The sequence below is a fragment of the Pedobacter sp. genome (assembly GCF_031119335.1).
Taxonomy (GTDB): Bacteria; Bacteroidota; Bacteroidia; order Sphingobacteriales; family Sphingobacteriaceae; genus Pedobacter.
Genome location: NZ_JAVHXT010000010.1, coordinates 1 through 57,671, shown reverse-complemented (window position 1 = coordinate 57,671; position 57,671 = coordinate 1). Strand labels below are relative to the sequence as shown.

Sequence of the window (57,671 nt, the reverse complement as noted above, 5' to 3'; positions counted from 1 at the left end):
TCTGTACCTTTATTGACTTTCTTGTGACTCTGAGCCGGAATTTCTATAGTCGAATGTAAACGGTTGCAGTTACGACACACATTGATTTGATTTACTACTTTATCATCTTTGAAAAACACTATAGCGAAATGAGGTTCAAAACAGAATGCGGTATTTTCACCATAACTAGATTTCTTTGCTAATGTGGATAGCAGAACGTCTATTTGACGCTGCGTAAGAGCCATTTGCTTCACAACCACAGGAACAAATCTCCCTTTGGTATCTATTATACTGGGATAGGGCTCGCCGCTCCCTTCAAAATCGTAGGCTATTACCTTATTATAATTTAGTTTGCCAAAGGGCTTACCTATTCTAGCATTAGGTTCAATCAATTCAGCCTTGGCTGCATAATCGTTTAGTTCCTTTAAGCTAAGGAATCTAGACAATGGTTTAGTTGGATTAGAAGCCTTAACCGTATCAGTTTGCACTTTGCTTGTCGTGGTTGAGTTATTTCCACACGATATAAAGAACTGAACTGCGATTGTAGCGGTTATAAGAATACTTTGCTTAATCTTATTCATATGAGCTGTTAATACCCTAAGATAGCATTCGACTTTGATAGAAGCAAATAACATTGCGCACCTATCTTACACATCGAATAAAGATGCATAGGTGTAGCAACTACCCTGCTTTTCAAACCTTTTTAATCAATATTTCTAAATTTTTAGTTATTGATTATTGGAGCTTGATTATTTTTAACCCCGATTATACTACTTTTGCTTTCTACAACATTAAACATGCAAAAACTACTTTTTATTGTATTGACCGCACTGACTTTCAATGCAACTGCCCAAACCCAAAAAGAGCAATATTTTAAATTAACCAGAGCTGGTTTTAACGAGAAAAACGCTTACGCAACTACTGCTTTTGTGGAGCAATTTTTCCGCTTACCGGGAAATAAAGGTTTCGATGCCAGTATTTACCGTGTAGAAGAAATCTTGAAAAAAGCTGGCTATGTACTGCAAAAAAAGGATGAATTTGAAGCCCCTCTCACCTATCGCATCGAAAAAAGACCGATGAAGCGTGATGCTTGGGAACCTGTGGATGCGAACATCAGCATTGTGGGAGAAAGTGCGCCATTACAGTCGTTCAAAACAAACCGCAACATGATACCCATTAATTGCGTTTCTACTGCTGCAGAAGGTATAACCGCAGAAGTTGTTTTTGTAAACAAAGCCAGTAAAGAAGATTTAGAAGGCAAAGATTTGAAAGGCAAAATCGTTTTCGGCGATATGCCTACGCAACGTTTGGTAAGCTTGGCGGCCAAAGCTGGTGCTGTTGGTGCTTTGGGTTTTTCGCTTCCTGCATACAACCAACCTACTAAACATACTACATCAATTCAGTTTAGTCCAATGCAAGCTAACGCTGGCATTTGGGCCTTGTTTTTATCGTATGCTTCCAAAGAAAAACTGAAAGAAGCTTGCTTAAAAGGCAAAGTAGAATTGAAAGTGAATATCACTACCAAAACTTATCCTGCCGAAGAATTGACGATTGTAGCTAACGTTCGTGGCAGTGTGAAACCGCAAGAACGTTTCGTTTACAGTGCTCACGTACAAGAACCTGGCGCTAACGATAATGCATCGGGCGTTGGAACTTTGGCAGAAATGGCTCGTTTAACTGCAACTTTGGTTAAAGGTGGCAAGCTGAAACCTCAACGCAGTTTAACCTTTTTATGGGGCGATGAAATTACCTCGACACGGAGGTATATCGTTGAAGACAGCACCAGAGCCAAAGGCATTTTATGGGGCATGAGTTTGGATATGGTGGGCGAAGATACTGAGAAAACTGGCGGTACTTTCTTGCTAGAAAAAATGCCCGATCCTTCTGCCATTTGGACCAGAGGCGAAGACAAACACTCTGAATGGGGTGCTGGCGATGTGAAAGAGAAAGATTTGTTCCCTCATTATTTCAATGATTTCGTATTCGATATTTGTAAAGAGCAAGGCAAATTCGCTAATTGGACGGTAAAATTTAATCCGTTTGAAGGTGGCAGCGACCATACCCCATTTTTGCAGAATAAAATACCAGGCTTGTTGATGTGGCATTTTACGGATGTATTTTATCATACTGATAATGATAGAATTGACAAAGTTTCTGCAAAGACAATTAAAAATGTAGGCATAAGTGCTTTAACCGCAGCCTATACATTAATTACTGCCGATGAAAATACAGCTTCGGCTACGGTAACTCAAGTTAAGAACGATGCGTTGGTACGTTTAAAAACTGAATTTGAACTGAGTAAGAAAGCTATTGCTGAAGGTAAATCTGCAAAAGAAGAAAAACATATCATCGAAGTTTGGGGCAAATACTATGTTGATGCTTTGGCTACCATCGGCAAGTTAGCGGTTAATCCACAAACAACTCGTGTTGGTTCTAGCATTAAAGTGGCAACCTTGGCTGTAGAAAAACAAACGCAAGAATATTTAGCAGAACTTTCTAAGTAAACCTGCTTGTCTTAAAAAGCGCTGTGCATTATGTGTTACAGCTCTTTTTTGTTTGTACATAATTACCTCATACAAACCAAAACAACACAAACATACTGATTTGCAGTTGGTTAAAAATTTTCTTTAAATTTACATTTACTAACCAATGAAAAGCATTTCTTATGAATACCTCTATATCAAAATCTGTTGGTTCGATAGTGGTTTTTCTACTATTATCAATCTCCATACAGGCTGCAGATAGCTTAACCACTAAACTTTCTGATGCGCTAAAACTACCTGCAAATGAAGTTGGCAATCAAATCTATGAACTTACCACCAAGTATATCATTGATGCCAACATTGACAGCATCCCTAAAAACAGAGCAATCCTAATTTCGGCACTTTCTAAGAGCAACCTCCCAGATAAAAAAGCTTTAATTTACGAGATAGAAGCCCATAGCGCCAGAAATTTACTCGTCTTAAACAAAGCCAAAGCATATGCGCAAAAAGGGCTAAATGAACCCAACATTCCAGAAAACATGACCATTCGTTTTCTAATGCTGCTGGCTAATATAGAAACCGGACTAGAAAATTATTTGGTAGCCATAGAAAACTATCAAATCATAGAAAAACTATTAAAAGATAAGAAAAATCAGTCCAAAGAACTTATCATCAATTTTATTGGTCTGGCCGACCTATACCTTAAAGCCGGCTTGTATAATGAAGCCATTACCACGCTAAATAAAGGCATTACGCTTGCACAAAAAAAGAAAGTGCCACAGGTAAAGCCACTGCTTTATAAAAATATGGCTATTGTCTACTTTTACTTGGGCAATGCAAATTTACTACAGCACTACACCGCCAAAGCATTTACCGGAACCGAGAAATTAAACCACAGCTCCGTTTCTTTTCATCGCCTAAACTACATGAAACTGATGTTGGCCAGAAATCCGGCAGCTATCGAAGAAATTAGGAAAGTGATTAATAGTCCGCAAGACGACGATGAACTGATGAGCGGCTATCATTACGCACAGGCTTTGGTAAAATTCAACGAGATAGCTCGTGCAAAGAAATTCATTCTCGTAATGTTAAATACCGGAGACCTCAAAAATCTAACCCTTTTAAGCAGCAAATTATATAAAATGCTAAGCGACATTTATTTAAAAGAAGGCGATTTTAAGTCTGCTTCTTTATACTATCAAAAAAATGCGGAAAAAGTAAGTCTGTATGCCGAAAAACAGCTCAAGTCGGGCAACATGTCGGCACTTCTAAAATATCATGAAATAAAAAACAGATACGCCTCTGTAGAAAAAGATTTGAAGGTTAAGAAAAACTATTTATGGCTATCAATTACCCTTGGCGCTATGATTATTTTGGCTCTTTTTCTGCTTTATAGAACGGTTTTGGCTACCAAACGTTTCAACAAATTAGCTTACGACAAGCTTAACAACGAGCTTTCTATGATTAATTCTCACGAAACCAGAAAGCACTTGTCGAATATTTTGGGCATCCTTAATGTGATAAAACTAAGCGATGACAAATGCAGCTCCTATTTAGAAACAGAAACCGCTTTATTCAACTCAGCCATCGATTTAGATACCTCAATTAAAAGTATTGCGGGCAAATTGAGTAGTTACAGTAAATAGTTTTTGAAAAGGTGCTTTATCCTGTATCGGCAATTGCAGCCCCACTTTCCGCTATAATCTTTTTGTTTTTACTTCGTCGTCATTTCGAACGCAGAGAGAAATCTACAGCCAAGCACTACTAACTAACAGATTTAGCTTTGCTTTCTTTCAGTTCTCCTCGTTCCTCGTCGAAATGACGCAACAAAAAGTATTACCGCTACAATTGGGTTTATTATCGTACAGCACTGCAACAAAACCTAGCATTTGCCTATCTTAGCTAAATGAAAGCCGCTACTTTTACCATTCTTTTCCTACTCACATTCATTTGTTCTTCTTGGCAAAAACCAAATCCAAGCAAACCAAAAACAATCAAGATTGCAGTCATTAGCGATTTAAACTCTAGTTACGGTTCTACCAAATACCATCCAGATGTTTACGCCACTTTAAAAGAACTCGATAACATTAAACCTGACATCATTTTATGTGGCGGCGATATGGTAGCCGGACAAAAAGCATCCATTACAGCAGAACAAACGCAAGCAATGTGGAGCAGTTTCGATGAAAATGTGTTAAAGCCCATCCAACAAATGAAAATCCCTTTCAGTTTTACGGTTGGCAATCACGATGCATCTCCATCTTACCAACAAGACCGTAAATTGGCACAAGATTTTTGGTTAAGCAAACAACAGCAGTTAGGATTAAAGTATATCGATAAGACAAATTTTCCTTTCCATTTCAGCTATCAACAAAACGATATTTTCTTTATCAGTTGGGATGCAGCAGGAGCTAAGGTAAATCCGGAAATATTTAAATGGATGGAAAAGCAATTACAATCTAAAGCAGCAAAGAAAGCAAAGCTGAGGATATTACTAGGTCACTTACCGCTTTACGCTATTGTAGCTAGTAAAAACAAAACTGGCGAAGTATTAGCTGACAACGAAACCACCGCCAATTTCTTTAAAAAACATGGTATCGATTTGTATATCAGCGGACACCAACATGCCTATTACCCTGCTTTTTCGGATAATTTAAGATTACTTAACGCAGGCTGTATCGGCGAAGGGCCGCGACCGCTTTTAGGCGACAATGTACCAGCCACAAGAGCTTACACCATTATCGAAGTTCCAGTTCATAATGTTAAACAGTTTTCTTACAAAACTCACATTCCCAACACAGGAAATACAATTGAGCTTTCGCACTTACCAGATAGCGTAGTTGGTTTTAATGGAGTTTCGAAGAAAGATGTACAAGCAAAGACACCATAACCCTCTCTGCCTTATCAGGCATCTCTCCCTAAAAGAAGGGAGAGAAAAGCAATATTAAAGAAACTACATAACAAGTTTCATTTGTTGGGAAAGAAAAAAATAGAAAGATACGAAAATGTAACACCCACAATATTGGCTCCCTACTTTCTCTCCTTTTCAAGGAGAGATGTCCAAAGGACAGAGAGGTTTTACTACTTACAGCTTTAAATCAGATTAAGAAACCTTAAATTAGCCTCAAAAAACAACATACAATGAATTTCCACACCCGTAAATGGATTAAGCCCGAAGATTTAAACCCAAATGGCAGCCTTTTTGGTGGTAGCTTACTTAAATGGATAGATGAAGAAGCTGCTATTTATGCAATGTGCCAGCTTGAAGCTCCACGTGTAGTAACCAAACTTATTTCCGAAATCAACTTCGTTTCTTCAGGCAAACTAGGCGACATTGTAGAAATGGGTATGACGGCTTCAGAATTTGGAAGAACATCAATTACATTAAAATGTGAAGTGAGAAACAAAATCACTAAAAAAGCAATCTTGACTATAGACAAAATGGTTTTTGTAAATGTGAACGAACGTAGCGAACCTATTCCTCACGGCAAAACAAAAATCAGAAAAATGGACGAAAAGTTGGAGAATATGGGGTAGTTTGGTTATCAGTATTGCTTTAATATGTTCGTCATTCTGAATTTATTTCGGAATCGTAATGCAATAAAAAAATGCTTTAAGATCCCCGCATACGCGAGGATGACGCATAAATGAACGTAAATAGAATTAGTCCTTAAGTTTCTCTATCTCCTCTAACAAAACTTTGGGCTCTAAATCAAAAGAATTAATGGTCAATTTAGATTGGTGGTAGAAAACGTTTCTTTCCTCAAGCTTTCCAATAATAAAAGTCAGTAATTGCTCATCGTCCATACCTTTTATTAAAGGTCGTTTTTCTCTATTATGTAAACGTGAAACCAGTTGTGGTGGTGTCATCTCCAAATAAACAGTGATACCATTTGCATTCATCCATTCCATGTTATCCAAAAAACATGGTAAACCACCACCTGTAGCTACTACGCAAGTTTCAGGATAATCATAAGACTTTAGTATTTCATTCTCCAACTGACGAAAAGCAGCTTCGCCATTGGCAGCGAAGTAATCAGCTATGCTCATACCCTGCTGCTCTACAATTACGGCATCAATATCTATTACTGGGCATTCTAATAAATTAGCTAGTTGTTTTGCTTTGGTGCTTTTGCCGCAGCCCATAAATCCTACTAGGAAAATCTTCATTTGTTGTTTAACTGTTTAAATTGGTTATTTGGTTAATCGTTACCGGAACAATTGTTTAATCACTTTTCAAAATTGATTTCCTTAAAGCATTTAGCTTGTTTGCTATTTCATCTAATTTCAACCTAAAATATTCATATTCCTCGTTAGTGATGAACTCTAAATCAAATGCACCAACAATGTGATTAACGGTTTCAATAGCACTAGAATAAGACATTGTAATAAAATGAGCCTTATCTTTGGCGGTAATTCTAGCTGAACCTTCTGCTAAACAATCTCCAATGCTACTTGCCGAACGTTTTATTTGACTAGTCAGTCCAAATAGTTCTTCTTTAGGGAACTTCTTTGTGAGGAGGTAAATTTCTTTTCTAAATATTCTGGCCTTTTGCCAAGTTTCTAGTTTTTCAAAGGAGTAGATATGCATATGCTGGTTAATTGGTTAATCGTTAAAACTGGTTAATTGAGCATACTTGCAATTTAACAATTTGCAGAATAAGCGAGCAGCCTAACAGTTAACCAATTAACCGATTTAAACGATTAACCAATCCCCACTACGCTAGTTTCACTCTCGGGTCTATCCAAGCATACAACAAATCTACCAAGATATTTACCACCACAAAAACAAAAGCAATGAACAAAATTGAGCCCATTACCACTGGAAAATCCGACATTTCTAAAGCGTAAACTGTAGTGCGACCCAAACCGTTGTAACCGAAAATGTACTCTACAAAGAACGAACCTGCCAATAAAGAAGCAAACCACCCAGAAATTGCGGTAATTACCGGGTTAAGTGCATTTTTTAAAGCGTGTTTATAGATTATCGTTTTACGGGATAAACCTTTTGCCCTTGCGGTACGGATGTAATCTTGCGAAAGCACATCTAACATCGCACTGCGGGTTAACTGCACAATAATGGCCAGCGGACGAAGACCCAACGTAATCATCGGCAACCATAAATTTCTTAGTGTGATGATTTCTCCCTCGAACGGGTCGTAGCTATATAAACTGCCACTCATATTTAAACCCGTATAATCTGAAAGTACAAAACCAAAGAACCAAGCAATGATAATTCCAGCAAAAAAAGCAGGCGCTGAAATTCCTAAAATGGCAAACATATTAGCTGCTTTGTCAATCCAAGTGCCTTTATAAACTGCAGACAGTACACCTAAGAACACACCAATAATGGTGGCAAAAATCATCGCAGTTAATGCCAAAACAAAAGTATTCGGTACAGTTTCTCCCAATATAGTAGTTACATCTCTTTTGGTTTGATAAGAGCGACGCAGGTAGGGCTTTTTTAAAACCCAAGCATCATCGCCAATTTTAAACATTTTTACGTAACCGTATTTCTCTTGGTTTTCTGGCGTATTTTCATGAACACTAATTGGAGACAGGTCATTCACATATAAAAAGAACTGCACAGGTTTCGATTTATCCAGTCCAAATTCTTTGCGCACCGCTTCTAAAGATTGTACATCAGAGCGTTGCCCCATAGTCATACGAGCAGGGTCGCCAGGTAAAATATTGAACAGCACAAACACCACAGCTACCACACCTGCCATTACCGCAAGTCCGTATAATAATTTTCTGAGTGCGTAGATGCCCATTATTTTGCGAAGTATTTTTCTGTGAAGCTATCAAACGAAGGTAATGAATGGTAATGCCATTTGTTCACAATGACACCATTTTTTAATAAAAGTACTCCTGGATTGGCACGGACCATACTTTTTAGAGGCACCGCATCTGCATAGAATACTTCCATAAACAGCTTCATGCGTTTACTAAATTTCTCTGCGTCCTTTGCAGAGTTCGAGGTTAGCAATACGGTACGGATGTTAAATTGCTCTGCTGCATTTAGAGCCAATGCATTTGCTTCAGCAATGGCATCTTCATTAGTTTCGTTGAGGTTATACGCCACCACCACCAAGTTATAGTAAGGATTTTCGACAATCTCCTTGGTATAATCTGTTCCCGAAGCGTCGGTAATCATTAGGTCTTTGATTTTCACATCATAACCTTTTTTAATCAGTTTTTTAGATGGAGAACCCACCACTTCCCAATTTTCATCTTTCCAAACTTCTTTAGACATGTAATCCTTATCACTCATGGTTTGGGTTTCGCCAGTCTTTTTATGTTTCAAATCGTACATAATCAGGTACTCATCTACTGGCGCACCTTCAGGAATTTTCATGTTTTCTGGAATACTAGAACCAATTTTGTATGGAAGGAAATCAATAACTGGCAACCTAGTATAAGTAAAAGTGCTAAACAGTAAAGATGCTGTAAAAACACCGCCAAATATCCCACTTTGTACTCCTGGCTTTTCAGAAATAGGTTTTATTAAACTTCTATTGAGATAAATAAACACAATTAGCACTAACAATACCACATCTTTACCGAACGATTGCCAAGGTGTTAAAGGAATGGCATCGCCAAAACAACCGCATGAAGTAACTACTTTAAATGCTGCCGATACAAAAGTTAGGAAAGTGAAAAAGATAATAGTAGCTAACAAACCTTTCACCACAAAATTTCGGAAGATGCCAAATAGTAAAAGTGCACCAAATACAATTTCTAGTATGCAAAGCAATACAGCAATTCCAGTTGCCCAACCATTTAAAAAACTGATATGGAAAACCTCGAAATACTCTTGTAATTTATAACCAAAACCTAGCGGGTCGTTGGCTTTTATCAATCCTGAAAAGATAAACAGGATGCCTACAAACCATTTTGAGAAGTGAAAAAGTGCTTTTTTCATATATTTTGTTTTGCCGTCATTTCGAACGAAGAGTAACGTAGTGAGAAATCTAACAATCTGCTAGATTTCTCCTTCGTCGAAATGACGATATTTTTATTTTTGAAAAGCTAGAACGGCATTGCTCCTATTTGCTTAATTTAATCTCTCCGACCATTGAAGCCCTGCTGGCAAGTCAACGTCAGAAAACTCTATGTGTATTACTCTTCTTTTTTGTCCGTTAGTTGTTCTGCTTGAACTGTGTAAAGTTAAAGGCTTCATCAACATTACTCCTCCTTTTTTCACTTCACAAATTGTTTCTTTTTCAACTTCCCAATTAATGGTTTCAGGTCGATAAATATTTTTCAAATGCGATTGAGGAATAACTTTTAAGGCACCATTATTTTCGTCAGTATCATCTAAATGAATTCTAATGGTAAAATTCCTTTGTAAAATAGCCAATGGCGGCTGCACAGCAAACTGACCTTGCTTTGTTGTCCATGGTCCAAAACCTTCCAATTCTGTTTTCTTATCGACAGAAATAGTTAAATCTTGATGATAAGAAACATACCAATTAGATTTTTCTGGTTTATCGAAATAAATGCTTTTAACCACAAAAAAACTTTCACCAAAGACTTCTGTTATCAGATTTTTCAGCTTGTCATTAAAAACAATTTCTTTTACTTCAGGAACCTCTTTCAAGAACTGTCTAATCGCAAATAAGTCCTCCGATTTCCTAAAAGTAGCTCTATCGCTATCTTTCGAAGCAATGAGTGCTAATATTTGCAACACTTCAGCTTCAGAGTAAATATCATTTACAATAGAAAATCCAAATTCATCTAGCTCATCCTTTGTTGATAAAGCTTGCCTTTTCGCTATAGAATTTGAACTTTGGATTTCCAATTTTTTACTTTTTATGCCACCCCTAATTTAATCAATGCAAACACCGCGTAATTCAACATATCTTGATAATTTGCTTTGATGCCTTCTGATGCTAAAGTCTGTCCATCGTTATCTTCGATTTGCTTCACTCTCAAAATCTTCATCAAAATCAAATCAGTTAAAGAACTGATGCGCATATCTCTCCACGCCTCGCCATAATCGTGGTTTTTATCCATCATTAGGTCTTTGGTTTCTTTAACCCTCGCATCGTAGTAAGTTTCAGTAACATCTACAGCTAGTTCGTTAGGCTCATCTTTATCCAACTCCAATTGCAAAATAGCCATTACACAATAGTTAATAATTCCGATATATTCCGAAACCACACCCTCTTCTACTTTAGAAACCTTTTTCTCCTCTAAAGTTCTAATGCGCTGCGCTTTGATAAAGATTTGGTCGGTAATAGATGCCGGACGTAAAATGCGCCAAGCCGTACCGTAATCTTTTGTCTTTTTAATAAAAAGCGATTTACAAACCGCAATGACGTTATCGTATTCTAGAGATGTATTTGCTGCCAAAACAATTAAAATATTTAATTTTGGAACCGTAGAGGCGATAAAAATTGCTTCATTTCGACAAGGAACGAGGAGAAATCTAGCACCTTAAAAGGCTTAAAAACAGATTTCTCTCTACGTTCGAAATGACGAAATGCTCATTAAGACATCTCTACGTAACCGTTGTTAACTGATGGCTAAAGATACATTTTTAAACCGAAAACAAACGCTAAACTGTAAAGGCAAGTTGATTGATATCAGCAAACCTTCGGTAATGGCAATCCTAAATATCACTCCAGATTCGTTCTACAATAAAAGCAGGGTAAGCTCTGTAGATGACGCACTACGAAGCGTAGAAAACTTCATCAAAGCTGGTGCGAAGTTCATCGATTTAGGTGCTTATTCTTCTCGTCCGGGCGCAGCCGATGTAAATGAAACAGAAGAAATTGAGCGTTTGGTTCCAATAGTTGAAGCGATTAACAAAGCATTCCCCGAAACATTAATCTCTGTAGATACTTTTAGAGCGAAAGCTGTTGAAGAAGCCATTAACGCAGGCGCACACATCATTAACGACATCGCCGCTGGCAACTTAGACGATAAAATGTTCGAAACTGTAGCGAAACTGCAGGTGCCCTACATTATGATGCATATGAAAGGTACGCCGCAGAATATGCAAGAAAGCCCGAGCTATGAAAATGTAACAAAGGAAGTTTTTAGTTATTTCAGTGAAAAAATCAAAGAATTAACGTCACTTGGTGTAAAGGATATCATCATAGATCCAGGCTTCGGCTTTGCCAAAACTTTGAACCATAACTACGAGCTTTTAAGGAATATGCAAATGCTCAACTTCTTCGAATTGCCTTTGTTGGTTGGTTTTTCCAGAAAATCGATGATTACCAAAGCACTGAATATCAAAACTGAAGACGCATTAAACGGAACAACTGTACTCAATACTACGGCCCTACTTAAAGGAGCAAATATTTTACGTGTACACGATGTAAAGGAAGCCTTAGAGTGCGTGGAGTTGGTTAATCGCTGTTTTGGTTAATCGTTAAAATTGGTTAACTGGTTAATTGTTGAATAGCATAGGAACCAATTGTGCAGTTAACCAATTCAAACAGTTTCAACAATTAACCTATATTACCTATCTTGTACAACAATGGAAATTTTTGACTTCGATTTTTTAAATATAACCTGGATAAACGTAATAGATATTGCCTTGGTGGCTATTCTCATCTATTACATTTACAGCCTTATACGCAACACCTTGGCCGTTAACTTGGTATTGGGCATGGTGATCATTGTACTCGTTTACTACGTAGTAAAAGGTCTTCGCATGGAATTGCTAGAAGCCATCATCAACAAATTTATGAGTGTGGGTATTTTGGCGATGGTTATCATTTTTCAACCCGAAATAAGACGATTTTTACTCCATCTCGGAAAAACAACTTTTCTGCAAAAAAACAAAGCTTGGTGGGGCTATTTGTTTGGAAACAAAAGTGCAGAGCAAGACAACCTTTTGCGTATAAAACCAATAATTGATGCCTGTAAAAGCATGAAAAAATCACGTACTGGTGCCTTAATGGTATTTGTAAAATATTATGACGATGAATTTTTCACCAACAGTTGTGAATTAATTGACAGTAAAATCTCTAAAAGATTACTGGAAAGTATCTTCCAAAAACATAGCCCTTTACACGATGGCGCAGTAGTAATTTCCGAAAATAAAATTAAAAGTGCAAGTTGCATTCTTCCATTAACAGATAACAACAAACTACCAGCACAATTTGGATTAAGACACAGAGCTGGTATCGGAGTTTCTGAAGCTACCGATGCTGTAGCGGTTATTATTTCTGAAGAAACTGGTGAAATTGCTTATGCCAAACAAGGTCGAGTACGTATGAATGTTTCTTTTGGGGAATTGGAGAAATTGCTAAATAAGGATTTTTAAGTTGGTTGGAATGTTGAAAGGTTACAAGGTTGCACTTACCAATGTGATATCGTCATTCCCGTGAAAACGGGAATCGTAAAGCGATATACTTTTTTATACCTTTTTTAGCATTACGATTGCCAGTCAAGCTGGCAATGACGAACTACATACCCTACCTTCACAAAATTTTCTTCTTAATCTGCTTCAAATTTCTATTTTTGGGCTGAGTTAAAAATGAATATAAAATATCCATGTTTCCAAAAACACAACAAACGCTACATGGCTATTCCATATAACAATTAAAAATATCATTAACCACATATGAATAATTGGTTCAATAAAAATGGCATCCACTTAGCCATTCTAGCAGCATTTGTTGTTATCTGTTTCGTCTATTTTAGTCCAGTTTTGCAAGGTAAAGCACCAGCGCAGAGCGATGTGATCCAATCTAAAGCCATGCAAAAAGAAATCATGGAGTACAAAGAGAAGGATGGCAAAGGGCCACTTTGGACAAATCAAATGTTTGGCGGCATGCCAGCTTATCAAATCTGGGTACAATATGCCTACAACGGTGCAACTTATGGCATTGCATTAATTACAAAAGCACTTCCAAATCCCGTTGGTACGGTTTTATTATTGCTAGTTGGTGCTTATTTTCTATTCATCACGTTAAAGGTTAACCCCTGGCTGGCAGCAGCAGGTGCCATAGCATTTGCTTTTACCACCTACAACTTTGTACTAATTGCCACAGGCCACAGCAATAAAGCTTTAGCTATTGGCTTTTTTGCACCAATAATTGCAGGTATTTTAATGACTTTGCGAGGCAGGTATCTGCTTGGAGCAAGTTTAACTGCAATGTTTTTAGCATTAGAAATTAGGGCTAATCACGTACAAATGACTTACTACCTATTCCTCTCTTTGTTAATTTTAGTAGGGATAGAACTATATCAAGCTTATAAAAACAAAACCTTACCTGCTTTTGGTAAAGCGGTTGGTTATTTAGCAGGCTCGGTAGTAATTGCGGTGATGATTAATGCCAGCTTATTATGGACAACCTCAGAATATGCAGCAGAAACTAACCGAGGAAAATCTAATTTAACTTCAACAGAAGCGGGCTCAAAGGAAAAAGCTGGTATGAGCAAAGATTATGCTTACGCTTGGAGCCAAGGCGTGGGCGAAAGCTTTACCTTCTTAATTCCTAACTTATACGGAGGTGCTACGGGCATAAGTGAATTAGTAAAACCGGAAAGCAATTTATTCAAAGCTGTTTCAGCAGATTTTGCTGGTGGCGATCCGGGTCAAACCACGCAAATCATACAGCAACTAGCACAAGGTTTTAATATGCAAGAGTACTGGGGCGAAAAACCCGGCACTTCTGGAGGATATTACTTTGGAGCCATCGCCTGTTTCTTATTTATCTTCGGCCTATTCATTGTTCGTAGCAGGTTAAAATGGTGGATATTAGCGACAACCGTATTATTCATTTTACTTTCATTCGGTAAAAATTTCCCACTAGTATCTGATTTATTTTACGATTATTTCCCACTTTACAACAAATTTAGAGCAGTAGAATCTATATTAGCAGTAGTTGGTTTAATGGTGCCAATTTTAGCATTCTTAGCTTTGAAAGAAGCACAAGAAGGTAAACTTGAACAAAAAGAATTAGTTAAAAAACTGACTTGGTCGGCGGGTATAACTGGTGGTTTTGCATTAATTGTTGCCATTGCTCCTACCCTATTCTTCAGCTTTAAAACAAATAACCACGCCGAAATTTTACAAGCTTTAACACAAGCACTACAGAATAATGCAGGTGCAGCACAGAAGCTGATGAATGCATTGATTGAAGATCGTGCGGCTATTGCCCGTGCAGATGCTTTCCGAGCATTTTTGTTTATCGCAATTGGTTACGGTATTGTTTGGGCTTTCATTACTAAAAAATTGAATGCAAATCTAGCTTTCGGATTATTAGCTGTTGCTGTTTTAATTGATATGTGGCAAGTAGACCGCAAATACCTGAACAAAGATAATTTTGAAAGCAAATCTACCTTGGCAAATTATTTCCAACCTAGGGATATCGATAATTTGATTTCGAGCGATAAAGACCCTCACTACAGAGTTTACGATCAAACCGTGAACACATTTAGTGATGCTAGTATTTCTACTTTTCACAAAACTATTGGGGGGTATCACGCAGCAAAACTGAAGAGGTACGATGAGTTAATTCAGCATCAATTCTCTAAGAGTGTAAACCAAGATGTGTTGGACATGCTGAACACGAGATACTTTATTACTCAAGATCCTCAAAATGGTTCGTACAAAATGAATAGAAATGCTACTGCTTTAGGTAATGCTTGGATTGTGAAGAGCGTGCAGTTCGTTAAAAATTCTGATGAAGAAATGAAAGCGATCAGCAGTTTCGATCCAAAGCAGGAAGCTATTGTTGATGAGCAGTACAAAAAATTATTAGACACAACCCGTTTGGGTGCAGATCCAACGGCATTTATCAAGTTAGAGAAATACCACCCAGATCACATGGAATATAGCTACAGTGCACCTAGAGATGTAATTGCAGTATTTTCTGAAGTTTACTACGATAAAGGCTGGAATATGTACATCGATGGCGAGCAAAAGCCTTATTTCAGAGCTGACTATGTATTAAGAGCCGCTCAATTACCTGCCGGAAACCATAAAGTTGAATTTAAATTTGAGCCTAAGTCTTATTATACAGGCGAGAAAATTTCGTTAGCGGGAACTATCCTCCTTTTACTTTGCTTAGGCTTTGCAGGTTACAGCGAAACCAAGAAGAAAAAAGCAGCTTAAAAAGCGACATATAACTAGAAGCCCTCTGATAAAAAAATCGGAGGGCTTTTTTGTGCAACAACGTTTCTTATTTATCCTCCGAAGTGTAACATCAGTCAACTTTTGTTGCTCTAAGATGTTGTTAATCCAACAGCCATGCAAAACTACCAACAGCAAATAGAACTAGAACTCCAATTTTGGAAACTAGAAGTGATGAAAAAACCATCGCTCATGGGAAATATTGCGACAAAGGTTCAGGGGAAAATTAACAGTTACATTCCGCAGAAAGTACATAAGGCAATTACCGTAACTATTAAGCAGATGGTTAAAGCGGTGTTATTTGGTTCAGAAATTACCAGTTCTAATATGCCGCCTGAAGAAATGAGTTTGATCCATAGAGAAGCTTTAGTGAAATCAAAAATTGACAGCTATTGTAAAACTGGCGCAGCCGAAGGTGGCATTACCGGTGCGGGAGGCTTTTTAATGAGTATGGCAGATTTCCCAATATTAATTGCCATTAAGATCAAGCTACTTTATGAAGTTGCTGCACTTTACGGTTTCGACACTAGTGATTTCCGAGAACGATTGTACATCCTGCATATTTTTCAAATGGCGTTTTCTAGCCAAGCGGGCAGTCAGAAAGTATTGGCACAAATGGAGAATTGGGAAGACAAGCTCTTTTTACTTCCAGAAAGCGGAGATGGTTTCGACTGGCAGACATTTCAGCAAGAATACCGCGACTACATTGATTTAGCGAAACTAGCCCAATTACTTCCCGTTGTGGGTGCTGCAGTTGGTGCGGTGGCCAATTACCACTTAATTAAAAAGTTGGGTAAAACCGCAATGATGTGTTACAGAATGAGGATGCTTGGCGACTAACCTTTGTCAATCTTAATTTGAAATGTTTAGAAGATTGACAAAGTTACGGCAGTTTAGCACAGCCCAAAGTCCTGCGATTGTTGCAATGCCTTTGTTATTCAAACCCAATCCTTTTTGTTACGTCATTTCGAACGCAGAGAGAAATCTGTTACATAGAAGCTTCTAACTTTTAGATTTCTCTCTGCGTTCGAAATGACGATGGATGGAACACAAAAAGATTACAGCAAAAAGCCCCAAAGGGGTTCCTTGGGAAAGGGGCTACAATTGCCAAGAACTTCCAACTTTGTTTTCCAAAAAAAACACCATTAGCCTTAAACCTTTCAGCTTCCACCTTTTTTAACTACCTTTGCGGCTTATTTTTCAGCAACATGATTTCAGTTTCAAACCTATCGCTACGTTACGGAAAACGTACACTTTTCGAAGATGTTAACCTAAAATTTACGCATGGCAACTGTTATGGCGTAATTGGTGCCAACGGCGCAGGTAAATCTACTTTTATGAAGATTTTATCTGGCGATGTGCAACAAACTAGTGGTACGGTGGCATTTACACCTGGCGAACGTATGGCTGTGCTTAAGCAAAACCACTACGAGTTCGATGAATTTCCGGTAATTGAAACCGTAATGATGGGACACAAGCAATTGTACGACATCATGAAAGAAAAGGACGCTATCTATATGAAAGAAGATTTCACGGAAAAAGATGGCGAACGTGCTGGAGAACTAGAAAATCTTTTTGCCGAAATGGATGGTTGGAACATGGAAAGCAATGCTGCTACGATGTTGAGCAACCTTGGCATTAAAGAAGAATTTCACCATAAATTATTGAAAGAATTAGACGGTAACCAAAAGGTACGTGTGTTATTGGCACAGGCTTTATTTGGTAATCCTGATATTTTATTGCTGGATGAGCCCACCAACGATTTGGATATCGATACCATTGCTTGGTTGGAAAATTTCTTGGCAGATTACCAAAATATCGTATTGGTAGTAAGTCACGATAGGCACTTTTTAGATGCAGTTTGTACGCACATTGTAGATATAGATTTCAGCAAAATGAGCATTTACACTGGTAACTACAGTTTCTGGTACGAAAGTTCTCAGTTGGCTTTGAAACAACGTTCTGACCAAAACAAAAAACTAGAAGACAAGGTAAAAGAATTGCAGGAGTTCATCCGTAGGTTTAGTGCGAATGCGTCTAAATCTAAACAGGCAACTTCACGTAAGAAAGCTTTAGATAAAATCGATATCTCGGAAATTAAAGCATCGAGCCGCAAGTACCCAGCTATTATGTTTAACAATAATGGTGCTCGTGAAGCTGGTGATCAAATTCTACAGGTCGAAAAATTAGGCAAAACGGTAAACGGCGAAGTTTTCTTTAAGGACATCAGCTTTATGGTGAACAAAGGAGATAAAATTGCAGTGCTTTCTCAAAACAGTTTGGCTACCGCAGCTTTTTATGAAATATTAAACGGTAACGATAAAGATTACACTGGTGAGTTTAAGTTTGGTGTAACCATTAGCATAGCTGATATCCCTAACGATAACACTGAGTTTTTTGCGAACAAAGACGAGAACTTGGTAGATTGGTTACGTGAGTATTCTGGTACTGATGCTGACGAGCAATTTGTTCGTAGTTTCTTGGGCCGTATGTTGTTCTCTGGCGAGGAAGTAATGAAAAACGTTAAAGTACTTTCTGGAGGTGAGAAAATGCGTTGTATGTTCTCAAGAATGATGTTGCAACAGGCAAACTTCTTAATGTTTGATGAACCAACCAACCACTTAGATTTGGAATCGATTACCGCACTAAACAATGGGATGAAAGATTTTAAAGGCACCATGTTGTTTACTTCACGAGATCATGCTTTGACTGAATCTGTTGCTAACAGAATTATCGAAATCACTCCAAAAGGTATCATCGATAAATTGATGACTTATGACGAATATATCAATAACAGCGAAGTAGCCAAGTTGAGAGAAGAAATGTACAAGTAATTTATAGCTTTAAACTTTGCGTCATTTCGAAGGAGGTACGACTGAGAAATCTGTTACATAGTAGCACAGCCTATCGGTTTCTGCTAATAAACACAGGGATTTCTCCTCCTAACGTTGTCGAAATGACGAACACTAACAAACGCAAAAGCCCCGAGATTTTCTCGGGGCTTTTGCGCTGAATGAACTTTGTCAATCTTCAAAAGATTGACAAAGTTTGCCTTATGGGTTAAACGCCAATGAAACATAATACATTGCACCTACTTCTGGGTTACCATAAGAAGTGATGTAATATTTGTTTAAGATATTTGAACCACCAATTTTAATTACTGAATTAACTGAAGGCATTTTCAAATTCACTTGTGCATCTACAGTTCCAAATGCTGGTACTTCGCCACCTGCAAATGATGAAAACCAAGTAAATCTATCTTGCCAACGATAGTTAACATTGAAACCTACGTTTTTGAAAACTTCGCGGTTGCTTAAACCTAAGTTGTAACGAATTTCTGGTGTGTTGAAATCGTTGTTGTAATCTGCTGGTAGATCTCCAATTTTATTATAAGATACATTACCTGAGAAAGTGTATTTACCTCTAACATAGTCTAAACCAAAGGCACCTCCGTAAGTATTAACTTTGCCAGCAGCATTTACAGGCACGCCAAATTTAACAAAAGTAGGACTTGTAGCTGTACCTTGATTTTGGTAAACATTTACGCCCGTAATAAAGTCTTTATACTCATTGTAGAAACCATATACATCTATTAAGAAGTTTGATCCAAGAAGACCTTTATAACCTAGCTCGTAAGCTTTAACACTTTCTGGACGTACACCTGCTGGATCGAAAGTATATTGTACTAAAGGACCAGTACCAGCAACTGCTTGTCGGTAACTAGCTTCGGTAAAAGGTCTGTTGGTTAACAAATTGTATTTATTTAAAAATGACGGAAGCCCCCCAATTAAACGCTGACTACCACCACCTACTGATAAATCGATATATTGATTTTGCGTAGTAGGGTTACGGAAACCTGTTTGGAAAGAAGCACGAATATTTGAATTTTTAGCAACAGTCCAAACTCCAGTTATACGCGGCGTAAAACGACCTTCGAAGTTTTGGCTTTTATCAAAACGGCCTGCAACAGTTACTTTAAATGACTCTCCAAACTTTTTGCCTAATTGGCCAAAAGCTGCATATTCATCAATATCAATTTCTTGGTTTAAATCATCGAAAATTGTACCGCCAGAGTTTAAATCAAATCTACGAGCCGAAGCACCAACCTGAAACTCTACAGCATTATTAAATAATCTAGAGAAGTTATACATACCTTCATAATGATAAAGGTTTGATTTATCGTTGAATTTTGCACCATAAACGCCAGTATTCATATTTGTTTGGCTGATGTAGGTATTTTTAATTTGACTAGCATAAGTTTCAAACTGAGGTGTTCCAGGCTGAACTCTGTTTGCATCAGCTACATTACGAGCCGCCTGATGTGCTGCAGCATTATCAGCGCCCCCAGCCAATGCTCCTATGTAATTTCCAACGTATTGAGGAAACCAAGCAGTTGAAGCTTTCGTTTTCTCATTCACATAACTTCCCAAAATAGAAGAAATATAAGAGTCTCCAGAACGTTCTTGAGTAGTATAACCTCTAATGTAAAAATCTTCGCCTTTCAATTCCAATTTATATAATCCAATATTGAAATTACGCAATGAATAACGGTCAGAACCTGTATAAACTGATGTTCCTGTTCCCCAATTTGCCATTGCAGATAATTGAACAGTATTACTTAAATTATAATATAGCCCACCAGACATTTTCAGAGACTTTGTATCATAGTCCACTAAATTAATTTCGTCATAACCAGTTCTAGAAACATTTTGGTTAAGAGCTGCATTTAACGCTGGAGTATTAACTCCTGCATAAAACGCACGGGTATTAGCATTTGTCGCCAAAAACGTATTAAGCATACCTAAACGTGTAGCATCTGATTTGAAAGCAGTAATTTGAGCTTCAGTAGGCATTGTAGTACCTGGAATTCCAAGTGCAGCTTTAACGTAACTCGAGGTTCCTGCATTTAAAACAGAATTAGCTACCGCTCTCATATTTTGACTAACTTCATCACCATAAACATTCACCCCATCATAATTTGGATCTGACTGACGCGTGCCTGCCTTTGGCATATTAGCCGCTCTATCAAAGTTAGATTGATTTGTACCAAACCAATCTGTAGCTTGCAAGAAAGAGAAAGCGAACTTGGCACCAAACTTATTATTCCAAGATTTTGCCATGCGCATATCAAATTGTTTAAACTCTTGCGCAGATGTATTAGCATCATTCACGTGGTTTAAACCTGTTTTCATTTGAAAACTCACACCTTGATATTTAAACGGGTCTTTAGAGGTCATTAATAAAGTACCGCTGATACCACCTGCACCATATAATGCTGATGAAGCGCCTGGCAATAACTCTACATTATCAACATCTAACTCTGTAATACCTACAATGTTACCAACAGAGAAGTTTAGGCCTGGTGCTTGGTTGTCCATCCCATCAATTAACTGATTGAAACGAGTGTTACCATTAGCATTAAAACCACGTGTATTGTAAGATCTGAATGTTAAACTTTGCGTACTCATCTCCACCCCTTTGATGTTTTGGATCGCATCGTAGAATGACGGAGCTGCTGCTTCTTTAATCTGCGCTTGTCCCATACGCTCAATGGTTACCGGAGATTCTAAGATACGCTCTGGCGTTCTAGAAGCAGAAACCACCACTTCCTGACCAAGTATTGCACCAGACTCTAACTCGAAGTTTAAACCTGTGGCTGTGCCCGTAACTTGTCTTTCTACCGTATTAAAACCTACAAACGTTACAGATAAGGTAAAGGGAGGTTTTTCGGTTGTAGTAAATGAGAACCTACCATTCTGGTCGGTAGAAGAACCTACCGTTTTCCCTTTCACTGTAACACTTACCCCTGGAATCGGTTCTTTGGTTAGTTTATCGGTAACTGTACCACTAACCACAATACTTTGCGCAATTGCCGCGAACCCGGTCCACAGCAAAACACCAAGCACAAGAATGACTTTAGTAAAAATTTTGTTCATACGTTGAGTAGTTTATATTTGTTTATAACATAAACTTAATACATTTTTTAAAACTTACAAATTAAATTTTATGCAAGCATAGCATTTTAAGGAAAAATAAATTAGATTTAGCTTACTAGTTATTTATAATTAAATTGGCTGCTTACTTTTGATGTCACATCAGAGAACAAAACCAAAAAGAACCTTTACCAAATGAACAGAGCTAAAGCATTGATTTGCATCATAATTCCAATAATTTTGGGATATGCGTTAAATACTAAGTTTGGCGATCTTCCTCCGCTCTTAAAGTTTTTAAATCCATTTACTGGATTTTGGCAGAATGCGGAAAGTATATCGCCGAAAAAGAACAAAAAACTAATATTAAAAAACGCTAAAGATAAAATTGAAATTGCTTTTGATGATCGTATGATACCCCACGTTTTTGCGCAAAACGATCATGATCTTTATTATGCGCAAGGTTACGTTACCGCTATGCATCGCCTTTGGCAAATGGATTTTCAAACCCGTTTTGCTGCCGGAAGAATTTCTGAAGTAGTAGGTGAAAAAGCGATTGAAGTAGATAAGTATCAACGTAGAATGGGAATGATGTACGGCGCCGAAAATTCACTAGAAGGAATGATGGCAGACCCAGAATCTAGGGAGATGTTATTGGCATATACCGCAGGCATTAACGACTACATCAAATCTCTAGATAAGCGTAAGCTGCCTGTAGAATATAAATTATTAGACTTTAAACCTGAACAATGGTCGCCAGTAAAATGTGCACTACTTCTTAAGCAAATGTCGGCTGTATTGGCAATGGGGTCTGACGAGTTCTACATGACTAACATCCTTAACAAATACGGACCAGAAATCACCAAAGATCTATTTCCAGATTATCCTTTTAAAGAAGATCCTATTATTCCTGTTGGCACAAAGTGGGATTTTAAACCACTTCCAATTCCGGCTACGCCCAAATCTTTTACCGAGATGATGAGCACCAATATTGCCACCAAACAAAAAGTAGAAGGCATTGGCAGTAACAATTGGGCAGTTTCGGGCATTAAAACAGCTTCCGGATTTCCAGTTTTGGCTAACGACCCGCATTTAGATTTGACGCTACCTTCTATATGGTACCAAATTCAGTTGCATGCGCCAGGCATTAATACGTATGGTGTCTCACTTCCAGGGGCACCAGGAGTAATTATCGGTTTTAACCAAAATATAGCTTGGGGCGTTACCAATGTGGCTGCAGATGTTTTAGACTTTTATCAGATTAAATTTAAAGACAACAAACATCAAGAATATTGGTACAACAACAAATGGAATGCAACCAAACCTAGATACGAAACCATAAAAATTAAAGGTGCAAAAGATATTGTAGATACTGTGCTATACACACACCACGGCCCCATAGTTTACTTCCAAAAGCCTAACTATGGAAGGGCAAACAATGTTCCAACGGGTAGTGCTTTACGCTGGATAGCTCACGAAAAATCGAATGAACTAAAAACATTCTACTTGATGAACCGTGGAAAAAACTATGACGATTATCGTAAAGCTTTGCCCCACTTTACTGCTCCTGCGCAGAACTTCATTTTCGCTAGTGTAGATAACGATATCGCAATTACGCCCAATGGCAAGTTTCCTTTAAAATGGAAAAATCAAGGTAAATTTATTTTAGATGGAACCGATCCTAGTAACGATTGGCAAGGATGGATACCGGCATCGCAAAATCCAACGGTTAAAAATCCACCACGTAACTTTGTAAGTTCTGCCAACCAATCTTCTACAGATCCTACTTATCCTTATTACATTAATTGGGAATTTTCTCCGTATGAGCGAGGAAAGCGAATTAATGATAGACTGACTGCAATGAAAAACATTACTGCAGATAGTATGCGTAACTTGCAAATGGATTCGTACAGCATTATGGCCGAAAACCTGATGCCTTATATCTTGCCTTTGGTAAACAATGCAGAATTAAACGCTACACAAAAAGAGTCGTATAATTTAGTCACAAAGTGGAATAAGTATTTTGATGCCAAATCAATTGCTGCAAGTGTTTTCGACCTTTGGACAAAACGCCTATCGACTGAAATATGGGAAGATGATTTTGGTGACAAAAACGTTCCAATGCGCTATCCTTCAAGAGATCGTACCATTGAACTGATCCAGAAAGACCCTAACTCGAAATGGTTCAATAATGTAAAGACATCAAAAAAAGAAACGCTAGCAGATTTAGTGAACTCTTCTTTTAAATATGCTTGTGACAGTTTAGAACGAAAATACGGGCCAATTGGCGAAGAATGGCAATGGGGAAATTTCAAAAACTCTAACGTTCCACACCTAGCTAAAATTCCAGGCTTTGGTTCTAAAAAAATGCTGATTGGCGGCTCAAAAAGTACTGTAAATGCCTTATCAGAAAGCAATGGTCCTTCTTGGAGAATGGTAGTTGAATTAGGCAAAACTCCAAAAGGTCATGGCGTTTATCCGGGCGGGCAATCGGGAAATCCTGGCAGTCCATTCTACGACAATATGATTGACACATGGGCAGAAGGCAAATTATATGACCTATTCTTTATGCAATCTCCTGACGACAAAGGCGGAAAAATAATCTCTCGTTATAAAATTTCAAAAAAATAGACTATGGTTTTCATCGTTATACTTATCCTATCTTTCGCTGCCCAAAGCTTTTTCCCTTGGTGGACAATTATCGTAGTATCGTTTGCAACCTGTGGCATAATAGGAAAAACTACTAAAATTTCATTTTGGCAACCTTTCTTTGCTATTGTAGTACTCTGGACGGCAATGGCTTTGTACAAAAGTTTCCCTAACAATCACATCTTAGCGGGGCGTGTTTCCGAAATGTTCGGATTAAAAGTGTGGCCAGCAATTTTGGTCGTAACGGCTTTAATTGGTGGCTTAACAGCTGGAATTAGTGGTCTATGCGGCTACCATTTCCGGAAATCTACTATTAATTCTAAAGCCAAAGCGTAATCAATAAAAATTGTATTTTTGCCCAGTGGATATAAATACTGGGCAAATTTTCGCAATTAGCAACGAGCAAGAATTTAACGACGCTGCGATTAGTGTTTTTAAACATCAAGCAGCAAATTGCGATGTTTACCGACAATACATATCACACCTAAGGATTAATCCCAAAGACATTATAAACTATAGTGAAATTCCTTTTTTACCCATTAGTTTTTTCAAATCACACTCAGTTATTTCTTCTATAAAACCTATAGAAATAGCCTTCAGCAGTTCAGGAACCACCGGTCAAATTACGAGCAAACATCTAGTTCAAGATTTAGCTATTTATGAACAGAGCTACAATAAAGCATTTGAATTATTTTATGGCAAAGCCGATGACTATTGTATTTTGGCACTGCTTCCATCTTATTTAGAACGTGAAGGTTCTTCTTTAATTTATATGGTTGATGACTTGCTGAAACAAAGTACAAATCCAAGAAGTGGATATTTTCTCCATAATCATGCTGAACTTCACCAAACTTTAGAAGAACTAAAATCAGCGGAGCAAAAAACGCTGCTAATTGGTGTTACCTATGCCTTACTAGACTTCACAGAACAATATCAAATCGATTTCCCAGAACTTATTGTGATGGAAACTGGAGGCATGAAAGGTAAGCGCAAGGAAATGGTACGTGCCGAACTTCATCAGCTACTATGTGCATCGTTTGGTGTAAAGCAAATTAACAGCGAATACGGAATGACCGAATTACTATCTCAAGGTTACTCCAAAAGCAATGGTATTTTCCAATGTCCACCTTGGATGAAAATCCTATTAAGAGACACTTCTGATCCTTTAAGTATTTTATCTGCGGCACACACTACCGGCGGCATCAATGTGATTGACTTAGCGAATATCAACTCTTGTTCGTTTATCGCTACACAAGATTTGGGCAAAATACATGGCGAAAACCGATTTGAGATTATGGGTAGGTTTGACAATGCCGATATTAGAGGCTGTAATCTGCTAGTGCAATAGCTTAAATTTTAAATTTTCAGCCTTAAATCAAAAGAAAATGAGCGTTGCGAAATTAATTTAACTTTTGTAGCATCGATATGCAAGGGGTTTAAAACGTAATTGCTTTCTTCTTCTACCAGCACAGAAGGCACCTCCATTAATAAACACTTGCCTTCGTCTATAAATTTTCTACCCAATTTAGCTAACACATGCTTACTTTCTTCTGCTTTCCATTCTGCAGGTAACAAATTCATGTCCACCCCACAAACCTTATCATCAGGAACTTCGAATACGGTAATGATATAAGCTCTTTCCAAATCATCTGGTCTTAAATGCACCAATAGTTCCATCATTGCTAATGCTCTTGTAGAAGCTAGATAAACCATTGCAATACCTTTATCGTTCCACCTACCACCATAAAGCTTGGCACCATTACCACTTAAATCGCCCGCATATTGAGGCGATGAAACACGATATAACAGCATTAGCTAAAAACCCCGTGCTCTATCCTACCTAAAACATCTAAAACTAAGGTAAAGCCAATGCTTGTGTCTAGTAGTGTTAAAGGCACTTGGTTTTTTAACGCATAATTTGAATGACGTAACCATTTATTAAAAGCCTCGTAAGAACCTAAAACTACTGCACCACGTTCATAAAGCTTTGCTAACTCAATTGCTCTATCTGCATGTTCGGTTTTAATTAAGGTGCTAGGCTCATAACGTTGCAAGGTACGCTCGCTAATATGTAACACATCAGAAATTTCTTCAATTGTTAGGTAAAGTTTTTTTGCGAGTGCAAGCAGATTTCTTTTTGATATTCCCTTACGTGCCACACTTACCAAATCAAAATCTGAAGGATAAGTTGCTGCCTTGCCACCAACAATTAAGCTTAGAGGACTGTAGCTCGCTGCCAAACCATAGGCTAGCGCAGGCTCTTCTACTTTAGATAATTCTTCAATTTTCTTTTTCATATCAGACAATTATACTCAAATATATACATTTTGTCCGAAGCTTCATAAAAAAGCCGCAAATAAATTGCGGCTTTTTTATGTCTAATAAAATGTCTACTTTGCTATAATTAAAAAGTAGTTTTTCTTTCCTTTTTGAACCACTAAGAACTCATCATTTATCAAATTTTCAGTTGAGAAAATAGTATTCAAATCGGCTACTTTATTTTTATTGATACTTAAACCGCCTCCTTGCACCGTTTTCTTCACCTCACCTTTTGATGGAAACACTGTTGTTTTCTCTGCCAATAAAGACGGTGTGTCAATACCTGCAGCTAAATCGGCTTTTGAAATTTTAAACTGAGGAATACCCTCAAAAATATCCAATACTTCTGCAGAATTAAATCCATTTAAAAACTCTAATGAACCGTTCCCAAACAAAAATTCTGAAGTTTTAATTGCTGTTTCCAAGGCCTCAGCAGAGTGCGTTCTAACTGTAATATCTTCTGCCAATGCTTTTTGTAAAATACGCAAATGTGGTGCTTCGTCATGTTGTTGCTCCAAAGCTTCAATTTCTTCTTTACCTTTTAGTGTAAAAATTCTAATCCAAGCTTTTACATCATTATCAGATGAATTTAACCAAAATTGGTAGTATTTATAAGGCGAAGTTTTTGCTGGGTCTAACCAAATCGCTCCACTTTCAGTTTTACCAAATTTAGTGCCATCCGCTTTTTTAATCAATTGCGTAGTTAAGGCATAAGCCGTGCCTTGGTCCTTTCTTCTAATCAACTCTGTTCCGGTAACAATATTACCCCATTGGTCAGAACCACCCATTTGCAATACGCAGTTATGGTATTTCCACAAATAATAAAAATCGTAGCCCTGTACCAACTGATAACAAAATTCGGTGAAAGACATTCCAGCATCACCTTCCAAACGTTTTTTAACGCTATCTTTTGCCATCATATAGTTTACGGTAATGTGCTTACCAACGTCGCGAATAAAATCCAAGAAATTAAATTCTTTGAACCAATCGGCATTGTTAACCATCACCGCACCATTACCGCCATCTTCAAAATTTAGAAACTTAGATAATTGCTTTTTCATTCCCGCTAGGTTATGCGCAACCATTTCTTCAGTTTGTAAATTACGCTCGTCAGATTTTCCCGAAGGATCTCCAACCATACCAGTAGCACCACCAACCAAAGCAAAAGGTTTATGGCCCGCTCTTTGGAAATGGATTAAAGTCATGATTTGGGTCAAATGTCCTACGTGCAAAGAATCAGCAGTTGGATCAAAACCGATATAACCAGCGCTCATGCCTTCACTCAGTTTCTGTTCAGTATCGGGCATAATGTCGTGCAACATGCCCCTCCAACGTAATTCTTCTACAAAATTTGTCATTTTTAACGATTTTAGGCTGCAAAGATAGTTTTTAAAGGTGAAAGGTAAAAGAGAATGCTTTAGTCGCAATTGAACCAATTTACTAATGAACTAATGAACCAAGATGGCTATATTTACAAGTATGAACTTCCTTTCGCATTTTTACTTCGATAGAAATACACCTAATGCAAATATTGTATTAGGCACCATTTTGCCCGATCTTTTGAAAAATGCAAACAAAAACTGGAATGCGCATCCTCAAAAGCACAGTGAATTATTTGAAAGTAAATCGGGATTAAGTCAGTTGCTTAAAGGCTGGAAAAGGCATCTCGAAGTAGATCTAATTTTCCACTCCTCTTCGTTTTTCAACGAAAAGATGCAGGAGTTAAAATTATTACTTGTTCCAATCTTGAAGGAAAGCCCTGTTCGTCCATCTTTTTTAGCTCACATCGGTGTCGAACTTTTATTAGACCATCTGCTTATCGAGCATCAAAAAATCAATATCAATTCATTTTATGATAACTTGGAGCAAATCAACAAAAATGACTTAACAAACTTCCTCTTTAAATGCAATATTGGCGAAACTGATCAGTTTTTCAAGTTTTTCAACAGCTTTAAATCCAGCAGATATTTGCTTAGTTATCAAAAACTAGAAAACATCAGCTATGCTTTACAGCGTATTTGCATGCGTTTATGGGAACATCCATTTACCGAAAAAAACACTTACGATTTAACTTCCGTACTCGAATTTTACAAAATCCAATTAGAAGTAGATTTTATGGTTATATTTGAAGAAATTGAAAGTCGCTTAAATTAAACCATGCGCAAGTATCAGCTACTTATTATCTTATCTTTTTTCGCAGCTTCGGCAAATGCGCAAAGAAAATACAGCAACGAGTTCCTTAATATAGGTGTGGGCTCTACAGCATTTGGAATGTCGGGCTCGGTAGTAGCTAATGTAAACGATGTAACCGCTGGTTACTGGAACCCCGCAGGTTTGGCACGTATGGAAACGCCAAGGCAAGTAAGTTTTATGCACTCCGAATATTTTGCCGGCATTGCTAAATACGACTATGGTTCGTTCGCTACTTCTGTGCAAGATAATACCGCCGTAGTTGGTGCTTCTATAATACGTTTTGGTGTAGATGATATTCCAGACACTTCTGAATTAATCGATGCAGATGGTAATATCAACTACGATAGGGTGAAGAAATTTTCGGCAGCAGATTATGCCTTTATCTTCTCTTATGCTCGCAAAAAAGGCAAAAATGGCATTGGCAACACCGATGGCTTAAGTTACGGTGCCAATGTAAAAGTGATACACCGCTTGGTGGGCGAGTACGGCAAATCTTGGGGCTTTGGCTTAGATGCTGGCGTTCAGTATAAAAAAGGCAAGTGGATTTTAGCGGCTGTTGGCAAAGACATTACCTCTACCTTCAACGCTTGGAGCTATAATGCCGACAAACTATCTACCGTTTACGCTCAAACCGGTAACGATATACCTAAAAGTTCTACCGAAACGACCAATCCACGTATAGTTTTAGGTGCTGCTTATGCCACGCCAATTAACGAGAAATTTAACATCATGGCCGAAACCAATGTTAATTTTACCACCGATGGACAAAGAAATGTTTTGGTGAGTGCTGATCCCGTAAGCGCCGATCCAACTATCGGTTTATCTGTGGATTTCAAGAAAACGATCTTCTTACGTGGCGGTGTAGGTAATATCCAAAAGTCAACTGATTTTACTGGAAAGCAGATTTACACCTACCAACCTAATATGGGTGTGGGTATCAAAATCAAGAATTTCTCATTAGATTACGCATTAACCAACGTTGGCAACAGTTCCGATGCGCTTTATAGCAACGTCTTTTCTATCAGGCTAGATTTCGAAAAATAAAATTTGAAAAGCAGTAATCGAGGTGCTATTTACGGATAGCCCTGCTTTCGCTCATAGTCCTCGCCCTTCGATAAACTCTGGGCTGCGGGCTAATCCGCTCAATCAGGTTTAGAAAACAAAAGGAATTGCAAAAACTTTGTCAAACGTTAAACATCTTTAACATTTACGGAAGTACAAGTTTTCCCTATGGTTGATGTTATCACCAACTATTGTAGTGTTTAGTTTTATGTGGTTTGGTGATAACACCAACCACAGGTGAAAATTAGGTTTAGAAAACAACCAACACAATAAATTTGTCAGTTTTTTAGCATCTTGTTCATTTATCAGCTGCAAAGCCGAGAAAGAGCATAACTTTATAATATATTTGATAATATAAACGCCTTCGTCATTGCTTCACACCTCGCAATGATGGGTTAAAACATAAACCCCAACATCATGAAAGCAGTAGGATTTAGAACCTCCCTTCCCATATCAGCAGCAAACAGTTTCATAGATTTCGAAACCGAAAAACCAACTCCACAAGGACACCAACTTTTGGTAAAAATAAATGCCATCGCGGTAAATCCAGTTGATTATAAAATTAGACAGAATGCTGCAAAAGATACCGAACTTGCCGAACCTAAAATTATTGGCTGGGATGCTTGTGGAGTGGTAGAAGCCGTTGGAAACGAGGTTTCGTTGTTCAACGTTGGTGATGAAGTTTACTACGCAGGCGACATCACCAAACCTGGTTGCAATGCCGAATATCAAGTTATTGACGAACGTATTGTGGGCAAAAAACCGAAGATCTTAAGCAATGAGGAAGCCGCAGCAATGCCGCTTACTTCCTTAACCGCCTGGGAAATTTTGTTCGATAGAATTCGTGTCAGTACAGAAAAAGATAAAGGCAAAACACTGTTAATTATTGCAGGTGCCGGCGGTGTAGGTTCTATCGCCATACAGCTTGCAAAAAAAATAGCTGGCTTAAAAGTAATCGCCACAGCATCTAGACCAGAAACTATTGATTGGTGCAAAAAAATGGGTGCAGACGTGGTAGTCAACCATAAAAACTTGGTAGAAGAAGTAAAAAATACAGGCTTTCAGTACGTAGATTTCATTGTAGACTTCGTAGATACCAATGCTTATTGGGACGAAATGGTAGAACTGATTAAACCACAAGGTCACATTGCTTCTATTACTGGTAGCGCTACGCCAATTGCCTTAAACAAACTTAAAACCAAAAGCGCCAGTTTCTCTTGGGAGTTTATGTACACCCGTTCTACTTTTCAAACCGAAGATATGATAGAGCAGCATCACATTTTAAATAAAGTTGCTGATTTGATAGATGAAGGAGTTTTAGTGCATACTTTAACTGAAACATTAGAAGGTCTTTCAGCAGAAACTTTAAAGCAAGCTCACGAGCAATTGGAGTCTGGAACTACGATTGGAAAGCTGGCGATTAAGTTATAATTATTCGTCATTGCAATGACGTAGAAATGTCTTATTAACCTTAGTTAGATTATTATTTAACTGACTGACTTATTACCCTATAGCATGTTTTAAATCAAACTGACCCTGAAATAAATTTATTTCATAGCTTTCCGCTTCGCTACAGGTCAGGGTGACGAGATATTCGCGGTTCGTCATGCTGAATTTATTTCAGCATCGGTTTTAACGGTCTGTCTTAGCTCATTTAATAATCAAACTGAGGTATCAACTATATCAAGAACACTTCGGACACAAACCCGAAAGCGTAAAATTCACTTCTTTAACTTGATACTGCTGTGGTAATTTAAAAGTTGGTTCAACGTCTTCTAAACAAGTTACCGATTTACATTTCTCGCAGCTAAAGTGAACGTGATTATGATGATGTTGCTTTTCGCAGTCGTGGCATTCGGCGTATTTAATTACACCATCTACGTTTACAATCCTATGCACGTCGCCCTCTTCTACCAATCTATCCAACACCCGATAAATCGTAACTCTATCACATAAATCATTTAAAGCAGCCTGTATTTCTGTATGCGACAAAGCCACTTCAGAACTATGAATAAGCTTTTTGATTTCCGTTTTTGCAACTGTATTTCTTGTAATTTTCATACCATTGCAAATATACGAAATCTCTAGCATCAAACATTTTGACACTTAAAAGCATGCATCGAAATGATATTAATTAGAAAATGTTTCTGATGATTTGTTCGGTAGTTAAACCTTCGGCCTCTGCTCTATAGTTACGCACAATTCTATGGCGCAATATCGCTTCAGCTACAGCTTGTACATCCTCAATATCTGGCGAATACTTTCCAGAAATAGCAGCATGACATTTAGCACCTAACACCAAAAACTGAGAAGCCCTTGGACCAGCACCCCATGAAATGAAGTTATTAATCTCAGTAGTCGCAAACTCACTATTCGGACGAGTTTTAGCTACCAGTTTCACTGCATACTCCAACACATTATCAGTTACTGGAATATTGCGGATCAGCTTTTGGAAATATTGGATTTCGCTAGCGCTGATGATTTTCTGTAGTTCTACCGTTCTGTTGCTAGTAGTGTTTTTTACAATCGTCAATTCATCAGCAAATGCTGGATAATCTAACGAAATGTTAAACATAAAACGATCTAATTGTGCTTCCGGCAAAGGATAAGTTCCCTCCTGCTCTATGGGGTTTTGCGTAGCCAGCACAAAAAACGGCTGCGGCAAACCGTGTGTAACACCCGCAGCAGTCACAGCTTTTTCCTGCATCGCTTCCAGTAATGCAGCCTGCGTTTTAGGCGGGGTACGGTTAATTTCATCCGCCAAAATAATATTAGAAAATATTGGGCCTTTGATAAATTTAAAATGCCTATCCTCACCTAAAATTTCTGCACCAATAATATCGCTAGGCATCAAATCTGGCGTAAATTGAATACGATTAAAATCGAGGTCTAATACACTTGCAACGGTTTGCACCAACAAAGTTTTGGCCAAGCCCGGAACGCCTACTAACAAGCAGTGCCCATTACTAAAAATAGCAATGAGCACTGATTTTACAATTTCGTCTTGTCCAATTACAACCTTACCTATTTCGGCTTGTATATTTTTAAATGATTGATGCAGGGCATCAACAGCTTCAACCTCATTTTTAAACTGCATTGGCTATTTACTCTCTTTATCCTTTTTTACCCAAAGTTTTAATTCATCGCAAGTTTCAAACTCGTCATCAACTCTAATATAAGTAGTTTCTTTGCGTTTCTCAAACCATTCGCTCATTACCTTAGATTCTTTCTCCTTTTGAGCTTGGTCTTTAAATTTCGGATAATCTTGTTCTAAGCTAGCCTTATGAGGTGCAACCTTAGATTTTAAGAAAAATATTTTATAGCCTTCTTTACCACTCTGCTGATCATTAAATTTAACAGGTTGCGAAATACTTCCTACTTTCATGGTATCAATTACCACAAACACCGATGGATCTAATTTTTCTACCGGCATCAACGTAGTTCTTGCAGTTTGGTTATCTGCATAAAGCATCATACCCCCGGCGTATTGCGTTTCTTTGTTATCAGAATATAAAGAAGCCCCGGTTGCAAATGGGTACTTTTTAGCTTGCAGATCTTGGTAAATACTATCTGCCTTCAATTTAGTACGCTCTAAACTTTGTAAAGTACTTTGCGGACGAACCAAAATATGTCTCACATGTGATTGCTCTCCCCTACGCTCAATTACCTGCAATATGTGATAACCATATTCGGTTTCGAATACTGGCGACATTTCTCCAGCCTTTAGCTTAAATGCCCAAGCGGTAAATTCTTTTACCATGGTTTGTCTATCTATAAAACCATAATCTCCACCTTCAGATGCAGAACCTGGATCTTCAGAATAGGTTTTAGCTAAGAAAGCAAAATCTTCACCACTCTTTATACGCAAACGGATCGCATCTAGCTTATCGTAATACTTTTGTTTTTCTGCTTTGGTTAACTTAGGCTGTAGCACAATTTCACCAACTTCAACCTCCGCACCAATATCTGGCAAACTATCTTTTGGGTAGGTGTCAAAATATTTTTTCACCTCTAAAGGCGTAACAGTAGTGTTTTCCGTAATTTTTGCTTGCATTTTTTGTGCAATCAAACCTTCCTTTATATCTGGACGCATCTCATCTTTGTATTGCAACAAAGATTTTTGTAAGAACTGTTCTAACCTTTCCTGCCCACCCATACGCTGCACCTGATAACGCATACGTTTATCCAATTCATCATCAACTTGGTTTTCTTCAACCACGATAGAATCTATTTCTGCTTGTTGTTTCAATAGCTTTTGCACCAACATTTGTTGCAAGAAATAACATTTAGCTCTTGGATCTGCTGGATTACCCTGATTTAGATAGATAGCATATTGTTGGTTCAAATCAGACAATAAGATAATATTGCTTCCTACTACCGCCACTACCTTATCCAAATTTGGTTTAGGTTGCGCCTTTACATTCTCAACGTTCAAAAACAAGCACATTAAAATACTTGCTATTGATAAAATTTTCTTCATTAGTATGCTAATTCTATTGTATAATTCGCAAAGTTAAAATTATTTTGCTGGTTAACTGTCTATTTACTTAATCGGTTAACCGATTAAGTAATACCTATAGACTGTAAATACCAATAACAAACATTATTTCGCCAACTTCTTAAGCTCTGCTTGGTTAATTTTTATCTTGTATTTAGTTCTTAAACTGTTAATCCAATTGGTTTCCAGCTGTTGCTGATAATCTCCAACTACCTGGCCCCTCACCTCATCAAAAGCTTTGCCTTCGTATTTTTTTTCATTGCTGGCAAAGTAAGTTTTCAGTTGCTCGCTATCTTCCTGTGCCTTTCCCCAAATTTTTTGCTCGCAAACATTAAACATCAATACACCTTCACGGTATTCGTTCATAATGTAGGCGTATTCTTGAGAATCTACAAGTACTTTCTTCTGGGTCTTTAAAGCTTCTTCGTAACCAGCAATTTCTTGTTTGTAATCTTCAACGGTATCTAACCCTAACGCCCGTGCTTCGGCAACCTTTAATTTGAAGTTCACATATAGTTCTAAGTAGGCCGTCAAATCCTTATAGTCAAGCTTATCTTGCCCAGCATGATTTTTTTTGTAAACCCACAAAAATTCTTTGCTACTAATTGGGTTTCCGTTTATAGTAGCCACATTTTGTGCAAATAACAATTTTCCGGCAAAAGCAAAAAATAGAACTAAACAGGCTTTTTTCACAAAAGATGCGTTTATTAATTAATGGATAAAAGTAACAATTTAAGGTGCTATAATAAGATATTTAACTAATTTTAACAGAAATTTTTCAGCAAAATATGAATAGCAACCAACTTATAGATAACGCCGAAGCTTTACGATTATTTTTTAACGACGATGTTTATTTAGCTGGTGATATTTCTTCTGCGGAAAAACCATTTACAGAGACAGTTAAACCGATTTCAGAGGTACCGAAAGCTACGATTGAACAGCCAACCAGTACATCTAAAGAAACAGTGGTTAACTTACCAAAAATTGAGGAGCCAGCTGTAGCCTATCAACCTACTTTCGATTTTAAATATTTGGGTAAAAACGAAAAGAGCATCTTAATTTTGGTAAATGATGCACAAAACCCAGTTAGCACACCGCAAGGAACCGAGCTACTGCGAAAACTAGTGTTATCCATAAACCTTAAAAATGCAGATTTTGCATTGGTAAACTACTCCGCTTACACTACAGCTAAGTTTGAGCACCTGCACTCGTTCTTTTCTTGTAAGTTGGTTATTTCTTTTGGTGTTTCGGCACCAACTTTGGGATTGGGGCAGCAATTACTACATCAGCTAAATGAACTCAATGAGGTAAGAATGATCTTTACCCACAACCTGCACGATCTCGATACTGATTTGAACGCCAAGAAATCACTTTGGGGTACTTTAAAAAACTTAACTATTTAAAGCACTAGGCCAGCAAGACCACTTCAAAACATTTCAACCTTATAACTTTCAACTAGTAAAACATGATACAAAAATTGGTATTTGCTACCAACAACCAACATAAAACAGCAGAAGTTGCCAAAATATTAGCACCAAACTACGAAGTCCTGAACCTTAAAGACATCAATTGTTTGGTAGATATTCCCGAAACTGGCGATACCTTTGTAGAAAACGCGACGCTAAAAAGTACTTACGTATTCGAAAATTTTGGGTTAGATTGCTTTGCCGATGATAGTGGCTTAGAGGTTGAGGCACTGAATAATGAACCTGGTATTTACTCGGCCAGATACAGTGGTGTTAAAGACGATACGACCAACCTTCAGCTCCTGCTGAAAAACATGGAAGGTCAAACTAACCGAAAAGCCAGGTTTAAAACGGTAATTTCGCTGTTAAAAAACGGTGAAAACCACTTATTTGAAGGGGTAATAGAAGGCACTATCACATTAAACCCAAGCGGAACCAATGGATTTGGTTATGATCCAATTTTCAAACCAAATGGCTACAACATTACATTTGCCGAAATGGATATGGCAGAGAAGAACAAAATTAGCCATAGGGCTTTGGCAATGCAGAAGCTGATTGAGTTTTTAAAGAAATAGGAACATATCCCGAGACTTACGAAGTTTTAAAAACTTCGTAAGTCTGAAATAAATTACGTTTGTAAAAATGGATATGGCAGAGAGGAACGAAATTAGTCATAGGGCACTGGTTATGCAGAAGCTGATCGATTCTTTAAAGAAATAGGAAATATAAGCCAGTAAATCTTGGCTACTTCAGTCCCTCTTTTCGCTTTACTCCGCGACAAACACATAGGTTTGTCACTACGTGTTCGCTACAATAGGGTTTATTTAACAAGGGCAACTGTTAGAAAGACTATCAAAGTTTGATGTTTAAAAAGACTTACGAAGTTTTTGAAACTTCGTAAGTCTGAACTTGTTTCCAAAGAAATCTAACGCTTAACTATTCGCTAGATTTCTCTCTACTTTTGAAATGACGACAAAATAACTGCTTCTATTTTTTCCCTTTGTCTATCGCTTTGTTTACAACATCTTGTATACGCGGACGGATATTTAACCTGCCCAACATTTCACTTACCGTAGGATGCACCCTGTTAGAAAGTATCACATAAATCATATTACGAGAAGGATCTGTCCAAACACCAATACCAGTGTAACCAGTATGCCCAAAAGTTTGTGGAGAGGCGAGTTCTGATGGATATTTCTTCGTTAAATCTGGATCGTGCCTATCAAAGCCCAAACCTCTTCTACTTACGTTAGACTGTTTGCTGGTAAACATTTCTACCGTCTGTGGTGTAAAATATTGCTCACCCCCATAAGTTCCTTTGTTTAGCAACATTTGATTGTAGATAGCCATGTCATTAGCCGTACCAAACAAACCAGCGTGACCAGCAACACCACCTTTTAAGGCTGCGCCCTGGTCGTGCACATAACCTTCTAACAATGTTTTCCTAAACACTTTATCGTCTTCGGTGGGCACAATCCTATCCTTAGGAAATCTATTTCTTGGTAAATATCCGGCGGTTTGCATCCCCAATGGGATATAAAAATTCTTCTGTACATATTCATCCTCTGGCATTTCAGAAATATGCTCTACAATATCCTGCATCACATACATGCTGATATCGCTATATACATAACTTCCTTTAGTTTTAATAGGCGAGTTCAACATCTTAGGCCACATAAAATCGTTGAAAAAACCTTTTTTGATGTAATAATTATCTGCCACTTTGGTTGGATAAGCGGCAGAGGAGTCTCTGCTATAATCTCCTTCTTTTACATAATTATGGAAAGGAATGTAAGGAATAAATCCTGCTTGATGCAGCATCACATCTCTTACCGAAGTACCGTTCATTGGCGTGTTTCGAGCTTTCGCTATGTACGAACCAACGGTAGTATCTAACTTTAACTTTTGCTGTTCTACCAAACGCATTACGCTTGGGGTTGTGGCGGTAGTTTTAGTAACCGACGCCAAGTCGAAGATATCAGTAACTTGATCTGCTTGTAAATTATCGTAAGTATGGTAACCGAAAGCTCTATTGTAGATCACCTTTCCATCTTTGGCAACTAAAATAACCATACCAGGTGCAGCTTTTTTGGCAATTCCTTCGTTAACGATAGTCTCTATCTCTTTCAGGTCGTTACTATTCACGCCAGCATCTTCAGGAACGGTGTATTTTAAACGTGTTGCTTCTGTAAGGTATCCAGTACCTTTAATGTATTTTGTAGAATAAGTTTTTGTAAGCAAATGCTTAGCAGCAATACCTCCAAAGATAAATTGTGGCGACACCAAGGCAGCTTCTTCGTTATCTTCTGGGCTCCAAACTATCGGTGCATCAATCTGATCGAAAGAGGCCAAAGCATTACCGTTGCCAAAAAGCGAAATCACTACATCCTTAGTTCTAGCTATACTGGTGATAAAGTTCATATACTTACCATTCTTCGCCATATCATGATTTACAGCTACAATGATGGTATTATAGAATTTGATATCATCTTCCAAATCATTTAATGTTGCCGAATCAGCATATTTAGCAGCGCTTAATGAGGTTACCGCAGCGTATTTATTCAATAAACTATCAAAACCGATTTGATTTTTATAACCTAAATCAATTGAAACAATACGCTTCTCTGCTAAACCTACAATTGGAATAAATTTTTGATAGTTATTGAGCAGCACAGTACCACTTACGGCATCATTAATTTTATTTAGGCGACTTTGATTGTGTTTGTGATCTTGTGCACAAGCAGTTACGGTTAGCACAGCAGTTAGACAGATGGCAACAATGCCCATCAAGCTATTTTTTCTCATTATTATAAATTGGTTTTGGTTGCTGATAAAGTTATGGCAATAGGCTGGATTATTATTTTTTATTTTTAGAAATCGCCGGTTTGTCGTAAACTTTCTCTCCATTAACGTAGGTTTTGATCACTTTATTCTGTAAAATTTGCTCAGCATTAGCATTCATCAAATCGTTTTCCATAATCACGAAATCAGCGAATTTACCGACCTCCAAACTGCCTTTCTCCTTTTCCTCAAAATTTGCTTTTGCTCCCCAAATAGTCATCCCTCTTAAGGTTTCTTCTGCAGTAAGCGCATTTTCCATCTGATAGCCGTTTTTCGGAAAATCAGCGGCATCTTTTCTTGCTGTAGCAGCATAAAAAGTTAACATCGGATTAATTTGCTCTACAGGAAAATCGGTTCCTAAAGCTATCCAACCATTTTGTTGCAACAACTGTTTGTAGGCATAAGCGCCTTTTAACCTATCTTTTCCTAAACGATCTTCTGCCCAATACATATCTGACGTTGCATGCGTTGGCTGCACAGATGGAATTACCTTTGCACTTCCGAATAAACCCAAATCGTTCTGATTAACCACCTGAGCATGCTCTATACGCCAGCGTTTATCGTTATTGGCACCTAAAATTTGGTTATAAATTTTCAGGATAGCACGATTTGCAGAATCGCCAATGGCATGGGTGCACATTTGGAAATTGTGCTCGTTTAATTTCTTCGCCACCTTTTCGAAATGGGACAAATCGCTCAACAAAAAGCCTTTTTTATTAGGCATATCACTATAAGGATGTAACAAACAAGCACCTCTTGAACCTAAAGCGCCGTCGGCATAAACTTTAAATGAGCGTACATTCAGTCTACCGGTTTTTATAGCACCTCGCTTCACCAAATAATCGAAATTCTTTTCATTATCAGACAGCATGACATAAAAGCGCATTTTCAAATCACCTTTCGACTGCAGTTTTTCGATACCTTCAACATCGTCATAATCTAAACCACAATCAACAATTGTAGTTAAACCAACGGCAAAGCAATTCTCTTGCGCCTCTTTTAGCAGCTTTATCATTTTGTCTTTAGTGATAGAAGTACTTTTCTTTCCAACTACATCTACAGCATTATCTATTAAAACTCCCGTAAGTTTTCCATTTTCTGTAATAAATTCGCCTCCAGTTAGCTCATAAGCCTTGGTTACGCCAGCTTCATCTAAAGCCTTTTGATTAGCAATAGCGGCATGGCCATCAATCCGAGTTAGCAATACAGGTCTGTCTGGAAATAATTCATCTAATCTATCTTTCGTTGGGAATTTCTTATCCGACCAATCATTTTGGTCCCAACCCCTACCCGTTAACCAACCCTCTGGCTGCGTTTTAGCAAATTCCTGCAAGCGAGATAATACTTCTTCCCATGATTTTGCTTCGGTTAAGTTGGCATTATTCAAACTCTCTGCATAGTTGAAAAAATGCGCATGCGAATCGATAAAACCAGGATAAATCGGTTTACCCTGTGCATCAATTTCTTCCTCGGCAGGGTATGTCACCTTGATATCTTGCGAACTACCCAATGCTACAATCTTCCCATCTTTGATAGCCATCGCCTCTACCACCTCAAATCCATCATTAACCGTATAAATTTTTGCATTGAAAACCACTAGATCAGCTTTGTTGTTGTTGCACGCTAAAAATAATGCGCACAAGGTTGCCAGCGTTAAGGCTCTAAGTTTTATCATTTTATATTCAGTTTAGATCTTCAGGTTTTAAAGATATAAAGTTTAGGAAAAGAAAACCCATTTTTCCTGCGTTCGGGGAAAAATTACCACAAAAAAAGTGACTTAAAAATTTTAAATCTGATTTTTATCCTCAAAACAACATTATTTAATAATCGGCACGCTTTTAGAGCTAAAAAAAGTAACCTAAAGCTACGCAACAGCATTCTCACCTGCTTATGTTAGCGACCGTATCTACCTATGTAAAAACGATATACTTTGTTAACACTCCCATCTACCTGTGAAAAACTTAATATCAGATTGTAAGAACTTGTATTCAAAATACATAACTTTACAACTATAAGTTTTAAAATTTAGCCCCTGCAATGCTTATTGGTATTAATCGTATAATTTCCATTTCTTTCATTTTAGCAGGCTTAGTTATACTTACAAATTCTTGCGGCAAACCCGAACCAATTGAAACCGCCACTAACTTTTTAGGGCACAAAGGTAGCGGTAACAACAATTACAATGATCTGTTGATTGAAAACACACTGCCCTCTGTTAAAAGTGCCGTGAATAGGTTAGACGGTGCAGAGCTAGATATTCAAATGAGCCTTGATGGCACGCCTTGGATATGGCATAATGCTAGTTTGAAAGGTTACGTCTGCAACAGCAACTCTCAAGACACCATTCCAAAAATGAGAGATATTGATATTGAACAAGTAAGAATTTGCCACCAAACAAAACAAGATCGCATCTATAAATTATCGGAGGTTTTGAGTTGGAACAATGCAGGTCCGGGAGTTTACATTTCGTTAGATATAAAGGTTTCCTTTAGCGCCACCACATTTAGACTTTATGGAGACAGAAACGGCTATTTAACCCAATTGGCGGCAAGTTTGGCTACCATTTTTGAAAACTACAGACATACTGATAAAACATTAGTAGAAGTTGATAGTCAATTGTTTTGCACCAGGTTAAAATCATTTTCATCAACCAGAAACATTACCACCTGTTTTATGAGGTACGAACCCATGCCGCAAAAAATAGCCAATGCAGTGCGACTGGGATACGAGGGCTTAAGCTGCAATTACACAGATCCTTCCGTAACCAAGGAAACAGTGGCGGCAGCACAACAAGCCGGCTTAAAAGTACAACTGTGGACGCCCTACTATAGAGATGAGTTGAGAAAAGCCTTTGCCATTAACCCCGATTTTGTACAAACCGACAACATTTATGCAAAGCAGGCGCTAAATGTTAGGTAGCATTTGCCAACCTGTCTTCTACAAACACAAACGGCAACAAACTTTTAATACCATTAACTTTAATTACCTGCCCATTTAAGCAATAAAAAATAACCGCAATTGGCGATTTTTGCTTCTGCTCAAATTCTGCCATTACCTGTAGACAAGCGCCACAAGAGGTTACCGGGTTTTTAATCGTAAAACTTTCGGTATAAGCAGTAATTGCCATTGTTTTTACCACCGCTTTAGGTTTAGCAGAGCCAATAGCAAATAACGCTACCCTTTCGGCACATAAGCCAGATGGGTAAGCCACATTTTCCTGATTACTTCCTAAAACAATTTCTCCGTCGGCGAGCTGAATAGCTGTACCAACCTTAAATTTCGAATATGGTGAGTACGAGCTTTGCAAAGCCTCCTCTGCCCTTATACACAACAACTTATCTTCCAAAGACAGCTCGTTTAAATTTTCGTATGTTTCGTATGTGATTTTAAAATCGAGTACATTCATAAACTAAACATACAAATTAGAATTAAAAATACATCTAGTCGGCCATAATTATGTTAGCGAAACATGCATAGTCCACTTCGTACAATAATGCTGTTTAATCAAAAAATAGAGCATTTACATCTAAAAACTTAATGTTAGTTTTAAAACTTTCTTCAATATTCGTTGTTTGATTTACTGGTTACGCACCAATTTTAATTAAATAACATATCTTGAACCATCAAATAATTATCTCGCTTGAACAAGTATTTTAGAAAAGGTCTTAAAGTAGTTTTATGGATAATCGCCAGCGTTATTTTGTTGTTGGTGCTTGTTGCTGTCTCTCTTAATATTCCCGCCGTACAAAATTTTGTAAAAGACAAAGCCATTACCTATCTTAAGAATAAAACCAAAACCGAAGTTAGCCTAGAGAGCATAAAAATTGCCCTTCCAAAAGATATAGTGCTTAATAAATTCTATATCGAAGATTTAAAGAAAGACACGCTATTGTATGCCGAGAAGCTTCAAGTAGATATTAGTTTGTTTAAATTATTGAAGAACACGGTTGAAGTAAATTACATTGAGCTTAAAAACATCAGGGCCAACGTAAAACGTGTAAGTCCAGATACTACCTTTAACTTTTCTTTCTTAGTTGATGCCTTTGCCAGCGACCAAAAAAAACCCGAAGAACAGGTAGATAAAGACACCACATCTACCCTTAAATTTTCGGTAGATAAAGTATTATTTGAGGATATTGGGCTTACCTATCGGGATGATGTAGCTGGCAATAACGTAAAATTTTACTTAGGTAAGCTAGAAACCAAGATCAAAGATTTCGATCTGGAGAACCAAAAATATGTGATCAAAAATTTTGCGGTTAACAATACTTCTTTACTTTATCTACAACAAAAACCATTGGTACAAATGGTGCAACATATTACAAATAGTGTAGATAGTGCAGAGAAAGAAGCGGGCAAATTACCCACCATTGAAGTAGAGAAATTCGAGTTTAACAATGTAAAGGTTAATTACGACGACCAGCTTACCACAACCAATGCCGTTGCTAACATTAATAAGTTTGCTTTCGAAAATTTAATAGTTGATTTAACCAACGGAAAGTACACTACAGACAATGCCGAACTTAGCAATTCGTTCGTGAAATTTGCATTTAAACCTGCGCCAGCCAACGATTTGGATCAAGTAAAAGATACAGTTGTTGCAGACCAATCTTCCTTGGCTTTAGCAATTAAGAAAATCAACTTGGTAAATAACCACCTTCAATTTAATAACTTGGGTGCCAAACCTTTGAAAAAAGGAATTGATTTTAACCACTTAGATATTAAAGGCCTAAACTTAGGTGCCGAAGAGGTAAACTACAGCGCAGCAGGTATTACTGCCAAGGTTAAAAATGGCTCTTTAAGCGACAAAAGCGGGTTTGTACTTAACACATTACGAGGTGATGCCATTTATAACGACAAACAAATTAAGCTGAGTAATTTCGTACTGAAAACTCCCAATACCAGTATAGAAAACGAAACTGATTTAACTTTCAGCTCATTGGATGATTTGACCAAAAATCCGGAGCGTGTTAAATTAGCTATCGATTTAAAAAACACCACCATTGGTTTAAAAGATGCTACTTATTTCAGCGATGCGCTACCTGCGCAGTACAGCAATCAAAAAATTAAAGTAAATGCCAAAGTAGATGGTTATCTGAATAGCTTAAATATCCCTCAGCTACAAATTAGTGGTTTGCGAAATATTCAAATAGATATTAATGGAAAGGCTAATAACGTTACCGATGTAAATAAGGCTTTCTTAGATTTAAACATCAAGAAGGTGCATATTACCAAAGGTGATATTTTGGCATTGGTTCCAAAAAAATCGTTGCCAGCAAGTATCGAACTGCCAAATGTGATTGATGCCAACGGAAAATTCAGAGGCTCTATGACAGATTTCACCACCAACATGAATGTAAATTCGGATATGGGTGGTGCGGTTTTAGCTGCAACTATGAACGGCCCTAAAGGCAAGGAAAACTACAAAGCCAATGTAAGTTTGAACAACTTTAACGTGGGCAGATTGCTAAAGCAACAACCAACTTTAGGCAGAGTTTCTGCAAAGGCTGATGTAGTTGGCATTGGCTTAGATGCAAAGAAAATCAATGCGAAATTTAACGCTACGGTTTTGAATGCTTACTACAACAAATACAATTATCGAAACTTGCAATTATCAGGTAATTATGCTAATGAAAAAGTAGCGATAAAAGGAAACATGCCAGATAGCAATGCCAATTTCGAGTTAACAGCCAATGCAGATTTAGGAGGGAAATATCCGGCAGTGAAAGCAAATTTGGCACTCAAACAAATTGATTTGCAAAAATTAAACTTTAGCACTACAGAATTTAGGTTAGCAGGAAATATCAAAGCCGACATTAAAACTGCAGATGTAGATTATCTGAACGGAGATGTATTTGCCACTGGCTTGCAATTGGTAAAAGAAGGAAAGAAGTTTAATATTGACACCATCCAATTAAACGCAGTTTCTACAGCAACAGAGAATAAATTGGTATTAAAATCGGAACTGATAAACGCTAATGTTGATGGAAAATATCAGTTAAGCAAAGTTGGCAATGCGATTATCAACCAAATTAACAAATACTACCAATTTGGCGAGGTAACCGATATACCACCACAGCGCATCCGTTTTACGGCAAACATTTACAACCCTAAGTTTTTGCAAGATTTCGTACCTGCCCTAACTACCTTTGCACCATCGAGAATTAGCGGCTTAGTTGATACGGAGAATGACAGTTTACTAATGAATGCTGTTTTTCCGAAAGTGACTTACAACGGTATAAATCTCGACAGCATTAAACTGAATGTGAATAACGATGCCGAAAAACTGAACTACAGGTTATTCGTTAACAGTATTCAAAATACATCTATTGCTTTGTTTAACACTGAAATTTCTGGCGCAGCTGTAGATAACAAATTAGATCTAAATGTTTTCTTACGCGATAGACAACGCAAGGACAAATATGTAATTGCCGGCATTTTCCAATCGATCAACAAGGATTTCCGTTTCAATTTAGATCCCGAAAAATTGTTGTTAGACTATGAAAAATGGACGGTAGCTCCAGAAAATTACATCCAATTTGGCGAATCGGGAATATTGGCTCATCAGTTTAATATTAGCCAAGGTTCGCAATTGCTGAGCATCAACAGCACATCTGAAGAACCAAATGCACCGCTTAAAGTAGAATTTAAGGATTTCCAAATTGAAACCTTAATGAAGTTTGCAGAAACGGATACCGCACTAGTTGGTGGCGCCATTAACGGAACGGTAGATGTGAAGGATCTAGTTTCAACTCCTAAATTTGAAGCCGACTTAACTATCAATAAATTGCGTTACCAAAAAGACGAGTTGGGCGATTTAAAGGCAGTAGTGAACAACAATACAGAAAATGCTTTTGAGGTTGATGTGAGTTTGCGAGGCGTACATGAGCTGTCGGCAACCGGTTTTTATTATACCGCACCGCAAAGTGGTTTAGATCTTAACATAAACATCAATAAAATTGATTTACAACAAATAGAAAGTGTAAGTGCAGGACAAATTAAGGAAGGTAAAGGCACGATTTCTGGAGCGTTTACTGTTAAGGGCGAGCCTAGCAAACCTCAAATTTTAGGTGCGTTGAAATTTAACGATGCAGGTATGCGAATTGCCTACATCAATTCTTATTTCAATATTCCAACCCAAGAAATTGCTTTTAATAACCAAGGCGTTCGTTTTAATAATTTCACATTGGTGGATTCATTAGGTAAAAAAGCTACCATCAACGGTTCAATTAATACCAGCAACTTTAGCAACGTAGGTTTTGCGCTAGATATCAAAACTGATAATTTCAGAGCAATGAACTCTACTGCCGAAGACAACGAAATGATTTACGGAACAGTTTACCTGAGTAGCAATATCCGTGTTAGAGGCGATATGAACAAGCCAGACGTAAACATGAACGTTACCGTAGAAAAAGGTACCAAATTCTTCTATGCAATGCCAATTAACGACCCATCGGTTATTGATCAGGAAGGAATTGTTCAGTTTATCGATGAAGATGCACCACCGTTCAACGGCGAACGAGATTTGAAAGTAGATAGCTTGAACCGATCTGCCATTAAAGGAATTAATTTGGTGGCCGATATCAATGTTGATCCAGAAGCTGAACTAAATGTAGTGGTAGACCCATCAAACGGCGATATGCTGACCATTAAAGGTGAAGCTGATTTGAATGCAACCATGGATCCAAGTGGTAAAATTAGCATGACGGGTCGTTACGAAGTGGTAGATGGTTCTTACAGCTTATCGGTTGGTCCGCTAGGTAAAAAGCCTTTCAGATTGGTTAAAGGAAGTACCTTAGTTTGGACAGGCGAACCTACAGAAGCCAATGTTAATTTAACAGCTTTGTACGAAGTTAACGCGGCTCCAATAGATTTGCTAAACCAACCAGATTTGGTGCAGGCGAAAACGAAACTGCCATTTCAAGTTTATTTGTATATGAAAGGCGAGCTGTTAAAACCTATCATTTCATTTAAAATAGATTTGCCTGAAAACGAAAGAGGTACCGAAATTGGAAGCTTGGCCTACACCAAATTACAAACGGTAAATAGAGATGAAAACGAATTAAACAAGCAAGTTTTCGCTTTATTGGCATTGAATAGGTTTATCGCCAATAATCCGTTCCAAAGCTTGGCTGGCGGCGGTGGCGGTGTATCTACCCTAGCCCGTTCTAGTGTAAGTAAATTACTAACTGAGCAGTTAAATAATTTAGCTTCAGATTTAATTCAAGGGGTTGATTTAAACTTTGGTGTGAACTCATCTGAGGATTATTCTACCGGCAGCTTAGAGCAAAAAACCGATTTGGAAGTGGGCTTATCGAAGAAATTACTTAACGACAGGTTAACTGTAACCGTTGGTAGCTCATTTGCATTGGAAGGTCCGCAGCAAGCTAACCAAAATGCAACCAGCATAGCTGATAATGTGAACGTAGAATATGCACTGTCGAGAGATGGTCGTTATCGCTTACGTGCCTACAGACGTAACCAAACCGAAAGTGTTGTAGAAGGCCAAATTGTTGAAACTGGCTTAGGTTTCACCTTAGTAGTAGATTATAATAGATTTAAAGAAATATTCCAAAAACGTAGAAATAGAAACAATGTTGAACAAAGACCGAAAAATGAGGAAACTAATTAAAATAGGAGCTTTCGCATTGGCATGTTCAATATTTGCCAATTGTAGCAACACCCGTTATCTTAAACCCGGACAGAACTTATATATCGGTTCAGAAGTTAAGATCAATCCAGATTCTTCATCTAAAATTGATAGAGCTAAACAGGTAAGAAAAGAACTGGAAAGCAAAACCAGACCTCGTCCTAATAAATCTATTTTAGGCTTAAGGCCTAAGCTTTTAATCTATAATTTAGCCGGCGAACCTAAAAAGCCAAAAGGAATTAGGAATTGGTTGCGAAATAAAGTTGGTGAAGCACCCGTACTAATGAGCGAGGTGAAAATCAAATTTAACAACGATGTTTTAAAAAGCTATTTGATTAGCCAGGGATATTTGCAAGCTGAAGTTACTGGAGATACTGTAATCAAAAGAAGACGTGGAAAGGCGATTTATACCGCCAATACTGGCATTCGTTATAAAATCAACAAGGTAACTTTTCCACCAGATACTGGCGATTTAACTCATATCATCAATCAAAATAAAGATAAAACTCTTTTAAAATCTGGTGATTTTTACGATTTAGAAACCTACAAAAACGAACGTATCAGAATTGATAACGATTTGAAAGAAAGCGGTTACTTCTATTTCAGTCCAGAACATTTGATTTTGCAGGTGGACAGTACCATTGGGAAAAACTTGGTAAATGTGAATGTGCGCATAAAGAATATTGCGCCAGAAGCTTCAATGAAACCTTACACCATCAGGAACATCAATATATATCCTAGCTACAGTTTAAGAAGAGACAGTTTACTGAGAAGTTTAGAACCCGAAAAATACAACGATTTCAATATCTACGATAATAGGAACACATTTAGATCTAGAATTTTCGACAGATTGGTGTTCTTCAAAAAAGGAGAAAGATACAACAGAAAAGACCATAACCAATCGTTAAACAGAATGGTAAATTTAGGTGCTTTTCAAGATGTAAGGGCAGAATTTTTACCGATAGACAGTTTCAAGAACAATCAGCTAGATTTGAACATCTACCTTACCCCATTGAAGAAGAACTCATTAACGTTTTCGATTACAGGAACCAACAAATCAAACAACTTTGTGGGTTCTGAACTGAAAATCACCCAAACTACTCGCAATCTTTTCAAAGGTGCTGAACAGTTGGATGTAAGTGCAAGTGGTGGTTTCGAAACACAATATAGCGGGCAATCGAAAGGCATCAATTCTTATTCTCTTTCCGGCGAAGCGAAGTTAACTCTGCCACGATTTATTGTTCCATTTTACAAGCCTAAAAGCACAAATGCCTTTACACCTAAAACTATTATTTCTTTAGGTTATCAGTTATTGAGCAGAGATACCATTTACAAACTCAACTCATTTAGAGCTCAATATGGCTACAACTGGAAAGAAAATCAGTTTAAGGAACATAATTTTAACCCAGCCTCTATTAACTTGGTAACTGCGGTAAAAAATAAAGACCAAAGTGCATTAGAAGAACTTTACAGACAAAACCCAGGTTTAGAGTACACCTTACAAGATCAATTCATTATAGGTAGCAATTACAATTTTACCTACACCAACCAAATGCAAGAGAAACGTCGTAACAACTTGTATTTCTTTGGAGGTTTAGAAACCAGCGGAAATGTTTGGGGCTTGTTTGTACCTAAAAACGGAGAAGGAAAACGTGAAATATTCGGCACCGCTTTAACGCAATTTGTTAGGGTAGAAACCGATTTACGTAACTACTACAAAGTAACACCAACCGTAATTTGGGCTAATCGCTTAAACTTAGGCTACGGTTATGCCTACGGCGGAAGCAGCTCGCTCCCATTTGTTCGTCAGTTTTTTGCAGGAGGAACCAATGACATCAGGGCTTTTAGAGCCAGATCGCTTGGTCCGGGTACACATCAAGTAGCTGCAAATGCGTTTCTTGCCGACCAAGGTGGTGATATCAAAATGATGATTAACTCAGAATTGCGATTTAAATTGGTGAGTATCTTACACGGAGCTGCTTTTGTTGATGCTGGAAATATTTGGCTACGCAAAGAGGATCCCGAAAGACCAGGCTCGGAGTTTAAGTTGAAAAACTCTTTTGATGAGTTGGCAGTTGGAACGGGAGTTGGCTTAAGGGTAGATGCGACCATTTTCGTCATCCGCCTAGATGGCGCCTTCCCTATTCGTAAACCTTTCTTGCCAAGCGGACAGCGATGGGTACTTAACGACATAGACTTTGGAAGCAAAAGCTGGAGAAGAGATAACTTAGTACTGAATATTGGCATTGGATATCCGTTCTAATTAGAAATGAATAAATTTTGAATGATTGAATAAAACGAAATATCTTCGAAACATTCAAGTTAATAATTCTACGCATGAAAAAAATACCTAGCAAAATAAAAGCATTCTTCATCCATACTTACCACCTGTTTATTGCGGCTGGAAAAGGCTTTGTTGAAGACCGTGTAATGAAGTTAAGTGCTGCATTGGCCTATTACACTATTTTTGCGCTAACGCCACTTATCATTATTATCATCTCTTCTGCAACGCTAATTTTGGGCGATAATATGGATCCAAACACTAAATTATTTGGGGAAATAAGTGAAATGATAGGTGCCGATGCTGCTAATCAGTTACGCACATTCGTAAACAACGCCAACCTTACCGGACGTAGTACCATGGGGCTAATTATTGGTATTTCTACGTTGGCGATAGCTTCTACCGCAATTTTCATTGAAATACAAGACAGTATCAATTTAATTTGGAAAGTAAAGGCGGTTCCTAAAAAGGGCTGGAAAAAGTTAATTACTAATCGTTTATTGTCGTTTTCGCTAATTGCTTCATTAGGTTTCCTACTGTTGGTATCGCTGGTGGTTAATAGTGTTGTTGTAGGTATAGGGGGGAAATTAGATACCTATGCTTCTAGAATTGGCATCGAAGAGGTATCCGAATGGCTCATGCTCATCGTCACCAACGCGTTAACCATCGCTGTGGTAACTACCATTTTTGCCATTATTTTTAAGGTATTGCCAGATGTAAACTTGAAATGGAAACCAGCCTTAGTTGGTGCTTTGTTTACCGCATTGCTTTTCAGTTTAGGTAAGTACCTGATTGGTATTTACATTGAAAAAGGCAACCCTGGTTCTGCTTTTGGCGCAGCAAGCTCTGTGATAGTCATATTAGTTTGGATTTACTACACTGCCGTGATCTTATATTTCGGAGCCGAATTTACCCAAGCTTATGCCGAAAAGTTCGATACCGGAATTAGTCCTTCGAAATATGCGGTGCACTTGAAAACCATTGTGGTAGAAAAAGAGGTAAAGGAGCTACCACCACAGCACCCAGAAGATACTATTGCTCCGCCAGTTAAGGAATAAAAAGCAGGGTCAGCATTATAATCGCTGACCTTTGTTATTGATATAGAATGCTTCGCCGTCTTTAACAACCCTTGCAACCCCATTTCTAAAACTGTACTCCACGTCATCATACTGAAAAGGAATAAGCATTTTACCTAATTTGTTGATAAAACCGTATTTCCCATCTTTTTCTACGGCAGCTAAACCTTCGTAGAAAAAGCCAGGTGTTTGAAACTGAAATGGTATGATTACTTTACCATTTTTATCGATATAACCCCATTTACCCACCTTTTGCACCGCTGCTAACCCTCCATCAAAACTGTGCGAAGCTTCATATTGCAATGAGATTGCTAACTTTCCTAATTTATTTACGAAACCAAATTTGCCATTTTTTGCCACTGACCCCATGCCTTCGTAAAAATCAGCTGCCTCATCATATATAGATGGCACTAGTACTTTTCCCTGCTTATTGATATACCCAAGTAGTTTAATTCCTTCTTGCTCACTTTTATCCGTTACAGCCATACCTTCCCTGAATGGATAAACAAATGTATATTGATTTACAGGAAACGCCACTTTTCCCAATGTATCAACTATTACTTTCTTCGCATCATCGATAAATGCCAAACCTTCAGAAAAATAGGGTTTAGAATTTGATGTGATTGGCACTAAAATTTTTCCTTGTTTGTTGATCACACCAAATTTCTTCTCGGCACCGCCCAATCCTACTATTGCTTTGCCGTATTTAAAATTTCCTGCATCATCAAAGTTAAATGGGATTATAGTTTTACCTGTCTTATCGATGTAACCCCATGCTTCGTTCTTTTTAGCGGCTGCAAGTCCTTCGAAAAACTCAAAGACAACTTCATATTTCTCCAGATAAAGAGGCTTACCCGTTTTATCGATATGGTAAGATTGATAGTTCTCATCGGTAACACTTGCACTCCCGTTAGTAAACGAGCCTGCAAAAGTTAACTTAAAGGGAATAATTTCTTCGCCTTTGGCATTAACGTAACCCCAAAGGTTATTGAGCTGTACCGATGCTAATCCTTCAGTAAAGCTGTAGGCGAACTGATATTTCGGCTGGATGACTACCTTTCCATTCAATGGATCTTCAAAGCCCCATTTACCACTTTTTAGATCTTCAAATGCTCTATAATTTTGTGCTAATACTAAGCTAGAAAAACCTATTAGAATGACAGTGAGTGTTAAGCGTTTGTTCATGGTTCAACATAATTATTGACCAAAATTAGCCATCCAATACAACAAGTATATACCGTGAAATTGGTATTTTACTTATCTAAGTAAGCCGCAATTTTATCTATCAATTCTTTTTCAGAATATGGTTTTAACACCAAACCATCCATGCCGGCCGCTAAATATCTATCTCTATCCTCTTCAATTACATTAGCTGTTACACCCAAAATAGGAATTGCAGCTTTCTTTTTACTTTTGTCTGCCCTAATCAATTTGGTTAGTTCTACACCTCCCATAACCGGCATTTGAACATCAGTCAGTACCAAATCATAAGAATTATTTTCAAATAGCTGATAAGCTGCTGCACCATCATAAGCGGTATCTGTAATAATGCCGTATTTCTTAACTACTGTTTGCGCCAATAAAACGTTCATCTTGTTATCATCCACCAATAAAATTTTCCTATTTTCAAGATGCGACACATTTGAAGTTGCCAGCATTTTCTGTTTATCCGTACTACCTTCAGAAAGCTCATACGGTATTTCGAAACTGAACGTAGAACCTTGATCAATTTTACTAGCCAATCCAATTTTCCCTCCTTGTAGCTCAACAATTTTTTTACAAATAGCCAGCCCTAAACCTGTACCCTTCTGGATATTTTTTGCCGTAGCATAATTTACCTGCGAAAATTCATCGAAAATTACGTCTGCATCTTTCTCTTCAATACCAATTCCTGTATCTATCACCTGCATTTTCAAACTAACTCTTTTTTTAGACGTAGAAACAATATCAGCCTTGAGCGTTACCGACCCGGTGTTGGTGAATTTAATAGCATTACTTAACAAATTCATGATAACTTGTTTCAACCTTAATGAATCGCCCAATAAAAATAAATTCGAGTTAAATGATATTTGCTTATTTAAGATTAGACCTTTTTTAGATGCCAAAACAGTTACACTGTTTACGACCTCATTAATGGCATCGGCTGGTGCAAACGAAACCTTATCGAAAGTAATTTTCCCAACTTCGTATTTAGAGAAGTCCAAAATGTCATTAACCAAATCAAGCAACAGCTCTGATGATGTTTTGATGGCATCAACCTGCTCTTTCTGTTGCGTTGAAAGATTATCTTGACTAAGCTGCTCTGAAAAACCAATTACCGAATTTAAAGGTGTACGAATTTCGTGGCTCATATTGGCCAAAAACCTACTTTTGGATTGGGCATATTGAGATACCTTATGTCCGTAGTCTATCAATTTACCTTCATTACTGTAGATTTTCCAAAGATTAAACAAAATAACTGCAACCAAAATCATCAATAAAATAAAGATGACAATGTAAATGTTGTTAATACTCTTAAAGGTATCTTCTAAATCAAAATGGATATTCTTTTTCGTTTCAGCCAGAAAAGCTGCGTCCTTCTTCTTATAGTTCTGAAGTAAAAAAACAATTTCATTAATAATTCGAGAATTGATCCTAAGAATTTCAATTTCGTTGTCTTTTAATTTTTTGTTTGCGGCATATAGGTTACGGTAATAATCGCTGATTTTTTTAATCTGGTCGCCAGTATATTCAGTTTTTGTCAATGAACTATCTTGCGTAATTTCCTTTTTAACTAGCGTTGATGTTTGCTCTTTCTTCTTTTTCTTTGAAAAAGCATCAGCTATACGCCCCAGCAGGTTTTTTTCTTTAACCTGTTCGGTAGGAGGTTTAATTGTATCAATTACTACTGTATTTTTACGTTTCTGCCTGGTAAAACCCGTACCATTTAATAAGGTGCGTTCCTTTACAGTATCTATTACCGCATTAATATGATACAAACTATCTGTAAGCTTTTTAAGCATCAAATAGGTTTGTATCTTTATACGCTTTTGTTCTACAAGCCCTTTAATATTTTGAGAATACGGGGCACTACTTTCATTAATTTTTAGCGTATCTAATATACCAGAAACCCTGGTAATACCCTTGTTGAATTGCTTTATGTAAGAGGTATTGCCTGTTGCTTCGAAAAGTCTGCAGTTATTATCTGCCCTATATAGCAAAAGTATACATGTATCTAATGAACTGTAATCGCTTTCTAGGTAAGTAAGCTGATTTACGTTTGCTGATAGAATGCTTATCCGATTATTTCGGGTATAGAAAAAGATTGCTGAAATAAACAGCGCTAAAATAAGAACAACGATGAGCCCGTAACGAGCCGAATTCTTTTTGGTATTAATGGTCATGCGTTAATATAATTCACACAAAGTTTAGACAACTTGCAAAAATTATACCCTCAGAATAGGTAGAATTTGTTTTTCGAACAAATATAACCCAATCTTAAGAAATACAAAACACAAAACACTGAAAACCTACAACTTACACCTCTAAAGCAACTTCCATTTCTTCGGCTTCTGCCAACTCCTTATCTACCTCGTCTTTCTCTATGCGTAGATTTCTGATGATATGTTGTTGCCTATCGGGGGTATTTTTACCCATATAATATTCCAATAAGCTCTTAATCGTTTGTTCTTTTAAAATTACCGGATCCAAGCGAATATCTTTTCCAATAAACAATCCAAACTCGTCTGGAGAAATCTCTCCTAACCCTTTAAATCTGGTAATTTCCGGTTTACCACCTAATTTAGAAATTGCATTACGGCGTTCTTCATCGCTATAACAATAAATAGTTTCCTTTTTATTCCTTACCCTAAACAATGGTGTCTGCAAAATATAAACGTGACCGGCCTTTACCAAATCTGGAAAGAACTGCAGGAAGAAAGTCATCATCAATAAACGAATGTGCATACCATCCACGTCTGCATCAGTAGCTATTACGATGTTATTGTAGTGCAAACCTTCCAAGCCATCTTCAATATTCAGCGCATGCTGTAAAAGGTTAAATTCTTCGTTTTCGTAAACTACCTTTTTGGTTAATTCGTAGCAGTTTAAGGGCTTACCTTTTAGCGAAAATACTGCCTGTGTTTCTACATCCCTAGATTTGGTGATAGACCCAGAAGCCGAATCTCCCTCGGTGATAAACAAGGTAGTTTCGTATCTACGTTCGTGGCTGCTATTGAAATGAACCTTGCAATCTCTAAGTTTTTTATTGTGTAGGGATGCTTTTTTAGCCCTATCATTCGCTAGCTTTTTGATACCTGCAATGTCTTTGCGCTCACGTTCCGACTGCTTGATTCTAGCTTCAATGGCATCAGCTACGTCTTTGTGCTTGTGCAGATAATCGTCAAGTTCTTTCTTCAAGAAATCATTCACAAAAGTACGTACCGTTTGGCCATCTGGGGCTACCCTTTCAGAACCCAATTTGGTTTTAGTTTGAGATTCGAAAACAGGCTCTTGTACCCTAATCGCAATAGCTGCAATAATAGATGCTCTAACATCCGAAGCGTCGTAATCTTTATTGTAATACTCTCTGATGGTTTTCACTACAGCCTCACGAAATGCCGCTTGGTGTGTTCCGCCTTGTGTGGTGTACTGTCCATTTACGAAAGAATGGTAATCTTCACCATACTGCTGCCCGTGGGTCATGGCTACTTCTATATCGTGTCCCTTCAGATGAATAATTGGGTACCGAATTTCCTCTGGTTTATTTTGTCTCGAAAGCAAATCGTACAAACCTCGCTCTGAGAAAAACTTTTGGTTGTTGAAATTGATGGTCAAGCCCGTATTCAAGAACACATAGTTCCAAATCATGCTCTCTACAAAGTCGGCAATGTAGTGGTAGTTCCTAAAAATAGTTTCATCTGGGTGGAATGTTATAGAAGTTCCGTTGCGTTGTGTAGTTTCAATTTCTGGATGCTCCAGCGTTACCAAACCTTTGCTAAATTCTACCTTTTTGGTTTTGCCATCGCGGTAACTTTGCACCACAAAAATAGTAGAAAGGGCGTTAACAGCTTTGGTACCTACCCCGTTCATCCCTACCGATTTTTGGAAAGCATTGCTATCGTACTTACCACCGGTATTCATTTTAGACACACAATCTATCACTTTACCCAAGGGGATGCCACGACCATAATCTCTAATAATTACTTTATGTTCGTGCAAGCTGATGTCGATCGTTTTACCTGCTCCCATCATGAACTCATCAATCGAGTTATCCATGATTTCTTTCAAAAGCACGTAGATTCCATCATCTTGTGCAGAACCATCGCCCAACTTACCAATATACATACCCGGACGGCGGCGAATGTGTTCTTGCCAATCTAAGGATTTAATACTGTCTTCGTTGTAAATAGGTTCTGCCATAATACTCCTTTTAATTTGGGTACCGATTTGGGATAAATCAGCATTACAAATTTAATCAATTTTAGGCGCTTTTCTCGGCTAGATTTCCACATTTAAACAATTCCAACTTGCTTATTTTGTATTTTTTTAAGGATGAAATTGTTGAGCAGCTTTTTATTGTTAAATTGGGCTTGTAATAGCCAGTTCGTCATTGCGAGGCACGAAGCAATCTTACTACTTTAGTGAATTAATCGCTTTAAGATTGCTTCGTGCCTCGCAATGACGTGAAGCATAAACCTAAACCAACAAACTAAAAACTCAAATGAACCCAGAGAAAAAGCAACTATCCCTTTTCGACCTATCCATGATTGTGGTAAGCCTTGTAATAGGCATGGGTATTTTCCGCACCCCAGTTAACGTAGCCGCAAAAGCTCAAATTCCCGAACTTTTCTTTTTAGCATGGATAGTTGGCGGTTTCGTTGCCCTTTGTGGTGCGCTAACCTACGCCGAAATTGGTTCTCGTTTTCCGGTAACTGGCGGTTATTACAAGATCTTTTCGGTTTGCTACCACCCTTCTATTGCTTTTGCCATTAACTGCATTATTGTAGTAAGCAATGCGGCCTCGGTAGCAGGAGTTTCTTTAATTGGTGCCGAATATTTGAATAAAGCACTATTTCCAGTAGAAATGCAAACCAATGATCATCGAATTTTGATCGGCCTGGTCAGTATCATCATTTTTTATACCATTAACCTATTGGGATTGAGAACCAGTTCCAGAACGCAAAATGTACTTACCATCATTAAACTGGTAATGGTAATTACCTTAATCTGCGCCATATTTTTTGGTGGACAAACCCAACAGCTTCCTTCAGTTTTCAGCACAGCAGATGGACTGCCTGCCACTTGGAGCGATTACGGAAAAGCGCTCGGCATCTGTTTAATTGCTGTCTCTTTCAGTTTTGGCGGCTACCAGCAAACCATCAATTTTGGCGGTGAGGCAAAAGAAGCCAAGACAGTTATTCCACGTTCAATACTTGTTGGTTTGGGAATTATCATCACGTTGTACATGGCTATTAACTACGCCTATGTAAAAGTAATTGGCTTTGAGCAATTGAAATCGGCACAGAGTATTGCGGCAATTTTAGCGGGGCAGATATTTGGACCAACGGGTTTTACCATACTTTCAGTGTTAATTTTTCTTTCGGTGTTGGGCTATGTAAACGTTAACTTGCTGAGTAATCCTAGGGCCATGTACGCCATGGGCGAAGAAGGCGCCCTGCCAAAAGTCTTCACCAAGAAAACGAAGAAAAATGATGTAATGGTAGTGAGCTTAACTTTATTTACCATCCTTTCTATTATCACTTTGTTTTATGCGCAAACCTTCGATAAAATTTTAAACTACACCATTTTTATGGATGGTGCAGGTATGATTTTCTCTGCTGCAACCATTTTTTACCTACGTAAGAAAACTGCACATTTGGATAAAAACACCATATACACTATGAAGCTATATCCGTTAATGCCAATCATTTTTATCGCTGCATATTTGTTTGTAGCCATTAGTATTTACAATGATGATTCTGAAGCTGCTTTAAACGGAATTTATATTTTCTTAGGTTTTGTAGCTATTTACTTCATCCAAAGATTTTTTAATAGGAAGAAAGAAATTCAATAAAAATTTAAATTCCTCTCCCTGCCCCCTCGACGAGGGATATGCAAAATGCCTAAGCAATTAGTGTTCCCCTTTGGAGGGGGTAAGGGGG

The 57,671-nt window shown here is 37.7% G+C and carries 43 protein-coding genes (1 of these 43 running past the window's edge); 22 read left to right on the top strand and 21 right to left on the bottom strand.

The annotated features are described in order from the left end of the window. On the bottom strand, positions 1 to 560 hold the 5' portion of the coding sequence (locus REI64_RS11855; RefSeq protein WP_308850337.1) for a hypothetical protein. Its footprint begins 118 nt before the window's first position; the window shows 560 of its 678 coding nt (coding positions 1–560); its start codon is at positions 558 to 560; the stop codon falls past the left edge of the window. A 216-nt stretch (positions 561 to 776) separates the two neighbouring features. Here REI64_RS11855 and REI64_RS11850 point away from each other — a divergent pair, with 216 nt between their 5' ends. The 4 genes from REI64_RS11850 (at position 777) to REI64_RS11835 (ending at position 5,999) form a co-directional block, all read left to right on the top strand. Further along, positions 777 to 2,483 carry a M28 family peptidase gene (locus REI64_RS11850; protein WP_308850336.1) on the top strand — a complete coding sequence of 569 codons (1,707 nt, stop codon included), beginning with the start codon at positions 777 to 779 and terminating at the stop codon, positions 2,481 to 2,483. Between the two features lie 161 nt (positions 2,484 to 2,644). Then, positions 2,645 to 4,108 (top strand): tetratricopeptide repeat protein, encoded by a 1,464-nt coding sequence (locus REI64_RS11845; RefSeq protein ID WP_308850335.1) that lies wholly within the window; start codon positions 2,645 to 2,647, stop codon positions 4,106 to 4,108. 260 nt (positions 4,109 to 4,368) lie between these two features. Then, positions 4,369 to 5,352 carry a metallophosphoesterase gene (locus REI64_RS11840; RefSeq protein ID WP_308850334.1) on the top strand — a complete coding sequence of 328 codons (984 nt, stop codon included), beginning with the start codon at positions 4,369 to 4,371 and terminating at the stop codon, positions 5,350 to 5,352. A gap of 251 nt (positions 5,353 to 5,603) precedes the next feature. Continuing rightward, on the top strand, positions 5,604 to 5,999 hold the full coding sequence (locus REI64_RS11835) for a hotdog domain-containing protein (protein WP_308850333.1): 396 nt from the start codon (positions 5,604 to 5,606) through the stop codon (positions 5,997 to 5,999). A 126-nt stretch (positions 6,000 to 6,125) separates the two neighbouring features. Here the strand turns inward: REI64_RS11835 and REI64_RS11830 are convergent, their stop codons facing one another. The 6 genes from REI64_RS11830 to REI64_RS11805 form a co-directional block, all read right to left on the bottom strand. Further along, positions 6,126 to 6,632, bottom strand: a complete 507-nt coding sequence (locus REI64_RS11830) for a shikimate kinase (RefSeq protein ID WP_308850332.1) — start codon at positions 6,630 to 6,632, stop codon at positions 6,126 to 6,128. A 55-nt stretch (positions 6,633 to 6,687) separates the two neighbouring features. Next, on the bottom strand, positions 6,688 to 7,053 hold the full coding sequence (locus tag REI64_RS11825) for a four helix bundle protein (protein ID WP_308850331.1): 366 nt from the start codon (positions 7,051 to 7,053) through the stop codon (positions 6,688 to 6,690). A 127-nt stretch (positions 7,054 to 7,180) separates the two neighbouring features. Next, positions 7,181 to 8,236 carry an ABC transporter permease gene (locus REI64_RS11820; protein ID WP_308850330.1) on the bottom strand — a complete coding sequence of 352 codons (1,056 nt, stop codon included), beginning with the start codon at positions 8,234 to 8,236 and terminating at the stop codon, positions 7,181 to 7,183. Further along, positions 8,236 to 9,387: a BT_3928 family protein gene (locus REI64_RS11815; RefSeq protein ID WP_308850329.1), complete on the bottom strand. Its 1,152-nt coding sequence runs from the start codon at positions 9,385 to 9,387 to the stop codon at positions 8,236 to 8,238. Before REI64_RS11815 ends, REI64_RS11820 begins: the two co-directional genes overlap by 1 nt. 132 nt (positions 9,388 to 9,519) lie before the next feature. Further along, a complete protein-coding gene (locus REI64_RS11810) occupies positions 9,520 to 10,266 on the bottom strand; it encodes a phytanoyl-CoA dioxygenase family protein (RefSeq protein WP_308850328.1) in 747 nt (248 codons plus the stop codon). Between the two features lie 11 nt (positions 10,267 to 10,277). Further along, positions 10,278 to 10,820 (bottom strand): DUF1599 domain-containing protein, encoded by a 543-nt coding sequence (locus REI64_RS11805; protein ID WP_308850327.1) that lies wholly within the window; start codon positions 10,818 to 10,820, stop codon positions 10,278 to 10,280. A 169-nt stretch (positions 10,821 to 10,989) separates the two neighbouring features. Between REI64_RS11805 and folP the strand changes: the two genes are divergently transcribed. From folP to REI64_RS11780, 5 genes are all read left to right on the top strand, one after another. Beyond that, positions 10,990 to 11,844, top strand: coding sequence for a dihydropteroate synthase (folP, locus tag REI64_RS11800; protein ID WP_308850326.1), 855 nt, complete (start codon positions 10,990 to 10,992; stop codon positions 11,842 to 11,844). A gap of 111 nt (positions 11,845 to 11,955) precedes the next feature. Then, positions 11,956 to 12,747 carry a diadenylate cyclase CdaA gene (gene cdaA / locus REI64_RS11795; RefSeq protein WP_308850325.1) on the top strand — a complete coding sequence of 264 codons (792 nt, stop codon included), beginning with the start codon at positions 11,956 to 11,958 and terminating at the stop codon, positions 12,745 to 12,747. A 300-nt stretch (positions 12,748 to 13,047) separates the two neighbouring features. Continuing rightward, a complete protein-coding gene (locus tag REI64_RS11790; RefSeq protein ID WP_308850324.1) occupies positions 13,048 to 15,546 on the top strand; it encodes a YfhO family protein in 2,499 nt (832 codons plus the stop codon). A 135-nt stretch (positions 15,547 to 15,681) separates the two neighbouring features. After that, positions 15,682 to 16,404 (top strand): EcsC family protein, encoded by a 723-nt coding sequence (locus REI64_RS11785; RefSeq protein WP_308850323.1) that lies wholly within the window; start codon positions 15,682 to 15,684, stop codon positions 16,402 to 16,404. Positions 16,405 to 16,772: 368 nt separating this feature from the next. Then, positions 16,773 to 18,398: an ATP-binding cassette domain-containing protein gene (locus REI64_RS11780; protein WP_308850322.1), complete on the top strand. Its 1,626-nt coding sequence runs from the start codon at positions 16,773 to 16,775 to the stop codon at positions 18,396 to 18,398. A 219-nt stretch (positions 18,399 to 18,617) separates the two neighbouring features. On the opposite strand, the gene REI64_RS11775 is transcribed toward REI64_RS11780, so the two are convergent. Next, positions 18,618 to 21,500 (bottom strand): TonB-dependent receptor, encoded by a 2,883-nt coding sequence (locus REI64_RS11775; RefSeq protein WP_308850321.1) that lies wholly within the window; start codon positions 21,498 to 21,500, stop codon positions 18,618 to 18,620. 192 nt (positions 21,501 to 21,692) lie between these two features. Between REI64_RS11775 and REI64_RS11770 the strand changes: the two genes are divergently transcribed. From REI64_RS11770 to REI64_RS11760, 3 genes are read left to right on the top strand one after another with little or no spacing between them, the layout of a single operon-like run. After that, positions 21,693 to 24,125 carry a penicillin acylase family protein gene (locus tag REI64_RS11770; protein WP_308850320.1) on the top strand — a complete coding sequence of 811 codons (2,433 nt, stop codon included), beginning with the start codon at positions 21,693 to 21,695 and terminating at the stop codon, positions 24,123 to 24,125. A 3-nt stretch (positions 24,126 to 24,128) separates the two neighbouring features. Continuing rightward, on the top strand, positions 24,129 to 24,479 hold the full coding sequence (locus REI64_RS11765; protein ID WP_308850319.1) for a hypothetical protein: 351 nt from the start codon (positions 24,129 to 24,131) through the stop codon (positions 24,477 to 24,479). A 25-nt stretch (positions 24,480 to 24,504) separates the two neighbouring features. Continuing rightward, positions 24,505 to 25,491, top strand: coding sequence for an acyl transferase (locus REI64_RS11760; protein ID WP_308850318.1), 987 nt, complete (start codon positions 24,505 to 24,507; stop codon positions 25,489 to 25,491). A gap of 8 nt (positions 25,492 to 25,499) precedes the next feature. Here REI64_RS11760 and REI64_RS11755 read toward each other — a convergent pair whose 3' ends face one another. The 3 genes from REI64_RS11755 to tyrS all read right to left on the bottom strand — a co-directional run bounded on the left by REI64_RS11755 (position 25,500) and on the right by tyrS (position 27,820). Continuing rightward, on the bottom strand, positions 25,500 to 25,955 hold the full coding sequence (locus REI64_RS11755) for an RES family NAD+ phosphorylase (RefSeq protein WP_308850317.1): 456 nt from the start codon (positions 25,953 to 25,955) through the stop codon (positions 25,500 to 25,502). Further along, entirely contained in the window at positions 25,955 to 26,440 is a 486-nt protein-coding gene (locus REI64_RS11750) for an MbcA/ParS/Xre antitoxin family protein (protein WP_308850316.1), read from the bottom strand. The genes REI64_RS11755 and REI64_RS11750 overlap by 1 nt, the downstream gene beginning before the upstream one ends. A gap of 93 nt (positions 26,441 to 26,533) precedes the next feature. Beyond that, positions 26,534 to 27,820, bottom strand: a complete 1,287-nt coding sequence (gene tyrS, locus REI64_RS11745) for a tyrosine--tRNA ligase (protein ID WP_308850315.1) — start codon at positions 27,818 to 27,820, stop codon at positions 26,534 to 26,536. Between the two features lie 103 nt (positions 27,821 to 27,923). Between tyrS and REI64_RS11740 the strand changes: the two genes are divergently transcribed. The 3 genes from REI64_RS11740 (at position 27,924) to REI64_RS11730 (ending at position 31,148) form a co-directional block, all read left to right on the top strand. Further along, entirely contained in the window at positions 27,924 to 28,616 is a 693-nt protein-coding gene (locus REI64_RS11740) for a hypothetical protein (protein ID WP_308850314.1), read from the top strand. A 3-nt stretch (positions 28,617 to 28,619) separates the two neighbouring features. After that, on the top strand, positions 28,620 to 29,699 hold the full coding sequence (locus REI64_RS11735) for a hypothetical protein (protein WP_308850313.1): 1,080 nt from the start codon (positions 28,620 to 28,622) through the stop codon (positions 29,697 to 29,699). A gap of 435 nt (positions 29,700 to 30,134) precedes the next feature. After that, positions 30,135 to 31,148, top strand: a complete 1,014-nt coding sequence (locus tag REI64_RS11730) for a zinc-binding alcohol dehydrogenase family protein (RefSeq protein WP_308850312.1) — start codon at positions 30,135 to 30,137, stop codon at positions 31,146 to 31,148. A 252-nt stretch (positions 31,149 to 31,400) separates the two neighbouring features. Here the strand turns inward: REI64_RS11730 and REI64_RS11725 are convergent, their stop codons facing one another. The 4 genes from REI64_RS11725 to REI64_RS11710 all read right to left on the bottom strand — a co-directional run bounded on the left by REI64_RS11725 (position 31,401) and on the right by REI64_RS11710 (position 34,908). Then, complete coding sequence (locus REI64_RS11725) at positions 31,401 to 31,778, bottom strand: transcriptional repressor (protein WP_308850311.1); 378 nt, start codon at positions 31,776 to 31,778, stop codon at positions 31,401 to 31,403. Between the two features lie 73 nt (positions 31,779 to 31,851). After that, positions 31,852 to 32,814, bottom strand: coding sequence for a MoxR family ATPase (locus tag REI64_RS11720; RefSeq protein WP_308850310.1), 963 nt, complete (start codon positions 32,812 to 32,814; stop codon positions 31,852 to 31,854). A gap of 3 nt (positions 32,815 to 32,817) precedes the next feature. Continuing rightward, positions 32,818 to 34,197 (bottom strand): peptidylprolyl isomerase, encoded by a 1,380-nt coding sequence (locus tag REI64_RS11715; protein WP_308850309.1) that lies wholly within the window; start codon positions 34,195 to 34,197, stop codon positions 32,818 to 32,820. Positions 34,198 to 34,320: 123 nt separating this feature from the next. Then, entirely contained in the window at positions 34,321 to 34,908 is a 588-nt protein-coding gene (locus REI64_RS11710; RefSeq protein ID WP_308850308.1) for a hypothetical protein, read from the bottom strand. Between the two features lie 95 nt (positions 34,909 to 35,003). Between REI64_RS11710 and REI64_RS11705 the strand changes: the two genes are divergently transcribed. Then, entirely contained in the window at positions 35,004 to 35,618 is a 615-nt protein-coding gene (locus REI64_RS11705; protein ID WP_308850307.1) for a hypothetical protein, read from the top strand. A 65-nt stretch (positions 35,619 to 35,683) separates the two neighbouring features. Next, positions 35,684 to 36,256 carry a non-canonical purine NTP diphosphatase gene (locus REI64_RS11700; RefSeq protein ID WP_375141997.1) on the top strand — a complete coding sequence of 191 codons (573 nt, stop codon included), beginning with the start codon at positions 35,684 to 35,686 and terminating at the stop codon, positions 36,254 to 36,256. 412 nt (positions 36,257 to 36,668) lie between these two features. Here REI64_RS11700 and REI64_RS11695 read toward each other — a convergent pair whose 3' ends face one another. Both REI64_RS11695 and REI64_RS11690 read right to left on the bottom strand, forming a co-directional pair. Then, on the bottom strand, positions 36,669 to 38,486 hold the full coding sequence (locus REI64_RS11695) for a serine hydrolase (protein ID WP_308850305.1): 1,818 nt from the start codon (positions 38,484 to 38,486) through the stop codon (positions 36,669 to 36,671). 52 nt (positions 38,487 to 38,538) lie between these two features. Next, complete coding sequence (locus tag REI64_RS11690; RefSeq protein WP_308850304.1) at positions 38,539 to 40,197, bottom strand: amidohydrolase; 1,659 nt, start codon at positions 40,195 to 40,197, stop codon at positions 38,539 to 38,541. A gap of 362 nt (positions 40,198 to 40,559) precedes the next feature. Here REI64_RS11690 and REI64_RS11685 point away from each other — a divergent pair, with 362 nt between their 5' ends. Further along, positions 40,560 to 41,441, top strand: a complete 882-nt coding sequence (locus REI64_RS11685; protein WP_308850303.1) for a glycerophosphodiester phosphodiesterase — start codon at positions 40,560 to 40,562, stop codon at positions 41,439 to 41,441. Here the strand turns inward: REI64_RS11685 and REI64_RS11680 are convergent. Next, on the bottom strand, positions 41,434 to 41,928 hold the full coding sequence (locus REI64_RS11680) for a cytidine deaminase (protein WP_308850302.1): 495 nt from the start codon (positions 41,926 to 41,928) through the stop codon (positions 41,434 to 41,436). The two genes, REI64_RS11685 and REI64_RS11680, sit on opposite strands and share 8 nt — an antisense overlap. A 234-nt stretch (positions 41,929 to 42,162) precedes the next feature. Here REI64_RS11680 and REI64_RS11675 point away from each other — a divergent pair, with 234 nt between their 5' ends. The 3 genes from REI64_RS11675 to REI64_RS11665 all read left to right on the top strand — a co-directional run bounded on the left by REI64_RS11675 (position 42,163) and on the right by REI64_RS11665 (position 50,511). Continuing rightward, the gene (locus tag REI64_RS11675) at positions 42,163 to 47,154 is read left to right on the top strand and encodes a translocation/assembly module TamB domain-containing protein (protein WP_308850301.1); all 4,992 of its coding nucleotides are present in this window, start codon (positions 42,163 to 42,165) and stop codon (positions 47,152 to 47,154) included. Beyond that, positions 47,138 to 49,435: a BamA/TamA family outer membrane protein gene (locus REI64_RS11670; protein ID WP_308850300.1), complete on the top strand. Its 2,298-nt coding sequence runs from the start codon at positions 47,138 to 47,140 to the stop codon at positions 49,433 to 49,435. Before REI64_RS11675 ends, REI64_RS11670 begins: the two co-directional genes overlap by 17 nt. Before the next feature lie 74 nt (positions 49,436 to 49,509). Next, positions 49,510 to 50,511: a YihY/virulence factor BrkB family protein gene (locus REI64_RS11665; protein WP_308850299.1), complete on the top strand. Its 1,002-nt coding sequence runs from the start codon at positions 49,510 to 49,512 to the stop codon at positions 50,509 to 50,511. 15 nt (positions 50,512 to 50,526) lie between these two features. Here REI64_RS11665 and REI64_RS11660 read toward each other — a convergent pair whose 3' ends face one another. The 3 genes from REI64_RS11660 to REI64_RS11650 form a co-directional block, all read right to left on the bottom strand. Further along, positions 50,527 to 51,714, bottom strand: a complete 1,188-nt coding sequence (locus REI64_RS11660) for a WG repeat-containing protein (RefSeq protein WP_308850298.1) — start codon at positions 51,712 to 51,714, stop codon at positions 50,527 to 50,529. A gap of 68 nt (positions 51,715 to 51,782) precedes the next feature. Then, on the bottom strand, positions 51,783 to 53,912 hold the full coding sequence (locus REI64_RS11655) for an ATP-binding protein (RefSeq protein WP_308850297.1): 2,130 nt from the start codon (positions 53,910 to 53,912) through the stop codon (positions 51,783 to 51,785). A gap of 133 nt (positions 53,913 to 54,045) precedes the next feature. Next, the gene (locus REI64_RS11650; RefSeq protein WP_308850296.1) at positions 54,046 to 55,929 is read right to left on the bottom strand and encodes a DNA topoisomerase IV subunit B; all 1,884 of its coding nucleotides are present in this window, start codon (positions 55,927 to 55,929) and stop codon (positions 54,046 to 54,048) included. A 301-nt stretch (positions 55,930 to 56,230) separates the two neighbouring features. Between REI64_RS11650 and REI64_RS11645 the strand changes: the two genes are divergently transcribed. Beyond that, complete coding sequence (locus REI64_RS11645) at positions 56,231 to 57,583, top strand: APC family permease (RefSeq protein ID WP_308850295.1); 1,353 nt, start codon at positions 56,231 to 56,233, stop codon at positions 57,581 to 57,583. Positions 57,584 to 57,671 lie beyond the last annotated feature (88 nt).

Coding starts and splice junctions, on each gene's coding strand:
- REI64_RS11850 (WP_308850336.1), top strand. CDS start 777: ATGCAAAAACTACTTTTTATTGTATTGACCGCACTGACTTTCAATGCA.
- REI64_RS11845 (WP_308850335.1), top strand. CDS start 2,645: ATGAATACCTCTATATCAAAATCTGTTGGTTCGATAGTGGTTTTTCTA.
- REI64_RS11840 (WP_308850334.1), top strand. CDS start 4,369: ATGAAAGCCGCTACTTTTACCATTCTTTTCCTACTCACATTCATTTGT.
- REI64_RS11835 (WP_308850333.1), top strand. CDS start 5,604: ATGAATTTCCACACCCGTAAATGGATTAAGCCCGAAGATTTAAACCCA.
- REI64_RS11830 (WP_308850332.1), bottom strand. CDS start 6,632: ATGAAGATTTTCCTAGTAGGATTTATGGGCTGCGGCAAAAGCACCAAA.
- REI64_RS11825 (WP_308850331.1), bottom strand. CDS start 7,053: ATGCATATCTACTCCTTTGAAAAACTAGAAACTTGGCAAAAGGCCAGA.
- REI64_RS11820 (WP_308850330.1), bottom strand. CDS start 8,236: ATGGGCATCTACGCACTCAGAAAATTATTATACGGACTTGCGGTAATG.
- REI64_RS11815 (WP_308850329.1), bottom strand. CDS start 9,387: ATGAAAAAAGCACTTTTTCACTTCTCAAAATGGTTTGTAGGCATCCTG.
- folP (WP_308850326.1), top strand. CDS start 10,990: ATGGCTAAAGATACATTTTTAAACCGAAAACAAACGCTAAACTGTAAA.
- cdaA (WP_308850325.1), top strand. CDS start 11,956: ATGGAAATTTTTGACTTCGATTTTTTAAATATAACCTGGATAAACGTA.
- REI64_RS11790 (WP_308850324.1), top strand. CDS start 13,048: ATGAATAATTGGTTCAATAAAAATGGCATCCACTTAGCCATTCTAGCA.
- REI64_RS11785 (WP_308850323.1), top strand. CDS start 15,682: ATGCAAAACTACCAACAGCAAATAGAACTAGAACTCCAATTTTGGAAA.
- REI64_RS11780 (WP_308850322.1), top strand. CDS start 16,773: ATGATTTCAGTTTCAAACCTATCGCTACGTTACGGAAAACGTACACTT.
- REI64_RS11775 (WP_308850321.1), bottom strand. CDS start 21,500: ATGAACAAAATTTTTACTAAAGTCATTCTTGTGCTTGGTGTTTTGCTG.
- REI64_RS11770 (WP_308850320.1), top strand. CDS start 21,693: ATGAACAGAGCTAAAGCATTGATTTGCATCATAATTCCAATAATTTTG.
- REI64_RS11765 (WP_308850319.1), top strand. CDS start 24,129: ATGGTTTTCATCGTTATACTTATCCTATCTTTCGCTGCCCAAAGCTTT.
- REI64_RS11755 (WP_308850317.1), bottom strand. CDS start 25,955: ATGCTGTTATATCGTGTTTCATCGCCTCAATATGCGGGCGATTTAAGT.
- REI64_RS11750 (WP_308850316.1), bottom strand. CDS start 26,440: ATGAAAAAGAAAATTGAAGAATTATCTAAAGTAGAAGAGCCTGCGCTA.
- tyrS (WP_308850315.1), bottom strand. CDS start 27,820: ATGACAAATTTTGTAGAAGAATTACGTTGGAGGGGCATGTTGCACGAC.
- REI64_RS11740 (WP_308850314.1), top strand. CDS start 27,924: ATGGCTATATTTACAAGTATGAACTTCCTTTCGCATTTTTACTTCGAT.
- REI64_RS11735 (WP_308850313.1), top strand. CDS start 28,620: ATGCGCAAGTATCAGCTACTTATTATCTTATCTTTTTTCGCAGCTTCG.
- REI64_RS11730 (WP_308850312.1), top strand. CDS start 30,135: ATGAAAGCAGTAGGATTTAGAACCTCCCTTCCCATATCAGCAGCAAAC.
- REI64_RS11725 (WP_308850311.1), bottom strand. CDS start 31,778: ATGAAAATTACAAGAAATACAGTTGCAAAAACGGAAATCAAAAAGCTT.
- REI64_RS11720 (WP_308850310.1), bottom strand. CDS start 32,814: ATGCAGTTTAAAAATGAGGTTGAAGCTGTTGATGCCCTGCATCAATCA.
- REI64_RS11715 (WP_308850309.1), bottom strand. CDS start 34,197: ATGAAGAAAATTTTATCAATAGCAAGTATTTTAATGTGCTTGTTTTTG.
- REI64_RS11705 (WP_308850307.1), top strand. CDS start 35,004: ATGAATAGCAACCAACTTATAGATAACGCCGAAGCTTTACGATTATTT.
- REI64_RS11695 (WP_308850305.1), bottom strand. CDS start 38,486: ATGAGAAAAAATAGCTTGATGGGCATTGTTGCCATCTGTCTAACTGCT.
- REI64_RS11690 (WP_308850304.1), bottom strand. CDS start 40,197: ATGATAAAACTTAGAGCCTTAACGCTGGCAACCTTGTGCGCATTATTT.
- REI64_RS11685 (WP_308850303.1), top strand. CDS start 40,560: ATGCTTATTGGTATTAATCGTATAATTTCCATTTCTTTCATTTTAGCA.
- REI64_RS11680 (WP_308850302.1), bottom strand. CDS start 41,928: ATGAATGTACTCGATTTTAAAATCACATACGAAACATACGAAAATTTA.
- REI64_RS11670 (WP_308850300.1), top strand. CDS start 47,138: ATGAGGAAACTAATTAAAATAGGAGCTTTCGCATTGGCATGTTCAATA.
- REI64_RS11665 (WP_308850299.1), top strand. CDS start 49,510: ATGAAAAAAATACCTAGCAAAATAAAAGCATTCTTCATCCATACTTAC.
- REI64_RS11660 (WP_308850298.1), bottom strand. CDS start 51,714: ATGAACAAACGCTTAACACTCACTGTCATTCTAATAGGTTTTTCTAGC.
- REI64_RS11655 (WP_308850297.1), bottom strand. CDS start 53,912: ATGACCATTAATACCAAAAAGAATTCGGCTCGTTACGGGCTCATCGTT.
- REI64_RS11650 (WP_308850296.1), bottom strand. CDS start 55,929: ATGGCAGAACCTATTTACAACGAAGACAGTATTAAATCCTTAGATTGG.
- REI64_RS11645 (WP_308850295.1), top strand. CDS start 56,231: ATGAACCCAGAGAAAAAGCAACTATCCCTTTTCGACCTATCCATGATT.